This is a genomic window from Halorubrum aidingense JCM 13560 (genome assembly GCF_000336995.1).
In the GTDB taxonomy this organism is placed as follows: Archaea; Halobacteriota; Halobacteria; order Halobacteriales; family Haloferacaceae; genus Halorubrum; species Halorubrum aidingense.
Map to the genome: position 1 here is coordinate 55,278 of NZ_AOJI01000033.1, position 57,671 is coordinate 112,948.

Annotated in this window: 47 protein-coding genes (2 of these 47 cut by a window edge); 33 read left to right on the plus strand and 14 right to left on the minus strand. The window is 69.5% G+C overall.

The window, feature by feature from the left end:
- A protein-coding gene (gene ilvA / locus C461_RS14160; protein ID WP_049906711.1) for a threonine ammonia-lyase crosses the window boundary here: on the plus strand, positions 1 to 1,248 show its 3' portion. It extends 33 nt beyond the left edge of the window; the window shows 1,248 of its 1,281 coding nt (coding positions 34-1,281); its start codon lies off the left edge, out of view; the stop codon is at positions 1,246 to 1,248.
- A gap of 350 nt (positions 1,249 to 1,598) precedes the next feature.
- A complete protein-coding gene (gene cysS / locus C461_RS14165) occupies positions 1,599 to 3,107 on the plus strand; it encodes a cysteine--tRNA ligase (RefSeq protein WP_008002394.1) in 1,509 nt (502 codons plus the stop codon).
- 265 nt (positions 3,108 to 3,372) lie between these two features.
- On the opposite strand, the gene pheA is transcribed toward cysS, so the two are convergent.
- Both pheA and C461_RS14175 read right to left on the minus strand, forming a co-directional pair.
- Positions 3,373 to 4,179, minus strand: a complete 807-nt coding sequence (gene pheA / locus C461_RS14170; protein ID WP_008002395.1) for a prephenate dehydratase — start codon at positions 4,177 to 4,179, stop codon at positions 3,373 to 3,375.
- A 39-nt stretch (positions 4,180 to 4,218) separates the two neighbouring features.
- Positions 4,219 to 4,746 (minus strand): DUF7523 family protein, encoded by a 528-nt coding sequence (locus C461_RS14175; protein ID WP_008002396.1) that lies wholly within the window; start codon positions 4,744 to 4,746, stop codon positions 4,219 to 4,221.
- Positions 4,747 to 4,906: 160 nt separating this feature from the next.
- Between C461_RS14175 and C461_RS14180 the strand changes: the two genes are divergently transcribed.
- The 4 genes from C461_RS14180 (at position 4,907) to C461_RS14195 (ending at position 11,314) form a co-directional block, all read left to right on the plus strand.
- Positions 4,907 to 5,776, plus strand: coding sequence for a CbiX/SirB N-terminal domain-containing protein (locus C461_RS14180; RefSeq protein ID WP_008002397.1), 870 nt, complete (start codon positions 4,907 to 4,909; stop codon positions 5,774 to 5,776).
- 2 nt (positions 5,777 to 5,778) lie between these two features.
- Entirely contained in the window at positions 5,779 to 6,984 is a 1,206-nt protein-coding gene (locus C461_RS14185) for a DR2241 family protein (RefSeq protein ID WP_008002398.1), read from the plus strand.
- Positions 6,985 to 7,073: 89 nt separating this feature from the next.
- Positions 7,074 to 9,710 (plus strand): DNA topoisomerase I, encoded by a 2,637-nt coding sequence (locus C461_RS14190; protein WP_008002399.1) that lies wholly within the window; start codon positions 7,074 to 7,076, stop codon positions 9,708 to 9,710.
- Positions 9,711 to 9,817: 107 nt separating this feature from the next.
- Positions 9,818 to 11,314 carry a PAS domain-containing sensor histidine kinase gene (locus tag C461_RS14195; RefSeq protein WP_008002400.1) on the plus strand — a complete coding sequence of 499 codons (1,497 nt, stop codon included), beginning with the start codon at positions 9,818 to 9,820 and terminating at the stop codon, positions 11,312 to 11,314.
- Positions 11,315 to 11,403: 89 nt separating this feature from the next.
- On the opposite strand, the gene C461_RS14200 is transcribed toward C461_RS14195, so the two are convergent.
- From C461_RS14200 to C461_RS14215, 4 genes are all read right to left on the minus strand, one after another.
- Positions 11,404 to 11,799, minus strand: coding sequence for a DUF192 domain-containing protein (locus C461_RS14200; RefSeq protein ID WP_008002402.1), 396 nt, complete (start codon positions 11,797 to 11,799; stop codon positions 11,404 to 11,406).
- A gap of 77 nt (positions 11,800 to 11,876) precedes the next feature.
- Entirely contained in the window at positions 11,877 to 12,131 is a 255-nt protein-coding gene (locus C461_RS14205; RefSeq protein WP_008002404.1) for a glutaredoxin family protein, read from the minus strand.
- 452 nt (positions 12,132 to 12,583) lie between these two features.
- Entirely contained in the window at positions 12,584 to 13,039 is a 456-nt protein-coding gene (locus C461_RS14210; protein WP_008002405.1) for an HNH endonuclease, read from the minus strand.
- Positions 13,040 to 13,102: 63 nt separating this feature from the next.
- Positions 13,103 to 14,143 carry a zinc-dependent alcohol dehydrogenase family protein gene (locus C461_RS14215; RefSeq protein WP_008002407.1) on the minus strand — a complete coding sequence of 347 codons (1,041 nt, stop codon included), beginning with the start codon at positions 14,141 to 14,143 and terminating at the stop codon, positions 13,103 to 13,105.
- Between the two features lie 522 nt (positions 14,144 to 14,665).
- Here C461_RS14215 and C461_RS14220 point away from each other — a divergent pair.
- From C461_RS14220 to C461_RS14300, 17 genes are all read left to right on the plus strand, one after another.
- On the plus strand, positions 14,666 to 15,931 hold the full coding sequence (locus C461_RS14220) for a dicarboxylate/amino acid:cation symporter (RefSeq protein ID WP_008002410.1): 1,266 nt from the start codon (positions 14,666 to 14,668) through the stop codon (positions 15,929 to 15,931).
- A gap of 192 nt (positions 15,932 to 16,123) precedes the next feature.
- Entirely contained in the window at positions 16,124 to 18,496 is a 2,373-nt protein-coding gene (locus tag C461_RS14225) for a type II/IV secretion system ATPase subunit (RefSeq protein WP_008002412.1), read from the plus strand.
- Complete coding sequence (locus C461_RS14230) at positions 18,493 to 20,472, plus strand: type II secretion system F family protein (RefSeq protein WP_008002414.1); 1,980 nt, start codon at positions 18,493 to 18,495, stop codon at positions 20,470 to 20,472. Before C461_RS14225 ends, C461_RS14230 begins: the two co-directional genes overlap by 4 nt.
- Positions 20,473 to 20,681: 209 nt before the next feature.
- Positions 20,682 to 21,767 carry a nicotinate-nucleotide--dimethylbenzimidazole phosphoribosyltransferase gene (locus C461_RS14235; RefSeq protein WP_008002416.1) on the plus strand — a complete coding sequence of 362 codons (1,086 nt, stop codon included), beginning with the start codon at positions 20,682 to 20,684 and terminating at the stop codon, positions 21,765 to 21,767.
- Positions 21,764 to 23,158, plus strand: a complete 1,395-nt coding sequence (locus C461_RS14240; protein WP_008002418.1) for a cobyrinic acid a,c-diamide synthase — start codon at positions 21,764 to 21,766, stop codon at positions 23,156 to 23,158. Before C461_RS14235 ends, C461_RS14240 begins: the two co-directional genes overlap by 4 nt.
- A 2-nt stretch (positions 23,159 to 23,160) precedes the next feature.
- Positions 23,161 to 24,267: a CobD/CbiB family cobalamin biosynthesis protein gene (locus C461_RS14245; RefSeq protein ID WP_008002420.1), complete on the plus strand. Its 1,107-nt coding sequence runs from the start codon at positions 23,161 to 23,163 to the stop codon at positions 24,265 to 24,267.
- A complete protein-coding gene (gene cobS, locus C461_RS14250) occupies positions 24,258 to 25,034 on the plus strand; it encodes an adenosylcobinamide-GDP ribazoletransferase (protein WP_008002422.1) in 777 nt (258 codons plus the stop codon). The genes C461_RS14245 and cobS overlap by 10 nt, the downstream gene beginning before the upstream one ends.
- A complete protein-coding gene (locus C461_RS14255) occupies positions 25,034 to 25,753 on the plus strand; it encodes a GTP--adenosylcobinamide-phosphate guanylyltransferase (RefSeq protein ID WP_008002424.1) in 720 nt (239 codons plus the stop codon). Before cobS ends, C461_RS14255 begins: the two co-directional genes overlap by 1 nt.
- Positions 25,750 to 26,874, plus strand: a complete 1,125-nt coding sequence (locus C461_RS14260) for a pyridoxal phosphate-dependent aminotransferase (RefSeq protein WP_008002426.1) — start codon at positions 25,750 to 25,752, stop codon at positions 26,872 to 26,874. Before C461_RS14255 ends, C461_RS14260 begins: the two co-directional genes overlap by 4 nt.
- Positions 26,875 to 26,885: 11 nt before the next feature.
- Positions 26,886 to 27,641: an adenosylcobinamide amidohydrolase gene (locus C461_RS14265; RefSeq protein WP_008002428.1), complete on the plus strand. Its 756-nt coding sequence runs from the start codon at positions 26,886 to 26,888 to the stop codon at positions 27,639 to 27,641.
- Entirely contained in the window at positions 27,638 to 28,393 is a 756-nt protein-coding gene (locus C461_RS14270) for a cob(I)yrinic acid a,c-diamide adenosyltransferase (protein WP_008002431.1), read from the plus strand. The genes C461_RS14265 and C461_RS14270 overlap by 4 nt, the downstream gene beginning before the upstream one ends.
- 24 nt (positions 28,394 to 28,417) lie before the next feature.
- The gene (locus C461_RS14275) at positions 28,418 to 29,980 is read left to right on the plus strand and encodes a cobyric acid synthase (protein WP_008002433.1); all 1,563 of its coding nucleotides are present in this window, start codon (positions 28,418 to 28,420) and stop codon (positions 29,978 to 29,980) included.
- Between the two features lie 91 nt (positions 29,981 to 30,071).
- Positions 30,072 to 30,569 (plus strand): thioredoxin, encoded by a 498-nt coding sequence (gene trxA / locus C461_RS14280; RefSeq protein ID WP_008002435.1) that lies wholly within the window; start codon positions 30,072 to 30,074, stop codon positions 30,567 to 30,569.
- Positions 30,570 to 30,793: 224 nt separating this feature from the next.
- The gene (locus tag C461_RS14285; protein ID WP_008002437.1) at positions 30,794 to 32,620 is read left to right on the plus strand and encodes a globin-coupled sensor protein; all 1,827 of its coding nucleotides are present in this window, start codon (positions 30,794 to 30,796) and stop codon (positions 32,618 to 32,620) included.
- A gap of 110 nt (positions 32,621 to 32,730) precedes the next feature.
- Positions 32,731 to 34,071, plus strand: coding sequence for a phosphoglucosamine mutase (glmM, locus tag C461_RS14290; RefSeq protein ID WP_008002439.1), 1,341 nt, complete (start codon positions 32,731 to 32,733; stop codon positions 34,069 to 34,071).
- Positions 34,072 to 34,139: 68 nt separating this feature from the next.
- Positions 34,140 to 34,808, plus strand: coding sequence for an NADPH-dependent F420 reductase (gene npdG / locus C461_RS14295; RefSeq protein ID WP_008002441.1), 669 nt, complete (start codon positions 34,140 to 34,142; stop codon positions 34,806 to 34,808).
- Between the two features lie 56 nt (positions 34,809 to 34,864).
- The gene (locus C461_RS14300) at positions 34,865 to 35,707 is read left to right on the plus strand and encodes a polyprenyl synthetase family protein (RefSeq protein WP_008002443.1); all 843 of its coding nucleotides are present in this window, start codon (positions 34,865 to 34,867) and stop codon (positions 35,705 to 35,707) included.
- Positions 35,708 to 35,713: 6 nt separating this feature from the next.
- Here the strand turns inward: C461_RS14300 and C461_RS14305 are convergent, their stop codons facing one another.
- Positions 35,714 to 36,214, minus strand: coding sequence for a DUF7529 family protein (locus C461_RS14305; RefSeq protein WP_008002444.1), 501 nt, complete (start codon positions 36,212 to 36,214; stop codon positions 35,714 to 35,716).
- Between the two features lie 124 nt (positions 36,215 to 36,338).
- On the opposite strand from C461_RS14305, the gene C461_RS14310 reads away from it, so the two are divergent.
- The 5 genes from C461_RS14310 to C461_RS14330 all read left to right on the plus strand — a co-directional run bounded on the left by C461_RS14310 (position 36,339) and on the right by C461_RS14330 (position 43,328).
- The gene (locus C461_RS14310) at positions 36,339 to 39,062 is read left to right on the plus strand and encodes an ABC transporter ATP-binding protein (RefSeq protein WP_049906714.1); all 2,724 of its coding nucleotides are present in this window, start codon (positions 36,339 to 36,341) and stop codon (positions 39,060 to 39,062) included.
- Between the two features lie 220 nt (positions 39,063 to 39,282).
- On the plus strand, positions 39,283 to 41,001 hold the full coding sequence (locus C461_RS14315) for an ABC transporter substrate-binding protein (protein WP_049906716.1): 1,719 nt from the start codon (positions 39,283 to 39,285) through the stop codon (positions 40,999 to 41,001).
- A gap of 27 nt (positions 41,002 to 41,028) precedes the next feature.
- A complete protein-coding gene (locus C461_RS14320; protein ID WP_008002447.1) occupies positions 41,029 to 42,048 on the plus strand; it encodes an ABC transporter permease in 1,020 nt (339 codons plus the stop codon).
- Positions 42,045 to 42,974 (plus strand): ABC transporter permease, encoded by a 930-nt coding sequence (locus C461_RS14325; RefSeq protein WP_008002449.1) that lies wholly within the window; start codon positions 42,045 to 42,047, stop codon positions 42,972 to 42,974. Before C461_RS14320 ends, C461_RS14325 begins: the two co-directional genes overlap by 4 nt.
- A gap of 3 nt (positions 42,975 to 42,977) precedes the next feature.
- A complete protein-coding gene (locus tag C461_RS14330) occupies positions 42,978 to 43,328 on the plus strand; it encodes a DUF7268 family protein (RefSeq protein WP_008002451.1) in 351 nt (116 codons plus the stop codon).
- Positions 43,329 to 43,424: 96 nt separating this feature from the next.
- On the opposite strand, the gene C461_RS14335 is transcribed toward C461_RS14330, so the two are convergent.
- The 5 genes from C461_RS14335 to C461_RS14355 are packed head-to-tail and all read right to left on the minus strand — an operon-like array spanning position 43,425 to position 49,430.
- Positions 43,425 to 44,546 (minus strand): ABC transporter ATP-binding protein, encoded by a 1,122-nt coding sequence (locus tag C461_RS14335; RefSeq protein WP_008002453.1) that lies wholly within the window; start codon positions 44,544 to 44,546, stop codon positions 43,425 to 43,427.
- Entirely contained in the window at positions 44,543 to 45,766 is a 1,224-nt protein-coding gene (locus tag C461_RS14340) for an ABC transporter ATP-binding protein (protein WP_008002455.1), read from the minus strand. Before C461_RS14340 ends, C461_RS14335 begins: the two co-directional genes overlap by 4 nt.
- Positions 45,763 to 46,782, minus strand: a complete 1,020-nt coding sequence (locus C461_RS14345) for an ABC transporter permease (protein WP_008002457.1) — start codon at positions 46,780 to 46,782, stop codon at positions 45,763 to 45,765. Before C461_RS14345 ends, C461_RS14340 begins: the two co-directional genes overlap by 4 nt.
- The gene (locus C461_RS14350; protein ID WP_008002459.1) at positions 46,782 to 47,774 is read right to left on the minus strand and encodes an ABC transporter permease; all 993 of its coding nucleotides are present in this window, start codon (positions 47,772 to 47,774) and stop codon (positions 46,782 to 46,784) included. Before C461_RS14350 ends, C461_RS14345 begins: the two co-directional genes overlap by 1 nt.
- Before the next feature lie 30 nt (positions 47,775 to 47,804).
- On the minus strand, positions 47,805 to 49,430 hold the full coding sequence (locus C461_RS14355; RefSeq protein WP_049906718.1) for an ABC transporter substrate-binding protein: 1,626 nt from the start codon (positions 49,428 to 49,430) through the stop codon (positions 47,805 to 47,807).
- A 127-nt stretch (positions 49,431 to 49,557) separates the two neighbouring features.
- Between C461_RS14355 and C461_RS14360 the strand changes: the two genes are divergently transcribed.
- The 4 genes from C461_RS14360 to C461_RS14375 all read left to right on the plus strand — a co-directional run bounded on the left by C461_RS14360 (position 49,558) and on the right by C461_RS14375 (position 53,432).
- Positions 49,558 to 50,016, plus strand: a complete 459-nt coding sequence (locus tag C461_RS14360) for a DUF7529 family protein (RefSeq protein WP_008002462.1) — start codon at positions 49,558 to 49,560, stop codon at positions 50,014 to 50,016.
- Positions 50,017 to 50,174: 158 nt separating this feature from the next.
- Positions 50,175 to 50,888 (plus strand): phosphoribosyltransferase family protein, encoded by a 714-nt coding sequence (locus tag C461_RS14365; RefSeq protein WP_008002464.1) that lies wholly within the window; start codon positions 50,175 to 50,177, stop codon positions 50,886 to 50,888.
- 136 nt (positions 50,889 to 51,024) lie between these two features.
- A complete protein-coding gene (locus C461_RS14370) occupies positions 51,025 to 52,404 on the plus strand; it encodes an NCS2 family permease (RefSeq protein ID WP_049906720.1) in 1,380 nt (459 codons plus the stop codon).
- Between the two features lie 116 nt (positions 52,405 to 52,520).
- Complete coding sequence (locus C461_RS14375; protein WP_008002467.1) at positions 52,521 to 53,432, plus strand: HpcH/HpaI aldolase/citrate lyase family protein; 912 nt, start codon at positions 52,521 to 52,523, stop codon at positions 53,430 to 53,432.
- A gap of 207 nt (positions 53,433 to 53,639) precedes the next feature.
- Here C461_RS14375 and C461_RS14380 read toward each other — a convergent pair whose 3' ends face one another.
- Both C461_RS14380 and C461_RS14385 read right to left on the minus strand, forming a co-directional pair.
- Entirely contained in the window at positions 53,640 to 54,692 is a 1,053-nt protein-coding gene (locus C461_RS14380) for a YihY/virulence factor BrkB family protein (RefSeq protein WP_008002469.1), read from the minus strand.
- 338 nt (positions 54,693 to 55,030) lie between these two features.
- Positions 55,031 to 55,399, minus strand: a complete 369-nt coding sequence (locus C461_RS14385) for a VOC family protein (RefSeq protein ID WP_049906729.1) — start codon at positions 55,397 to 55,399, stop codon at positions 55,031 to 55,033.
- Positions 55,400 to 55,570: 171 nt separating this feature from the next.
- Between C461_RS14385 and C461_RS14390 the strand changes: the two genes are divergently transcribed.
- Positions 55,571 to 57,671: the 5' portion of an FAD-binding and (Fe-S)-binding domain-containing protein gene (locus C461_RS14390; RefSeq protein ID WP_008002472.1), read on the plus strand. Its footprint extends 998 nt past the window's final position; only the first 2,101 of its 3,099 coding nucleotides appear in the window; its start codon is at positions 55,571 to 55,573; the stop codon falls past the right edge of the window.

A 57,671-nucleotide genomic window follows, 5' to 3' on the forward strand; every position in this document is an offset into this window, starting at 1 on the left:
GCGGCCGATCGGCTCGACGCCGCGGCGATCGTCCAGCGCACGCCCGTCGAGCGGAGCCGGTCGCTGAGCGAGCGCTGCGGCGCCGACGTGTTCCTGAAAATGGAGCACCTCCAGCGCACCGGCTCGTTCAAGACGCGCGGCGCGTACAACGCGATCTCGCTGGCTGTCGACGGCGGTACTGAGAGGGACGGCGACGACTCCGGTGCGTCTGCGCCGCCGATCGACCGCGTGGTCGCCGCGAGCGCTGGCAACCACGCGCAGGGGGTCGCGCTCGCGGCGGCGGGCGCGGAAATCGACGCGACGATCGTGATGCCCGAGTCCGCGCCGGCGGCGAAGATCGAGGCGACCCGCGGGTACGGCGCCGAGGTCGTGCTCCGCGGGAGCGCGTTCCCGGAGGCGATGGCGCACGCGCGGACGCTGGTGGACGAGCCCGGTGTTCGCTTCGTTCACGCGTTCGACGATCCGGACGTGGTCGCCGGGCAGGGGACGCTCGGATTGGAGCTGCTCGACCAGCTCCCGGCCGTCGACACCGTGCTCGTCCCGGTCGGCGGCGGCGGGCTCGCCGGCGGGGTCGCGACCGCGATCAAAGCGCGGTCGCCGGAGACGCGGGTGATCGGCGTTCAAACAGAGGGCGCCTCGACGCTCGCGGAGAGCCTCGCGGCCGGCGAACTGATCGCGCGCGAGGAGCCCGACACGATCGCCGACGGGATCGCGACCGGCGGCCTGAGCGACCTCACCCTCGGCCTCTTGGAGGCGCACCTCGACGACGTGGTGGTCGTCAGCGACGACGACGTGGCCGCCGCGATCTTGCTCCTCTTGGAGCGCGCCAAACAGATGGTCGAGGGCGCGGGGGCGACCGCCGCGGCCGCCCTGCTGGACGACGCGATCGTCGACGACCTCGATCTGGCCGGGGAGACCGTCGTCCCCCTGCTCTGCGGCGGCAACATCGACGTCACGACGCTGAAGGAGGTGGTGACGCACGCCTTGGTCGACCGCGATCAGCTGATCGAACTCGCCGTGCGGATCGACGACACGCCGGGAACGATGGGCGAGATCGCCACCCTGATCGGCGCCGAGCGCGCCAACATCCGGACGGTGCGCCACGAGCGAAGCCGACCCGACCTCCCGGTCGGCGACGCCGACCTCGTCTTCGAGGTGGAGACCAGCGGCCCGGCCCACGTCGACCGCGTCCTGAACGCGGTGCGCGAGGCGGGCTACCCCGTCGAGTGGACGACGCAGGAAGCGTGACGGGCGGCGCGGGCCATTTATAAACAACTGCGGCGGTGCGGTGGCGCGCGCCTTCGAGCGGCCGTTTATAAACGGCCGCGAGGAGCGCGTGCGAGGGACGCGGCGACCGAAGGGAGCCGCGAGGCTGGGGAGGCGTGAGGTGCGGGGCGGTGCGGAGCGAACGTTTGGAGACGTTCGCCGCGCCGTCGACGATTTATAATTGGGTGACTGATCCGATGGCGTCGATCGACCGATCCCGCCACCGTCGCCTCGTCACACTCGCGTCGACCCGTCGCCTCGACACCCGTCTCCCACCGTCGGCCTCGCCCGATCCGACGATTTAAAAGGCTCACCACGGCAATCACTCGATAATGAGTCTCGTCGTTACCGACACCCTGGCAGACGAGCGCGTCGAGTTCACGGCCGACGGCGACGTCACGCTGTACGTCTGCGGGCTGACGGTGTCGGACGACCCCCACCTCGGACACGCCCGACTGTGGTTCCACGCCGACGTCCTCCACCGATGGCTCGAACACATCGGCTACGATGTGCGCCACGTCGAGAACGTCACCGACGTCAACGAGAAGATCACCGCCCGCGTCGGCGAACGCGACGACTGGTCCGAAGAGCGCGACGTCGCGGCGGCGTTCACCGCGACCACCTTCGACGCGATGCGCGGGCTGAACCTGCTGCGCGCGGAGGTGTACCCCCGCGTCACCGAGCACGTCCCCGAGATCCGCGAGCTGGTCGAGACGCTGATCGAGAAGGGATACGCCTACGAGTCGAACGGTTCCGTCTACTTCGACGTCACGACCTTCGCGGAGTACGGCAAGCTCTCGAACCAGAACGTCGCGGACCTGGAGGCGCAGGGCGAACCCGACGAGCGGTCCGAGAAGCGCAACCCCGCCGACTTCGCGCTGTGGAAAGCCGACGGTGTGAGCGAGACCGCCGCCCGCGAGCACGCGAAACACGACCACGGCGCCGAGACGCCGACCGGCGAGACGTGGCCGTCGCCGTGGGGCGACGGCCGGCCCGGGTGGCACGTCGAGTGTTCGGCGATGTCGACGACGCACCTCGGTGACACCCTCGACATCCACATGGGCGGCCGCGACCTGGTCTTCCCGCACCACGAAAACGAGATCGCGCAGTCGGAGGCGGCCACCGGCGAGCGGTTCGCCCGCCACTGGCTCCACGTCGGCCTGCTCGCGATGGACGGCGAGAAGATGTCCTCGTCGATCGGCAACTTCTGGACCGTGCCGGACGCCCTCGACGAACTCGGCGTGAACGTCATCCGCACCTTCTACGCCGGGGCGGCCTACCGCTCCGAGCAGGCGCTCACCGAGGGGACGATCGCGGAGGCCGAGGAGCGCTGGGAGCGCCTCTCGCGCACCTACGACCGCGCCGTCGCGGCGCTCGACTCCGTCGACGCCCGCGCGAAGGCCGAAGACGGCGACCTCCGGGAGGCGGTCACCGACGCCCGCGATGACTTCGCGGCCGCGATGAACGACGACCTGAACCTGCGCGAGGCGACCGCGGCGCTGCTCGAACTCACCGACGCGGTGAATCGACACGTGGACGCGGTTGACGCCGACGCGGACGATGAGGCGACCAACGAGGCCGCCTACGACTACCGCGGCCTCCGCGAGGCGGTCGAGGCGTTCGCGGAACTCGGCGGCGACGTGTTGGGCCTCCAGTTCGAGGCCGAAAGCGACGGCGAGGTCGAACTCGCCGGCGAGCTGGTCGAACTGATTCTGGACGTGCGCGAGGCCGAGCGCGAGGCCGGCAACTACGAGCGCGCCGACGACCTCCGGGACGCGCTTCGTGACGTGGGTGTCGAGATCGAGGACGGGCCGGACGGCGCGACCTACCGGTTCGAGTAGAACGCAAATTTGCGTTTCACCAACGTGGCCATTATCGCGGCGACGACCGCCAAAGCCCCAGCTGTGAATGCGGCGCGACCGCACAGCACCTCATGCCTCCCCAGCCTCGCGGTTCCCTTCGGTCACCGCGTCCCTCGCACGCGCTCCTCACGCCCTCCGGGCGCTCGGAGGCGCGCGCCACGGCACCGCCGCATTTACTATAAATGTCGTCGCTGGCCAGCGTATCTATTTAAATACCACGTCGCTCCGACGGTTCAGTGGGTCCCTACTCCAACACGTGTTGGGTGTCGTACGACCCGAGCACGCGGACCCAGCCGTTGTCGGCGATGGCTTCGATCTCCGCGATCGCCTGCTCCATGTGCTCCTCGTAGAGCCCGGCGTCGACGTCGAAGTGGAAGAGGTAGTCGCCGAGGCGCTCGCCGCTCGGGCGCGACTCGATCCGCGAGAGGTTGAGGTTCCGGTCGGCGAACGCCTCCAGCAGTTCCAAGAGGAGCCCGGGGTAGTTCGCGTTCGGGTAGACGATGATGGTCGTCTTCCCGCCCGCCTCCGATCGGGCCGACTCGGGCGCGACGACGAGGAACCGAGTCGCGTTGGAGGTGCGGTCCTGGATGTCCTCCGCGAGGATCTCTAAGTCGTCGCCGGCGTTATCCGGGTGGCCGATCCCGGCGACGCGAGCGTCCTCGCGGGCGCGTTCGACCCCGCGGGCCGTGGAGGCGACCGCTTCGAGCCCCGCGGACGGGTAGTTCGCCTCCAGCCAGTTGCGACACTGCGCGAGCGCCTGCGAGTGGCTGGCGACGACCTCGAACTCCGGCCCCTGTGCGAGGAGGGCGTGCCGGATCGGGGTGACGACCTCGCGGGTGACCGCGATGTCGTGGTCGGCGAGCGCATCGAGGCTCTCCGTGACGGAGCCCTCGATGCTGTTCTCGATGGGGACCACCCCGCGCTCGAACTCGCCGGACTCGACGGCGTCGACGATGGCGGTGACCGACTCGCGGAACGACACCTCGGCGGCGACGGCCCGCGCCGCACGGTGCGAGTACGTGCCGGCGGGACCGAGCGTGACGGCGTTCATCGACCCTACCTATCAGACCACGTTAGAAAAGGGTGCGGGTCAGATCCCGTCGGTCGGCACCGCGTCCAGCGCGTCCTCCACGACCCGGACGGCGGTCGCTCCGTCTCGCCGCCCGACGACCGCGACGAGCGCGTCGCCGGCGACCCCCGCGGCCGTTACCGCGACGTCGACGGCGGCCAGTCGGCGGAGCACGGCTCCGAGCGCCGCGGCGTCGACCTCGCCGGTCGCGAGGATCGCGGTGTCGCGCCCCTCGCTCGCGACGACCGCGCCGCCGACGCGGAGGAGTGGGGAAGCGTCTCCGGGAGCGTCTTCGAGGCCGTCACCGTCGACGACGCCGACCCCGCTCCGCATCGAGACGCTCGCGGCGCGGTCGGCGGTCGCGTAGTCGGGGAGGTCCTCGCGGAACCGGCGGAGCGCGGTCGCGATCGCGTCGACGTCGCCGTCGAGGTCGGCCTCCTCGGCGAGCCACGCCGCGGCGGCGCTGTGGTTCAACAGTCCCGCGCGGAGCGCGTCGCGGACGAACGGGCGGGCTCGGACCGCTTCTCGGGTCTCGGCTGCCAGCGACATGCGTGCCTCTGCGACGCCGGGCAGTATTGCGGTTTCGGTCCCGACGAGCGCCGCCGGTCACGGGCCGAGCGCGGGTCGAGCGCGAGTCGGAAGCGAGCCGGCGTTCCCGCCGTCTCGCAGGCTCCGAAGTCCATAAGAGCGGCGACCCCCCAGATCGGATATGCAGTCGCTCGTCATCGTCGCACACGGCTCACACCTCAACCCGGATTCGAGCGCGCCGACGTACGACCACGCGGACACGATCCGCGCGACCGGCGCCTTCGACGAGGTGAAGACCGGCTTCTGGAAGGAGGAGCCGCACTTCCGGGAGGTGCTCCGCACCGTCGAGGGCGACGACGTGTACGTCGTCCCGCTGTTCATCTCCGAGGGCTACTTCACCGAGCAGGTGATCCCCCGCGAACTCCGCCTCGACGGCTGGGACGTCGCCGAGTGGGACTCCGACGGTCTCTCGGCCGACCAGGCCACCCTCGTCGCCGAGGACATCGACCGAGCGGTCCACTACTGCGGCCCCGTGGGGACCCACCGCGCGATGACCGACGTGATCGTCCGGCGCGCGGAGTCCGTCACCGGCGACCCAAACGTGGGCGACGACTTCGGCCTCGCCGTCGTCGGTCACGGCACCGAGCGCAACGAGAACTCGGCAAAGGCGATCGAGTACCACGCCGACCGGATCCGCGACCGCGACCGCTTCGACGAGGTGCGCGCGCTCTACATGGACGAGGACCCCGAGGTCGACGACCTGCCCGAGTTCTTCGAGAGCGACGACGTCGTCTTGGTCCCGCTCTTCATCGCCGACGGCTATCACACCCAGGAGGACATCCCCGAGGACGTCGGGCTCTGCGAGGACCACAGGCAGGGGTACGACGTGCCGACCGAGGTGGACGGCACCCGGATCTGGTACGCCGGCGCGGTCGGGACCGAGCCCCTCATGGCCGACGTCATCCTCGAACGCGCGGCCGACGCCGGTGCCGACCTCGGGACCGCACTCGACGACGTGCGTGAAACGACCCGCGTCGCCACGGGGGACTGACCGTGGCGGACCCGACGATCGACGCGGCGTCCGAGGCGGTAGCCGACGGATCCGACGAGCTCGACGTTCCCGCTATCGATCTCCCGAGCGACGCCTTCGGCGCCGTGCTCGACGCGCTCGACGGCCGCGAGCCCGACGAGCCGCTTCGGTTCGAGGGCTTCGCGGTCGCCCGCGACGACGCCGCGGCGGGCGAGTTCCGCCTCGACCCCGCCGGCGGCGACCCGCGAACGGGGCTGAGCGAGCGCGACCTCCACGAGGCGCTCGCCGACCGCGCCGCGGCGGTGACGGACTGGTACGTCTTCGAGCGCGTCGTCGGCGAGTTCGGTCCCCGCCGAGCGTTCCTGCGCTGGATCGAGGACGCCGACGGCGAGACGGTCGCGACCCGGTACGCCGCCCTCGCCGAGGGCATCGAGCGCGCGTGGGGCGAGCTGCAGATCACGGCCACCGTCACCGACCGCGGCGAGCGCCGGTACGACCTCCGCCACGCCGACGACGCCGGCGCCTCGGTCGACGATCTGGACGTGTACGAGAACCCGCTCGACGCCCGCGACATCGTCACGTACGACGACAAGGGGCGCTATCGCCCCCTCAAAACCGCCCCGTCGCTGACGGGCGGGTGGGTCTTCCCCGACCTCGGGCCGCGCGACGCGTACGAGGCGGTCGAGACGGTCTACCCGGCGACGGTCGCCAACTGGCACCGCGAGCGCGAAGGCGAACTCGACGTGAGCCACTGGCGCGAGACGATGGCGAGACAGTCCGGCATCTACGGCGTCGTGAAGACGTGGGACCGCGGCGAGGGCCACGAGCACGTGAACTGGGTCGCGGAGGCGTGCTGTGACGACTCGCAGTGCCTGAAGCGCCGGGAGTGGCAGTACGACGAGGAGACGGACCTCGACGTCGACGGCGGCGACGGCGTCTTCCCCTGCCGCGAGCCCTGCTCGGTCGTCGTCTCGGCCGCGCGCAAGTGGACCCGCCTCGAGAGCGAGCAGCCCCGGACCTACGAGTTCGAGTTGACTCCGAGCGAGAAGGAGCAGGTCGAGGACATCATCGACGCGGTCGCCGACGGCCGGATCGACGATATCCGCGAGGCCGACACGAAGGAGGGCGCGAACCGCTACCGCGCTCGCTTCCTGCGCGCCAAGCTGTTCGACGACGACGGGAACCTCGGCGGCGTGCCGACCGATCCGGACGAGGACGACGAGGAGTAACTCCCGCTTCGCGCGCACAGTCGCGCGTGCGGGCGATCTTAAGTTGTGTCACGAAACCTTTAGACGGGGGAGCGGCCTATCTCGGGGCAATGAGTCGCGGCCCCGAACTGATAATCACGGAGAAGGACAACGCGGCGCGCCGCATCGCCGACATCTTGAGCGGCGAGTCCGCGACGGCGGAGCGGCAGAACGACGTCAACGTGTACAAGTGGGGCGGCAAGCGCTGTATCGGCCTCTCCGGGCACGTCGTCGGGGTCGACTTCCCCGCCGAGTACAACGACTGGCGCGACGTCGAGCCGGTCGAGCTCATCGACGCCCCCGTCACCAAGGAGCCGACCCAAGAGGGGATCGTCGCGGCCCTCCGCAAACTGGCCCGTAACGCCTCGCGAGTCGTCATCGCGACGGACTACGACCGCGAGGGCGAACTGATCGGGAAGGAGGCGTACGAGCTGGTTCGCGAGGTCAACGAGGACGCCCCCATCGATCGGGTCCGCTTCTCGTCGATCACCGACAACGAGGTGCAGGAGGCGTTCGCGAACCCCGACGAACTCGACTTCGACCTGGCCGCCGCCGGCGAGGCCCGCCAGGTGATCGACCTCACTTGGGGCGCGGCGCTCACCCGCTTCCTCTCGCTGTCCGCCCGCCAACTCGGCGACGACTTCATCTCCGTCGGCCGGGTGCAGGGGCCGACGCTCAAACTGATCGTCGACCGCGAGCGCGAGATCAAGGCGTTCGACCCGGAGGCGTACTGGGAGCTGTACGGGAACCTGACCAAATCCGGCGGTGACCCCTTCGAGGCGCGGTACTTCTACCTGAACGACGAGGGCAACGAGGCCGAGCGCGTCTGGGACGGCGACGTCGCCGAGATCCTCACGGAGGCGCTCAACGCCGCGGAGGAGGCCGTCGTCGACGACGTGCGTCGGCGGACCCGGACCGACGAGCCGCCGACCCCGTTCAACACCACGGCGTTCATCCGGGCGGCCGGCTCGCTCGGCTACTCCGCGCAGCGCGCCATGTCGCTCGCGGAGGACCTGTACACCGCCGGCTACGTCACCTACCCGCGCACGGACAACACGGTGTACCCCGAGGACCTCGACCCGCGGGAGCTGATCGAGGAGCTGTCGGCCGCGTCGACGTTCGGGAGCGACGCGAAGGGCCTGCTGGACGCGGACCGCGAGATCGAGCCCACCGAGGGCGACAAGGAGACGACCGACCACCCGCCCATCCACCCGACCGGCGAGCTTCCCTCGGCCTCGGACCTCTCGGAGGACGAGTGGGAGGTGTACGAGCTGATCGTCCGGCGCTTCCTCGCGACCTGCGCCGAGCCCGCGACGTGGGAGCGGCTCCGCGTCGTCGCGCTGGCGAACGGCGAGGCCTCCGCGATCGCCGAGCGCGCGGACGGACTCGCGGCCCTGCGCGACCCGGACGAGGCGGCCGGCCCGGGCGACCTCGCCGCCGACGGCGGCCTCCGGCTGAAAGCGAACGGGAAGCGCCTGCTGGAGGCGGGCTACCACGACGTCTACCCGTACCGCTCCAGCGACGAGCGGATCGTCCCGGACGTCGAGGTCGGCGAGACGCTCGCGCTCGACGACCGACGGACCGAGGCGAAGGAGACGCAGCCCCCCCGCCGGTACGGACAGTCCCGGCTCATCGAGGAGATGGAGAAACGCGGCGTCGGCACGAAAGCGACTCGCCACCGCACCCTCGAAAAGCTGTACGACCGCAACTACATCGAGAGCGATCCGCCGCGGCCGACCCGGCTCGCGGAGGCGGTCGTGGAGGCCGCAGAGGAGTTCGCCGACCACGTTGTGAGCGAGGAGATGACCGCTCAACTCGAACGCGACATGCAGGCGATCGCGGCCGGCGAGAAGGACTACGACGAGGTGACCGCGGCGTCCAGAGAGCTGCTCGACCGCGTGTTCGAGGACCTGACCGAGTCGCGCGAGGCGGTCGGTGACCACCTCCAGAAATCGCTGAAGGCGGACAAGACGCTCGGTCCGTGTCCGGAGTGCGGCGCGGACCTGCTCGTTCGGAAGTCCCGGCAGGGGTCGTACTTCGTCGGCTGTGACGGCTACCCCGACTGCGAGTACACCCTGCCGCTCCCCTCCACCGGGAAGCCGCTGCTCTTGGACGAGACCTGCGAGGACCACGACCTCCGGCACGTGAAGATGCTCGCCGGCCGGAAGACGTTCGTCCACGGCTGCCCGCAGTGTAAGGCCGACGCGGCCGACGAGCAGGAGGACGAGGTGATCGGGGTGTGTCCCGAGTGCGGGGAGGGCGCGGCCTCGCCGCGCGACGGAGGCGGTGAAACCGCCGACGCCGGCGGAGAGTTGGCGATCAAGCGGCTCCGCTCCGGGTCGCGTCTCGTCGGCTGCACGCGGTACCCCGACTGCGACTACTCGCTCCCGCTCCCCCGACGCGGCGAGCTCGAGATCACGGACGAGACCTGCGAGGAACACGACCTCCCGCACCTCCGCGTTCACTCCGGCGACGAGCCGTGGGAGCTCGGCTGTCCGATCTGCAACTACCGGGAGTTCACGGCTCGACAGGAGGGGTCCGAGCTACAGTCCGTCGACGGGATCGGCGAGAAGACCGCCGAGAAACTGCAGGACGCCGGCGTCGACGGCGTCACCGACCTCAAGGACGCTGACCCGGACGAACTCGCGGCCGACGTCGACGGCGTCGGCCCGGACACGGTCCGCGACTGGCAGGCGAACGCCGACTGACGGCGTGACACCCGGCCGACCGATCGGTGTACCCTCGATCGGCGACCGCATCACCGACATGCCGATCCATAGACACATAACTGCGGGCGACATCTCCCCGTTTATCGATGAGTCGTGACCGCGACGACGGACGGTCGGCGGAGGGCGGCCGGACCGCCGACGACGGCTCGGTACGCCCGCCGACGGACGCGCCGAGCGACGGGCCGGCGCCGCCGGTCCTCCGGTCGTTCGTCGACGCGGTTCCGACCCCGACGCTGGCGTGTGACCCCGACACCCACGCGATTCGCGCCGTCAACGCTCCCGCGGCCGAGCTGCTCGATCAGTCCGCCGAGGCGCTGACGCTGATGGGGCTCGCCGACATCGGCGAGTCGTCGACGACCGCCGACGGTCGGTCGATCGCTGACGCGGTCGAGTCCGCGGTCGACGCTGACGGCGTCACCCGCTTCGAGTGGGACGCCGGCGGGTCCCGCGGCCGATTCAGGCTCGCGCTCTCGGTACACACGACCGCGATCGGGGGGCGAACGTGGCTCGTCGTCGGGCTCACCGACGTCACCGATCGCGTGAGCGCCGAGGGGGAGTTACAGTCCCAACTCCGGGTGACCGACGCGATCGCGTCGACCGTCCCGTCCGCGTTGTTTCAGTGCACCGCGAGCGGAACGCTCACCCGCTGGAACGCGCGGCTCGCCGCCGACACGGGATACGCCGGCTCGGAGCTGTCCGGCACCGCCCTGACGACGCTGTTCGACGAGGAGCGCCGCGACGCGGTCGCCAAGGCGCTGCAGTCCGTGTACGGTCACGGCGAGGCCGTCGAGTGCGAGGCGACCTTGCTCACTCGGTCCGGCGAGCACGTCCCGTACCGGCTCGCGCTCGGACCGATCGTCGACGGCGACGAAGTCGTCGGGGCGATCGGACTCGGCGAGGACACGACGGCGGCGTCGCTTCGGGAGGAACGGCTCGCCGTGTTGACCCGCGTGCTCCGACACAACTTCCGCAACGACCTCAACGTGGTGACGGGGTTCACGGAGCGGGCCATCGCGGCGACCGACGACCCGGAACTCGCCGCGGAACTCGAACGCGTCGTCGACACCGCCGAGCGCCTGCTCAGAGTGGGTGAGACCTCTCGGCGGGTCGAACGACTGCTCGCGGACCGCCCGACGCCCGGACCGCGAGACCTGTCTGCCACCGTCGACGAGGCGATCGGATCGCTTCCGCCCGAGATCCGCGAGCGCGCGGCGATCGACGTCGACGTTCCCGACGGGGTCACGGTCTCGGCGGTCGGCTACTTGGCCGAGGCGATCGCGGAACTCGTCGACAACGCGATCCGACACAACGACGCGGAGCGCCCGTGGGTCAGGGTCAGCGCCGCCGAACTGCCGAGCGAGTCGTGGGTGTCGCTGGTCGTCGCCGACAACGGATCGGGGATCCCGCCGACCGAGCGGTCGGTGCTCACCGGCGAGGAGACGCCGTTAGAACACGCGAGCGGGCTCGGGCTCTGGTACGTCAACTGGATCGTCAGCGCCGGCGGCGGCGAGTTCGACCTCGGCGAGAGCAAGGCGGGCGGCACCCGGGTCACGATCGACCTCCGGACGCCGACCGAGGGGTAGCTCCCGACGCCGATCGGGGTATCGATCCGGACGCCGAGAGACGAATCGAGGCGGATCGAGCGGGCGGATCGAGCGGGCGGGGCCGTCGTTCACTCGACGAGCCGGACCTCGTCGCCGACCGCGACCGCGTCGGCCGCGCCGGCCGGCAGTTCGACGACGGTGTCGGCGCGCCCGCGGCCCAGGCCGACGAACGGGGCGAGCCGCTTTTTCGCCGTGACCTCGCCGTCGACCAGCCAGAGCGCGTCGATCGAGAAGGGGACGAACAGCATGTGGAGCCACCGCGTCTCCGCCGCGCCGAAGGGGAACACGAGCGCGTAGTCGTCGGGGATCGACCGCCGGAACATCAGGCCGCGCGCCTGTTCGAGCGTCGAACGCGCAACGTCGACGTCGTCGGCGAGCGGGCGTGTCTCGCGGTCGTCGGACGGGTCGCGGTCGTCGGACGGATTGCGGCCGCCAGCGGGGGCGCGGCGGTGAACGAGTCGCACGCTCGCCCCGTCGTCACGATCGGTAAATAGTCCCGCGGTTCGGTCGGCCGGTACTCGTCGGGTCGGTTCGTCCCGGCTCAGCTCGCGCCGCCGTACGTCTCGTCGAGGTACTCGACGATGTCGTCGCTCTCAGGCATCGCGTCGATGCCGTGCTCCTCGTCGACGAGGACCGGCACGCCGGTCTGACCGCTTAGCTCCTCGACTTCGGTCCGCTCGGAGTGCGAGCGCGGCACCATCACGGAGTCGTACTCAAGGCCGAGTTCGTCGAGCTTGGCCGTCACCTTCGCGCAGTACGGGCAGCCTTCGAGTTCGTAGAGCGTCAGGCTCGTCATCGCTCCTCGGTACGACGCAGACGCGTAAAGATGTACGGTGAGCGATGCGCGCGGCGCGCACGGGCGACGACTTAGCGTCGGCGTTGCGGCCGGGCGCTCGACCGCTCAGCGGAGCGGCGATCGTTTATAAGCAACCGAAGCGGTGGCGTCGCCGGCGCGGAGCACCGGCTGCAAGCGAGAGCTTCGCTCTCGTCCGGCGCGCCCGCTCGCGCCTTTATAAGGCGCGAGCGGACCGCGAGGGAGTCGGTCGCCCCGAGCGAAGCGACGGGCGACCGACGAGGCTGGGGAGGTGTGAGGCGCTGTGCGGTGCCGTGCCGGGCTGTGCGGTGCGGGGCGGTGCCGTGCGGGGAACTCGAAGTGACAACCGCGGATCGCTGCTGCCGACGGCGACGCCACACGTCCGCTTATAAACGCCCGACCACAGCTGCTTATAAATCACCGTCCCCAGCCGCTCACGGTCGCGTCCCGAGCGCGGGGCGCGTCTCGTCGCGCGGGATCCGGTCGGCGCGCCGGTCGTGGACGTCCTCGTGGCAGTCGCGACACAGCGTGATCAGGTTCGAGAGGTCGTTCGATCCGCCGTTGGCGCGGGGGACGACGTGGTGTACCTCAAGCACCCGGGCGGCGGTGCCCTGCGTCGATTTCCCCGCCGGGCGGCGACGCGTCCGCCCGTCCCGGTCGCGCCACACCGTCGCGCCGTCGACGCGCTCGATCCGTCCGGCGGGACACAGCGCGCACTTGAACTTGTCCCGCAGGCGAACCCGCGCCTTCCGCTCCCACCCCGGCTGCGGGGAGCGGTACGAGCGCGGGCCGGACTGCGACAGCTTCGAGAACAGCTGCGTGAGCGTGAGCGCGGGGGGATCCGGAAGCTCGCGGAGCTTCCACGCGCGGACCGACTCCCACGTTTCCATCGGCTCGCACTCGGCTCGGCGATCGGATATATCCGACGGCCCGAGGCGGTTCCCAGCGCCTCGCTACGGCTTCACGAGGACCTTGATCGCCTCCCGCTCGTCCATCATGCGGTACCCCTCGTCGATCTCGTCGAGGCTCACCGTCTCGGTGAATATCGGCGCGGGGTCGAGCGTTCCCTGCAGCACGTCGACCAGCAGCTCTTCGGCGTACGCGCGGACCGGGGCCACGCCGCCGGCGAGCGTCACGTTGTCGCCGAACAGTCCGAACACGTCGAGCCCCTCGTCGTTGACGCCGTGCGGGACGCCGACGTAGCCGATCGTGCCACCGGGGCGGACCGCGTCGATGGCGGTGTTCATCGCGCTCGCGGCGCCGACGCACTCCATGACGTGGTTCGGCCCGCCGTACGTGAGTTCGCGGATCCGGTCGACGGCGGCCTCCCCGCGCCCGGACACGGTTTCGGTGGCCCCGAACGACTCGGCGAGTTCGAGCCGGTCCTCGTGGTGGCCCACCGCGATGATCCGCTCGGCGCCGAGCCGGCGGGCCGCGAGCACGCCGCAGAGCCCGACCGCGCCGTCGCCGATCACGGTCACGGTCGAGCCCGCCTCGACGCCCGCGCTGACGGCCGCGTGGTGGCCGGTCCCCAGCACGTCGGTCAGCGGGAGCAGCGACCGAAGCGTCTCCTCGTCGTCGGCGTGGCGGTCCGGAACGCGGACGAGCGTGCCGTCCGCGCGGGTCGACCGGACGTACTCGCCTTGGCCACCGCCGTTGTCGCCGCCCCACGAGTCGCCGTTCACACAGGAGGTGTGGAGCCCCTTCCGGCAGAACTCGCACTCCCCACAGGAGATCACGAAGGGCGCGAGCACGCGGTCGCCCGGGGCGACCGACGTGACCTCGTCGCCGACTTCCTTGACGATCCCCATCGGCTCGTGGCCGACCGGCGATCCGGGATCGCGGTCGCTGTCGCCGCGGTAGAACCACAGGTCCGACCCGCAGACCGCGGTGTGGGTCACGCGGACGATCGCGTCGGTCGGAGCCTCGATCTCGGGTCGGGGTCGCTCCTCGATCCCGACGTCGCCGGGAGCGTTGAACACGGCTGCGCGCATGGGTACGCTACCGGCGGGCACGGTAAAAGGGCGCCGTCGAGCGAGACTCAGAACCGGGCGTCGGACTCGGTGTCGCTCCGAGCGTCGGACACGAACTCGGCGCTCGCTCGACGACCTCTTCGACGGCTCCGTGCTCTTCCGGACCGGTGCTCCCGGTTCCCGCGCCGAGGTGTCGGGCGTGGTCGCTGACGCTCAACAGCCGATCGGCGTGCTCGTCGACGATCGCGGCGCTTTCTCACCGGCGAGGCCGGGCCGTGCCCCGCAGAGTCAGGGCGCGATAGCTGTTGTCTTTGCCGGTATCGATGACTCGGCACCTCTCCCCGAATCGCTCTCGAAGTTCGACGGACGGACACCTTCGATCGTCGCTGCCGTGGGCGCTCGCGCTTCTTTCGAGCGCGCGCTGTCTGGCACGCCGATCGACCTCGACGGACGGGGGTGATTTCCCCCGAGTGCGGCGTCACAGGTCGCTTCAACTGTCGTCCGTAACGGAGGCGTTTCCCCCGCGGATTCACACCTGTCGATATGGCCAGTTTCATCGGATCGCTGTGGCGTCGGTATCGATCGGTACCGCTCATCTACCGCATCGCGGTCGCGTTCCTCCTCGGGTCGGTCGCCGGCGCGGTCTTCGGCGAACGGATGACCGTTGTCGAACCATTTGGTGACCTCTTCTTGCGCCTGCTCAACATGCTCGTCGTCCCGATCATCGTCTTCACGCTGCTCACCGGGATCAGACAGCTCTCGCCGGCGAAGCTCGGGCGGATCGGTGGCGCGACGGTCGGACTCTACGCCGTAACGACGACGCTCGCCGGGCTGATCGGGCTCGCGGTCGCGAACCTGCTGCGCCCGGGTCGCGGGGTGGAGTTCACGGGCGGTGAGGCGCAGTCGCAGGCGCCGCCGTCGCTGACCGAGGTCGTCCTCGGGATCGTCCCGAACAACCCGGTAGCCGCGATGGCCGACGGGAACCTGCTCGCGACGGTCTTTTTCGTGATCGTGTTCGGGATCGCGCTCACTTACGTCCGGGCGCAGAAACCGGAGCTCGCGGACAGCGTCGACGGCGTGTTCGGGGCCTTCAAGATCGGGGCCGAGGCGATGTTCGTGGTCGTCCGCGGCGTGTTGGAGTACGGGGTCATCGGCGTGTTCGCCCTCATGGCGGTCGGCATCGGCACCGAGGGCGTCGGCGTGTTCTCCTCGCTCGGCGCCCTCGTGCTGGCGGTCGCCGTCGCGGTCGCCGTCCACATCGCGTTCACGTACCTGTTCGTGCTCATGCGCGTGGTCGCCGGCGTCTCTCCGATCGCGTTCCTCACAGGGGCGAAAGACGCGATGCTCACCGCCTTCGCGACGCGCTCGTCCAGCGGGACGCTCCCCGTGACGATGACGAACGCCGAAGAGGACCTCCGGATCGAAGAGCGGGTGTACTCGTTCGCGCTCCCCGTCGGCGCCACCGCAAACATGGACGGCGCCGCGATTCGGCAGGCGATCACCGTGATGTTCGCGGCCAACGCCGTGGGACAGCCGCTCGCGATCACCGAGCAGGTCTTGGTGTTGGTCGTCGCCGTGCTGATCAGTATCGGTACCGCCGGCGTCCCGGGCGCCGGGCTCGTCATGTTGACCGTCGTGTTGAGTCAGGTCGGACTCCCGCTGGCGGTCGTCGGCTTCGTCGCCGGCGTCGACCCCATCCTCGGACGCATCGCGACGATGAACAACGTCACCGGCGACCTCGCCGTCGCGACCGTGGTCGGCAAGTGGAACGACGCAATCGACTTCGGCGACGGCGTCTGGGCGAGGTAGGGACTCGGCGCAGAAGACGCGCGCGGCGGACTCAAACCGGGCTATTCACCAATTGTTTATAAATATTGAAATAATCTTTTTGTGACAGAAAATAACTCTTAAACCGACCCGTCCGCCACCCGTGAATCGTACGATGACGCGGAGACCGGACGCCGACGCCGCGACGAACCGATCGAGGCGAGGGATCGAGACGTGAGCGACGGCCCGACGCTCCGGATCGTCGACGACGCCGACGACGATCCGGGCGGTGCGGTGCCGGCGCCGGTGCCGCCGGACGACCCCGAGGCCTGGTACGCGCCCGAGGTGCGCGCGCAGTACGAGTCCGAACCGGGGGTCGTCGCGACGGTCCGCGAGCGCGACGGCGGCCGGTTCGGCTACGGCGTGCGCGAACCGCCGCTGTCGCCCGCCGACGAGCGAGCGCTCGCGCGGGTTCGCGACCACTTCTCGGCGGTGCGCCACCGCCGCCCGCTCACGCGGGTCGGGGTGATCGAGCGCGCCGCGGCCGGCTTCGAGCCGAAGTACGCGCAGGCGCTCGATCGGTTACTCGACGCGACCGCCGCCGCACGCCGCCGGATCGACTACCACGCGCTGTGTGACCTTCGGCTGCTCGGCGACCTCACGCCCGTCGCCCTCGACGACCGGATCGAGGTCGCCGACGTGGGCGACGAGCGCGAACTCGTCGTCCACACCGAGACGTTCGCGCCGCTGGAGACGGGCATCGACGCCGACGCCGAGTACGTCGAGCGCGTCGCCGCCGAGCGGCTCGCGCAGTACGCCGTCGGGTTCGCGGGGCTCTCCGTCGACGTGGTCGTCTACCGCGAGCGCCTGCTCGGCTCCGACGCGTTCGAGACGAAGTACGCCGTGCTCGAACCGGACCTCCTGCCGGGCGACGAGGCGCTGATCGACGAGTGCAAAGAGCGCATCTGGGAGACGACGGTCGACGGCGTCGTCGACGACCGCGAGGCGTTCGTTGCCGCGCACGCCCGGCGGTTCCTCTCGCGACGGCTCACCGCGCGCAACACCCGGGCGTGGCTCGACGCGGCGACCCACCGCGCCCGCGCCGCGCTGGCCGAGCGCGGGATCGGCGTCCCGCCCGTCGACTCGCGGTACGCCCACGACCGGCTCGACGACCTCGCGTACTACGTGCTCCGCGACTTCGTCGGCGAGGGGATCTTGACCGTCCCGATCCGGGACCCGAACTTGGAGGACGTCGAGGCCAACCGCGTCGGCGAGCGCGTGAAGGTGATCCCGCGGGCGTCGATCCGCGACGCCGGCGACGACGCGGAGGCGTTCGACGGGACGGGCACCCGGGTTCCGACCAACCTCGCGTTCGCGGACGAGACCACCTTCGTCAACGTCGCCACCGGGCTGGCGGCCCGCGACGGGACCGAGCTCAACGCCTCGACGCCCTCCGCGAAGGTGAACCTCGATATCGACGGCGTCGACGAGACGATCCGGTGTGCGGTGGCGCTGCCGGTCATCTCCGAGGGCGGCCCGCACGTCTCGATCCGGAAACAGCGTGCGGACGCGATGACGCCGATCGATCTCGTCGACCGCGGGACGCTGTCGACGGAGCTCGTCACGCTGCTGTGGCTGCTGTACGAGCATCGCGGCGTCGTCCTCTTCGCCGGGCCGACGGGGGTGGGAAAAACGACCCTGCTGAACGCTCACACGCCCTTCATCCCGTTCGACGACCGCCCGGTCTCGATCGACGAGGGGTCACGCGAGGTCCGGCTCCCGCACGAGACCGGGGTGTCGCTCACGACCCGCGACCACGAGGAGGCGTACAAGGCGGTGAGCATGGCGGAGCTGATGACGGAAGCGAACTACCTCAACCCCGACGTGGAGGTGATCGCGGAGATCAACACGCCAGCGAGCTTCGACACCTTCGCGGAGACGCTGAACACCGGCCACGGCGTGATAGGCACTACTCACGCCGAGGACGTCGAGGCGCTCGTCAACCGCGTGATCGAGCGCGGGCTGGCGCCCTACCTCCTGCGGGAGGTCGACCTCGTGGTCTTCCCGCGGCAGGTTGGTGGCGACCGGTACGTCTCCCGGGCGGTCGAGTTGCTCTCGGCGGCAGAGTACGAGGCGCTCGACTCGGAGGCGAAACGAAGCCCCACCGGAAACCCGAAACACGGCGGCGCCGGCGTCGTCGAGAAGGGCGGCGAGGCGGTGTACTTCAACACCATCGCGTGGCGCGACGCCGACGGGAGGTTCCGATTCCCGGGCGCGCCCGACGCGGGAGGGGCGACGGGGACGGGGGGAGCGACAGGGGCAGCGGGGGCGGGGGGAGCGGGGAGCGGTCCGACCGGGTCTCCGGTCGCGACTCGCGACGCCGCCCCGCGACTCCACGCGTTCGCCCGCATCGCGGACCACACGGACCGAGCGGTCGACGCGGTCGAGTCGGAGTTCGCCGCGAAACACCGCTACGTGGAGTACCTGGTTCGGGAGGGCGTCGACGACTTCGACGCGCTGTTCGAGTTCCTCGCCGACCTCCGCACCGACGAGGCCGCGACCGTCGAGCGCGCCGCCCGGACGATGGACGAAGGTGACCGACCGTGAGCGAACAGACGGCCTCCGAGTCGGGTCGAGGGACCGCCGGCCGCTCTCGGGCCCTCGATGCGGCCGAGACCGACGGCTTCCTGCGGGACGGTCGGTTTTCGGTCGTCGACCGCGTCTGCTACGCGCTGTTCGCGCGCCACGCCGGCGACCGCCGACACGACGCCGATCGGAAACGGTACCGGGGAACCGCGCTGGGCACGGGGTTCGAGACGTACCTCGCGCGGGTGTACGGGCTCTCGTGGCTCGTCTGTGTCGCCGTCGCGGTGCCGGCGCTGTTGGTCGCGGCGGGGAGCGCACCGCCCCTGCTCGCCGCGCTGGAGGCGCGAGTCGGCGCCGTCTCGCCGGTTCCGATCGCCGCGCTGTCGCCCGACTGGGTCGCCATCGCGGTCGCCGGTCTCGCCGGAATTCTCGCGAAGCGGGCGACGGTGCGGCTCGGCGGGCTCCACCTCCGGTGGCGCACGGCGACGCGACGGACCGACATCGAGCGGACGCTTCCGGCGGCGGTCCGCTACCTCGAACTGCTCGCGTCCGGGAGTGACGGGCCGCGAGAGATGGTGGCGAAGGCTGCCGACAACGACGCGTACGGCGGCACCGCGACCTCGCTGCGGAAGGTGCTCAACGCGGCGCGGCTCGCCGGCAGCCTCGACGAGGGGCTCCGGCGGGTCGCCCGCGACACCCCTTCTCGGGAGCTGCTCGCGCCGTTTCTGTTGAAGTTCCGCAAGCACGCGACGACCGGCGACGGGGCGCTCGCGGAGTACCTCCGGACCGAGAGCCGGATGCTCGCGCACCGACAGGACCGGGCGCGAAAGCGCGCGCGGCGCTTCCTCGAACTGCTCACGGAGCTGTTCGTCGCGGTGCTGGTGTTGCCGGCGCTGCTCGTGATCGCGGCGACCGCGCTCACCGTCGTGATCCCCGAGTTCCTCCCGCCGGTGGAGACCCCGGTCGGGGTGGTGCCGACGCGGGCGGTCGTCCTCTACGGCTCCGTGCTCTTCCTCGTCGCGCTCGGGCTCGCCGGCGCGGTCGCCGTCGGGACCCTCCGCCCGCCGAACCAGCGCGCCAGCTACGACCTACCGGGATCGCCGCGGGAGATCGCCGCCTCGATCGGGTCCAACCCGGCGAGCGCCGCGGTCGTCTTCGCGCCGCCCGCGTTCCTCCTGGCGGTCGGGCTCGCGATCGCGGAGTACACCCTCGTCAACGTCGTTCTGCTGGCGTACGCGACGTTCGCGATCCCCGTCGGCGTCGTGGCGGACAGGCGGACGCGGATCGACGACGCGAAGGACCGCGAACTGGCCGACTTCGTCCACGCCGTCTCCGGGCACGTCGCGTCCGGGCGCCCCTTTTCGGACGCGGTCGCGGCCGTCGCCCGCGACGTCGACCTCGGGGTGCTCGACGACGACGTGGCCGACCTCGCGTTCGCGCTCCGGTCGACGACCGCGACGGGCGGAACGAGCACTGGAGGACCCGACGCGGCGACCGGCCCGACAGACGTCCGCGCGGCCGCGATCGACCGGTTCGTCGACCGCGTCGGGACCCCGCTCGCGGAGGGGACGCTCGGGCTCGTCACGGGGGCGTTGAACGCCGGCAGCGACGCGGATGCCGTCTTCGAGACGCTCCGGATCGAGGTGGGACAGCTGTACAGCGAACAGCGGGCGCTCCGCTCGTCGATGCACCCGTACATCGCCGTCGGGTGGGCGGCGGCCGCGCTGGTCGCCGCCGTCGTCGCCGTCGTCAACACGCAGGTGATCGACGCCGCGCGGCTCGGCGAACTCGCCGCCGCCTCCGAGTTCGTCACCGAGCCCGACACGGTCCACCCGGAGCTCGAACGCTTCCGGCTGTACGTCGTCACGCAGGCGACGATGCTCGCGTCCGGGTGGTTCGCCGGCACCGCCTCGCGCGGCCGCTACGCGGCGCTGCTCCACTCGGGGGTCCTCGTGGCGATCTGCTACGCGGTGTTCACCGCGGGCGGGCTGGTGTGAGCGCTCCCGCCCGACGCGCCGAACGCCGCTGGCACCATTTATAAACGACCGCCGACGCTGCCGCCGACCTTTATAAACCACTGCCGACGCGCCGACGGCCCCGATCCCGATCGATTAAAGTCGACTTGTGATAACCAACCGCTAGTGGTTATCATCGAGCGAGCGGTCGACGGGCGGAACCGATCGGACCGGCGATCCGGAGGCGTCGCGTGAGCGACGCGACCCTCGTCGTCGTCGCGGGGACGACCGAGACGGCCGCGATCGACGGGATCAGCGCCGCGGGCGCCGATCCGACGCTCAGGCGACACACCCCGAGCGCGGACCTCGAAATCGTCGCCGACGGTCGGCCCGCCCCCGACTCGCCGGTCCCGGTCAGCCCGTCGGGGTGTCCGACGCCGGCGGTCGTCACGCGGGCGGTCCGCGATCTCGTCGGGTTCGAGTTCGTCGCCGTCGACGCCGGACTCGCGGTGCCGACGGCGACGCCGACCCGCGGCGTCGACGCGGGCCCCGGCGGCGATATCCGCGAGGCCGACCCCGTCCCGGACGCCGAGGCGATCTTCGAGCGAGCGCGCGCGATGGCGCCGGTGTTGGCGGACCGGGACGGCGACGGAAGCGACACCGACGACGTCACCGCCACCGGCGCCGAGATCCTCCTCGCCGAGACGATCCCCGGCGGCACGACGACCGCGCTCGGGGTCCTGACCGCGCTCGGCGAGCGGCCGATCGTCTCCTCGTCGCTGGCGGCGAACCCGCTCGCGAGCAAGCGCGCCGTCGTCGAGGAGGGGCTCTCGGCCAGCGGCCTCGACCCGGGCGACGCCGCCGGCGACCCGATTACCGCTGTCCAGCAGATGGGCGATCCGGTGCTCGCCGCGGCCGCGGGGCTCGTCGTCGGCGCCGCCGACCGCGACGTGCCCGTGACCCTCGCGGGGGGAACCCAGCTGGCGGCGGTCGCCGCGCTGGCGCGACACGCCGGCGTCGACCGGCGGCTCGCGCTCGCGACGACCGCGTTCGTCGCCGACGACCCGACCGCGGACGTGGCGGCGCTCGCGACCGATCTGGACCTGTCGCTCACCGCGACGGACCCCGCGTTCGACGAGAGCGACCACCCGGCGATGGCGGCGTACGCCCGCGGCGAGGCCAAGGAGGGCGTCGGAATGGGCGGCGCGCTGGCGCTCGCGGACCGCGCTGGCGTGCCCGCCGGCGACGTGCGAGCACGCGTGGCAACGCTCACCGACCGGCTGCTCGCCGAGCGGGAGGCGGCGACGACGGGCGCGGCCGGAGGTGACTCCCGATGAAGGGCGTCGTCCTCGGCGGCACGAGCTCCGGTGTCGGAAAGACGGTGGCGACGCTCGCGACGATCCGCGCACTGGAAAACGCCGGTCACGCCGTTCAGCCCGCGAAGGCCGGCCCCGACTTCGTCGACCCGAGCCATCACGCGCGCGTCGCGGGGCGTCCCTCGCGGACGCTCGATCTGTGGCTGCAGGGCGAGGCGGGGCTCCGCCGGAACTACGCCCGAGGCGGGGGCGACGTCTGCGTCGTCGAGGGGGTCATGGGGCTGTACGACGGCGACGAGTCGAGCACGGCCGCGGTCGCCGAGGCGCTCGATCTCCCCGTCGTGCTCGTCGTCGACGCGAGCGCCGGCATGGAGAGCGTCGCCGCGACCGCGCTGGGGTTCGAGGCGTACGCCGAGCGGGCCGGCCGCGACGTCGACGTGGCCGGGATCATCGCCCAGCGCGCGCACGGCGGACGACACGAGAGGGGGATCCGCGAAGCGCTGCCGGACGGCCTGACCTACTTCGGCCGGATCGGCCCGCAGGAGGGCCTGGAGATCCCCGAGCGCCACCTCGGGCTGCACATGGGCGAGGAGTCGCCGGTCGGCGACGACGCGCTCGACGCGGCCGCGGCGGAACTCCGGACGGACCGGGTCGTCGAGGCGGCGCGTGAACCGACGGGAGCGGTTGCTCCGACCGACCCGGCCGAGGCAACAGGGGCCGAGGCGACAGGGACCGAGGCGACCGGCGGCGATCGGTCGCGCGTCGCCGTCGCCCGCGACGCCGCCTTCCGGTTTATGTATCCGGCGACGGTCGAGCGGCTGCGCGAGCGGGCGATCGTCGAGACGTTCGAACCGACGGCCGGCGACTCGCTCCCGCCCTGCGACGGGGTGTACCTCCCCGGCGGCTACCCTGAACTCCACGCCGAGGCGCTCGCGGGGAGCCCGGCGCTCGCCGACATCGCCGACGCGGCCGCCGACGGCGTTCCGGTCCTCGGCGAGTGCGGCGGGCTGATGGCGCTCGCGGAGTCGCTGACGACGGTCGACGGCGACACGCACGCGATGGCCGGCGTGCTCCCGGCCGACGTGACGATGCGCGACCGGTACCAGGCGCTCGACCACGTCGAACTGCGCGCGAAGCGCGACGGACCGGCCGGGTCGACCGGGTCGGCCGCCTCGACCGCCTCGACCGCCTCGACCGCGCCGACCGCCGCAGCCGGGACCACCCTGCGCGGTCACGAGTTTCACTACTCGGCCGCCGAGGTCGCGAACGACGCTCGCTTCGCCTTCGACGTGGTGCGCGGCACCGGGATCGACGGCGCCCACGACGGACTGATCGAGCACCGAACGGTCGGAACGTACGCCCACGTCCACCCGGCGAGCGGGGCGTTCGACGCGTTCTGCGACGGGCTCTGATCGTGTTCGTCGTCCCTCTCGTCCTCGCGGCGTCCGCCCCTCTCGTTCTCGCGGCATCCGTTCCTCTCGCCCTCGCGGTGCCCGCAGCGCTCGGGCTCGCCGTCGCTCTCGACCTCGCGTTCGCGGAGCCCCCGCGCCGGCTCCATCCGGTCGCGCGCTTCGGCTCGGTCGTCGCGCGGTTCGACCGATCGTGGTCGCGCCCGCGGCTCGTCGGCGTCATCGTCGCGGCGGCGCTCCCGCTCGGCGCCGCGGCGGTCGCCGGTGGGTTCGTGGCGTCTGTGACGACGCTCGGGACGCGGGCGGGCGGCGGCTCGTCGACGGGCGCGATCCCGATCCTCGCCGTGCTCGTCGCGGGACTGCTCCTCTTTTCGGTCGTGAGCCTCCGGATGCTGCTCGACGTCACCGCCGAGGTCGTCGAGTTGACGGCGACGGACCCGGCCGCGGCCCGGGAGTCGGTCCGGGCGCTCGTGGGGCGGGACGCCGCCGACCTCTCGCCCGCCGAACTCCGGAGCGCGGCCGTCGAGAGCGCGGCCGAGAACCTCGCCGACGGGTTCGTCGCCCCGCTCGGCGGGTTCGTCGTCGGGGCGACCGCCGCGTTGACGTTTACCTCGGCTCCCGTCCTCCCGCTCGGCGTCGCCGTCGCGGTCTGGGTGAAGGCCGTGAACACGCTCGACTCGATGCTGGGCTACCGGTCGAAGCCGGTCGGGTGGGCCAGCGCCCGGCTCGACGACGCGGTCATGTACCTGCCGGCGCGCGCGACCGCGCTCTCTCTCGCGATCGCGGCCCGATCGCCCGGAGCCCTTCGGGACGCCCGGAACTGGGCCAGGACGCCGAGTTCGCCGAACTCCGGGTGGCCGATGGCGACGGCCGCGACCGCCCTCGCGGTCAGACTGGAGAAGCCCGACCACTACGCGCTCAACCCCGACGCGGCGGCTCCGGGCGTCGCTGACGCCCGTGACGCGGTGCGGCTCGTCGGGGTCGCCGGCGGCGTCGCCGCGGCGATCGCGGGGGGATCGGTGCTGGCGGTGTCGCTAGCGGTGTCGCTGTCGGCGGGATCATCGCTGTCGGCGTTGCTGTCGGCGGCGACCGAGGTGATCGGATGGCGCTGACCGCGGTCCGCGGCGCGCTCGGCTTCCTCACCCGGATCCCGGTCGGGCGCAGCGAGGCGGCGTGGGAGTCGTTCTCGCGCTCGCCGTGGACGTTCCCGTTCGTCGGGTACCTCGTCGGCGCGCTCGTCGCCCTCCCGCTTATGATGCCCGCGTTCGCTCCCGTCCCCGGACCGACCGTCGCGTTCGCGTTCATCGTGGCCGTCTACGGCGTGACGGGGATCACCCACCTCGACGGGGTGGCGGACCTCGGTGACGCCGCGGTCGTCCACGGGGACGTCGACGAACGCCGGCGCGTGATGCACGACTCCGCGCTCGGCGTCGGCGGCACGGTCGCGCTCGCCGTCGTCGTGCTCGGGCTCGCGACGGCGGCGCTCGGGCTGGTCGAGGTCGGGATCGCTCGGAGCCAGTTCCTGACCGCGGCCGGGATCGCCGTCGCCGCCGAGGTGGGTGCGAAGGCCGCCACCGCGACGCTCGTCTGCGTCGGCGACGCCGCCCACGAGGGGCTCGGCTCCGCGCTGACGGGCGAGTCGTCGCCCCGCTCCGCGCTCCCGGCGCTCGCGCTGGCCGCGCCCGCCGCGCTGCTCGGCTGGCCGCTGGTGGCCCCCGGGATCGCCGCGCTCGGCGCCGCGCTGGCGACGGCGGCGCTTCTCGGTCGGTGGGCGAGCCACCGACTCGGCGGCGTTTCGGGCGACGTGCTCGGGGCGACGAACGAACTCGCGCGGGTCGTCGCGCTGCACGCGGGGGTGATCGCGTGGACGCTCTCGTGATGTGCGGCGGCCGCGGGACCCGGCTCGGCGGCGAGCGGGAGAAGCCCCTCACCCGTGTCGGCGGCCGACCGATGATCGACCGGGTGCTCGCCGCGCTCGCCGAGAGCCGCGTCAAAACGGTCCACGCGGTCGTCTCGCCGCACGCGACGGCGACCCGGGGACACCTCGCCGACCGCGCCGCGGAGCGGTCCGCCCTCGAGCTCGTCGGCGCGCCCGGCGAGGGGTACGTCGCCGACCTGCAGTACGCAATGAACGCGATCGGCACGGGCGGTTCGGACGGCTCGGGCGGCCCGGGCGGCACGGCCGGTTCGGGCGGCGCGGCCAGTTCGATCGACTCGTCCGTGCTGACCGTCGCCGCCGATCTTCCGCTGCTCGACGACGAGGCGGTCGGCGCCGTGCTCGACGCGGCCCGCTCCGCCGGCGACGGTGACAGCGATCCGGCGTCGCTCACCGTCTGCGTGCCGGCCGAGCGCAAGCGCGAACTGGGCGTCAGCGCCGATTCGGCCGCGGCGACGATCGACGGCCGCGACGTCGTACCCGCCGGGATCAACGTCGTCGGGGCGTCGACGGAGGGTGAGGACGGCGACGCCGACCCCGGCGCCGTCCGCGTCACCGACGACGCCCGGTTCGCCGTCAACGTCAACTATCCGTCGGACGTGCGGATCGCAGAGCGGCTCCTCGCCGGGGAGACCACCGACGACCGAGCGCACCCCTTATGAATCTCGACACCGCCATCGACCTCGACCGCGAACCGCACGGGAGCAGCGACGACCCCGACCTGTTGGATTTCTCGGCGAACACCAACCCCGAGGTCCCCGAGGGCGTCGAGGCGGTCTACCGCGAGGCGTTCGCGGCGTCGCGGACGTACCCGGCGGAGCCGCCCCAATCCTTCCGCGAGGCCGCCGCCGACTACGTCGACTGCGCTCCGGGAGAGGTGATTCCCACGCCCGGCGGGTTGGCGGCGATCCGGGCGGTCGTCGCGCTCGCGGTGGACCCGGGCGACACCGCGCTCGTCCCCTATCCGAGCTTCGGCGAGTACGCCCGGGAGGTGCGGCTGCAGGGCGGCGAGCCCGAGTTCGTCCCGGCCGAGCCGACGCCCCGCGGCGACTCGACCCGCGACACCGGTTCGATCCTCGACGCCGACCCGACCGGTCACGCGCTCGCGGTCGTCTGTACCCCGAACAACCCGACCGGAACCGCTTACGACCGCGAGGCGCTGGAAGCGTTCGCGGCGCGGTGCCGGGAGGCGGACACCGTGCTCCTCGTCGACGAGGCGTTCCTCGGGTTCACCGACCGCCGATCGCTCGCGGGGACCGAGGGCGTCGTCGTCGCCCGATCGCTCACGAAGCTCTTCGGGCTTCCCGGAATCCGGACCGGCTTCGCGGTCGCGACCGGGCGGCTCGGCGCGGCGTTGCGGCGCGCCCGCCGCCCGTGGAACCTGAGCGCTCCCGCGCTCGCGACCGGGGCGTACTGCATGCGGCAAGACGGGTTCGTCCGCGAGACCCGCGAGCGCGTCGCAAGCGAACGCGAGCGCATGCGAGCCGCCCTCGCCGACCGCTACGACGTGTTCCCGTCCGACGCGCCGTTCCTGCTGTTCGACGTCGGAGAATCCGGACGATCAGTCGAGGAACTCGTCGCGGCCGCCCGCGATCGGGGCGTCGCGCTCCGGGACGCGAGGACCTTCCGCGGTCTCGACTCGCACGTCCGGGTCGCCGTGCGGCGACCCGCGGAGAACGACCGCCTGCTGGCCGCGCTGGGCGTCGGCGGAACGGAGGCGGGGGGAGCGGAGGCGGACGGAGCAGAGACGGACGGAGCAGAGGCGGGCGGAGGCGACCGATGACTGAGTCCCCGGTGCTCGAAGCGACCGTACGCGAGGGCGTCCTCCGCCTGCGACGGCCCGAGACGCGCTGGCTTTCGACCGGGTGGAACGGCGGTCGATCCCGGGGCGACGCGGTCTACAACGTCTCGGTGCCGGAGGGGTTCGCCCGGACCGACCTCGGCGCGTACCGCGACGAGCGGCTGGCGAGCGCCGGGTTCGGCGACGGGAAGCAGCGACCGACCGACGCCCCGCCGACGCTCTTCACCGGCGTCTCGATGGCGCACGCCCGCGGTGCGCGCTACGGCCCGGTCGTCGCGTACGCAACTGCTGGACTCTCGAACCCGGCGATGCTCCCGATGAACCCGGACGGCGGGGAACAGGCGAGCGTGCCCGAGGCGGCCGTTGCTGGTGCGACCGACGACGGGTCCTCGACGACCCCTCCCGGCACGGTCAACCTGATCGTCGCGACGACCCGGCGGCTCGCGCCCGGCGCCGCCGAGAATCTGGTTGCGGTCGCGGCCGAGGCGAAGGCGGCGACGCTCCTGCAAACGGCCGGCGTGCCGGGGACGACGAGCGACGCGATCGCCGTCGGCGACGACCCGACCGGGGAGCCGGCGGCGTTCTCCGGGAGCGCGACCCCCGTGGGCGCGGCGGCCCGCGTCTGCGTCCGCGACGCGGTGTGCGCGAGCCTGCGATCGCGGTACCCGAACGACGACTTGCCCGGCCCGGCCGGCGACGCCGAGTACGGCGTCGTCGCCGACGACCGGGCGGCGGTTTTCGAACTATGACACACGACAACGACACCACCGACGACACCCGCGACAGCACCGACAGCACAACCGACGGCGACACGGACGAGTCGGCCGCTGACGAGACCCGAACCCCCCGGACGCCCGGCGGCGGGTCGGCCCCCGAGCCGCAACCGATCGAGCCCGCCGCGCCCGAGGCGTTCGGGCTCGTGCAGGCGTGGTGGGGCGACGGGAAGGGGAAGACGACGGCAGCGATGGGGATGGGCTTCCGGGCCGCGGGTCACGGTTACCGCGTCCACATGCTCCAGTTCATGAAGGGCGGCGCCGACAGCGTCGAGGGGGTGCGCGGCGAGTACAACGCCATCGCGGCGATGCCGGGGTTCACCTACGAGAACGCCGGCCACTACGGCTGGCACGGGCTCCTCGACGGCTCCGAGAACGACGAGCACGAGGCGAAGGCCGCGGCCGCGTTCGAGCGCGCCGAGGAGCTCGTCGCGGGCGCGGCGGACGCGGACCTGACCGAGCCGCTCCCGCTCGACGGGGAGGCCGACGCGGGGGTTCACATGCTGATCCTCGACGAGCTGCTGTACGCCGCCGACCGCGGGCTCGTCGCTCCCGAGGACGTGGTCGCGCTCGTCGAGTCGAAACCCGAGGCGCTCGAACTCGTCCTCACCGGGAGCCACGCCGAGCCCGACTACCTCGACGGGGTCGCCGACCTGATCACGAACGTCCGGAAGGTGGCGCACCCGTTCGACGCGGGCCACCGCGCGCGCCGGGGCACGGAGTACTGAGCGGATGGCCCGACGACCTCAGCCGTGACGGAGACCGTATTGATCGCCGGCACCGCGAGCCACGCCGGGAAGAGCACGCTCGCGGCCGGGCTCTGTCGGCACCTCGCGCGGAACGGGGTCTCGGTCGCGCCGTTCAAGGCTCAGAACATGAGCAACAACGCGCGGGTCGCGATGGCCCCCGACGGGGAGTGGGGCGAAATCGGCGTCTCTCAGCACGTGCAGGCGCGGGCCGCCGGCGTCCCGGCGACGACCGATATGAACCCCGTGTTGCTCAAGCCCCGCGGCGGGGGCGAGAGCCAGATAGTCGTCGACGGCGAGGCGGTCGCCCACGTCGCGGCCGGCGAGTACTACGAGTCGCACTGGGAGGCCGCCCGCGAGGCCGCTATCGCGGCGCACCGTCGGCTGGCGGCCGATCACGACGTGATCGTCGCGGAGGGGGCGGGGAGCATCGCCGAGATCAACCTCCACGACCGCGACCTGGCGAACGTCGAGTGCGCGCGATTCGCCGACGCGAAGATCTTGATAGCCGTCGACATCGAGCGCGGCGGCGCGTTCGCGAGCCTCTACGGGACGCTCGCGCTGCTTCCCGACGATATCCGCGACCGGGTCGCCGGGGCGGTCATCACGAAGTTCCGCGGCGACGCCGCGCTCCTCGATCCCGGCATCGCGGAGATCGAGGCGAAAACGGGCGTCCCGATCGTCGGCGTCGTCCCGCACGACGACCCCGGACTCCCCGCGGAGGACAGCCTCTCGCTGCCGGAACGGGCCGCCGCCGACGGAGATCCGACGACGGCGACCGAACTCGGCGCGGACGACGGCGTCCCCGACGACGAGGCAGTTCGTATCGCCGTGCCGCGGCTCCCGCACATCTCGAATTTCACCGACGTGGAACCGCTGGCGCGGGAGTGGGGCGTCCGCGTGGCGTACGTCCCGCTCGATTCGGGGCTCGCCGGCGCCGACGCGGTCGTGCTCCCCGGATCGAAAAACACCGTCGACGACCTGTTGGCGCTGCGGGAGGCCGGATTCGACGAGACGCTCCGGGCGTTCGACGGCCCCGTCGTCGGGCTCTGCGGCGGGTACCAGCTGCTCGGCGAGCGGCTCACCGGGGCGGACGTCGAGGGAACCGGGTCGGCGTCGACGGTCGCGGGAATCGGCGTGCTCCCGGTCGAGACGCGCTTTACCACCGACAAGCGCGTGGAGCGCGTGACGCGAACTGTCGAGGGCGTCGGCCCCATCGCTGGCGCGAGCGGGACCGCGACCGGCTACGAGATCCACGCGGGGCGGTCGTCGCCGACCGATCGCGTCGCCCGTCCCCTCGGCCCCGAAAGCGCGTCGACAGACCGCGTCCTCGGGACGTACCTCCATGGACTGTTCGAGAACGAGAGCGTTCGAGACGCCTTCGTGGAGACGGCGTTCGAGGCGTCCGGGAAGTCCCGCCCGGCGCCGCGAGGGGAGAGAGCGGAGACGTCCCGGGAGGACCGATCCCCGTACGATCGGGCCGCGGACCTCGTCGCCGACAACGTCGATCTCGCGTCGCTCGACGGCCTCGATGCCCTCGACGCCCCCGACATCGCAGATCCCGACTGAGACGGCGCCGGATCGGGTGTCGCCCGCCCCGCGGCTTCGGAGACGTGCTTCGGACGGAAACTATATTGTTTGCTAGGCCCAATACTCCTGTATGAGCGACAGTGCAGAGCCGACGAGCGGGACGGAATCGGCCTCGGGAGCCCAGAGCGAACGAGAGCGGATCCGCGAACGCAAACTCGCGGAGCTCCGCGACCGGCTCGACGGCGACGGGGAGCCGATCGGCGAAGGCGGTTCGGAGACGGACGACGCGGCGGCCGCGACGGCGACGCCGTCGGAGCCGATCCACGTCGGTGGCCCCGAGGAGTTCCGGCGCGTCATCGCCGACAACGACGTCGTCCTCGTGGACTGTTACGCCGACTGGTGCGGCCCGTGTCAGATGATGGAGCCCACCATCCAGGCGCTCGCGAGCGAGACGGGCGCCGCCGTGGCGAAGGTCGACGTCGACGCCAACCCCCAGATCGCCCAGCAGCTCGGCGCGCGGAGCATCCCCACGCTCCTCTTGTACGCCGACGGCGAGGCGGTCGACCGGTTCGTCGGCGCGCAGGACCGGGCGACTCTCGAATCGGCGATCGCGAGCCACACGGTCTGAGGTCGACAGACGGCGTCGTGCCGCTCGCGACGCCCGAGGCCCTCGGTCGTCTGGTCGGGCCGTATCGCGCCGGGCCGCACCGCGCTGCATCACACCGCGCCGGGCCGCACCGCGCTGGCCGCACGCCGATCGCGCCGGATCGCACCACGGAAGCGGGACGTGCAGTTATTATTTCTGCGAGCCGGCGGCGAGGGGTTATAACGGCCGATTGGTTCCCCACTGCCATGTCATCGCGCTCTACGTACGGCCGCCGAGATTTTGGTCAGGGAGGCTTAAACGACGGGCTTGACGTTTCAGCGCTCGTCGACGAGGTCGGTCTCGACGGCGACGAGATCGACTGGCGCAAGGAGTTCGTCGGATTCGACGACGAGGACGTACGGCGGTTGAGTCGGTACGAGGAGGCGTTCGCGGACAACGCCGACCGGATCGCGGCGGATTTCTACGAGAACCTCACCGACCACGAGCAGACCGCCGAGATAATCGGTCGCTCCGAGAAGGGAGTCGAGCAGCTCAAACAGACTCAGTCGGCGTATCTCATGACGCTCGCAGCCGGGGACTACGGGACCGAGTACTTCGAGGACCGCGCCCGGATCGGCAAGATACACGACCTGCTGGAGATGCCGATGAAACACTACCTCGGCCAGTACGGCGTCTACTACGACCTGATCTTGCCGCTGGTCGGCGACCGGCTCGTGGAGTCGCTCACGGAGCGAGTGACCGACGAGATCAGCGCCGGATCCCGCGAACGCGACGGCAGCGGAGACTCGACCGCGGACGATCGCGACGCGATCGAAGCCGCGGTCGAGGCCGAAGTCGACGACGCGATCGCGGACATCCTCTCGATCCTCCGGATCGTGAACCTCGACATGCAGGTCGTCACAGACACGTACATCCACTCGTACAGTCAGAAGCTCGAAGACGCGGTCGACCGCAACGAGCGGCTGATGCGAGAGGTCCGAGGAGAAGTCCAAGACCCGATAGACGACCTACAGGCGTCCGCCGGGGACGTCGCAGACAGCGCCGCCGCGATCAGCGGTACGTCCGAAGCGCAGTCGGACCGGATCGACGAGATCGCCACGGAGGTAGCGAACCTCTCGGCGACCGTCGAAGAGGTGGCGTCGACCGCCGACGAGGTCGGGCGAGCGAGCGGGCGCGCGGAATCGCTCGCGACCGACGGGACGGACGCGGCCGACGCCGCCGCCGACGTGATGGACGACATCGGCACCGCCGTCGACACGGTGGCCGACGACGTTGGAGCCCTCCAAGATCGGGTGGGCGAGATCGATGAGTTCGTCGACGCGATAAACGGGATCGCCGACCAGACGAACCTGCTCGCGCTCAACGCCTCCATCGAGGCCGCGCGCGCCGGCGAGGCCGGGGCCGGATTCGGCGTGGTCGCCGACGAGATCAAGTCACTCGCGGAGGAGTCACAGCGGCACGCGAGCGACATCGAGTCGATGGTCGACGCGATCCAGGCGGACACCGAGGAGACCGCCGAGAGCCTCGCCGAGACGACGGAACGCGTCGACGACGGGATCGAACGGGTGCAGGACGCGATGCAGAGTCTGACCGACATCGCCGAGGCGGTGACGGAGACCGCGGACGGCATCGACGAGGTCGCGGACGTGACCGACGAGCAGGCGGCCGCCGCCGAGGAAATCGCCGCCACGGTCGACGAGGTTGTCCACCAGTCGAACCGCGTCACGGCGGAGATACAGGACCTGGCGGCCGCCAACGAGGAGCAGGCGGCGATGATCGACGAGGTCGAGGCGGCCGTCAGTCGCCTCGCGAACGACGGTGCCCGGGACGACCGAGAGACGACGGGTGGCGGATCGTCGGTCGGCGGCGGATCGTCGGCCGGCAGCGGATCGTCGGCCGGCGGCGGAGGGATGAACGAACGCGAGACGCGCGAGCGCGTCCCCGGCCCGGACGATCTCCCCGAGGAGATCCCGTCGTTCGTGGCCGAAACGCTGTCGGACGAACAGCGTCGGGCGATCGCCGACGGGGAGCTAACACCGGAGCACGTGTCGCGACCGGACGGCGGGAGATAGCCGAACGACTCGCGACGGCTTGGCGACGGGAAGACGGGACGACGCCCGGTCACCGCCTGGGCGTCGGATGCGGCCGGTCTTTTAATACGCCGATGCGACAGTATACAACTATGTTCGGAACCAGCGGCGTGCGCGGACCGATCGGAGAGACGGTGACCGCGGCGCTCGCGCTCGATATCGCTCGGGCGGTGGCCGTCGACGCCGACCGGATCGTGGTCGGTCGAGACGCCCGGGACTCGGGACGCGCGCTCGTCGACGCGGTCGCGGCGGGCGCGGTCGAGTGCGGCGTCGACGTGATCGACCTCGGCGTCGCGGCGACCCCGACCGTCGCGCGAGCGATCGCGGCCCGCGGCGCCGACGCCGGGGTCGTCGTCACCGCCTCGCACAACCCGCCGACGGACAACGGGATCAAGCTCTGGACCCCCTCCGGACAGGCGTTCGACACGGCCGAACAGGACGAGATCGAGCGACGCATCGCGGCCGACGAGGTCCCGTTCGCTGCGTGGGACGGTCACGGGACCCGGTCCGCGTGGGACGGCGCCACGGCGGCCCACCGCGAGGCCCTCGTGGACGCGGGGCGGCGATGGACGGAAACTGATGTCGCCTCCCTCGACGGACTCTCTGTAGCCGTCGACGTCGGCAACGGGACCGGCGGTGTCACCGCCGACGCGCTCTACGACCTCGGCGCTGCGGTCACAACCCTCAACGCCCAGCCGGACGGTCGGTTCCCGGCGCGGCCAAGCGAGCCGACCGCGGAGACGTGTCGCGGGCTGGTGGAGCACGTCGCGGGCACCGGCGCCGACCTCGGGATCGCCCATGACGGCGACGCAGATCGGATGATGGCCGTGACGGGCGACGGGACGTTCGTCTCCGGCGACGAGCTGTTGGCGGTGTTCGGCGCGGAGGCGGCCGGCGAAGGCGAACTGATCGCCGCGCCGGTCGACACGAGCCTCGCGGTCGACGACGCGCTGGCCGAGTTCGGCGCCGGCGTGGTCCGCACCCGAGTCGGCGACGTGTACGTCGCCGAGCGAACCCGTGAGGAGGGCGTCGTCTTCGGCGGCGAGCCCTCCGGCGCGTGGATCTTCCCGGACGAAACCCGGTGTCCCGACGGTCCCCTCGCGGCGGTCGTGCTCGCCGCCCTCGCCGCGGAACGCCCTCTCGCCGATCGCGTCGCAGACGTACCGGACTACCCGATCCGGCGGGAGACGGTCGAGACGGACGAGAAGGACGCCGCGATGGCGGCGATCACCGACCGCGTCCGCGCGTCGTACGACGACGTCAGCGAGATCGACGGCGTCCGAGTGGGGGTCGACGACGGCTGGTTCCTCCTCCGCGCGTCGGGGACGCAGCCGCTGATCCGACTGACTGCGGAGGCGCGCGACCCCGAGCGGGCGGACGAGATTCTCGCCGCCGCTCGAGATCTCGTCGCCGACGCGGTCGGGGAGCGGTGAGCGGGTCTGACGGTGGCGAGGACGGCCGGTCACGCAACCCCTAAGGTCGGAGCGACCGGACGGATCCCATGAAGATCGCGATACTCGGCGGCACCGGCGACATCGGCGAGGGACTCGCGCTCCGGCTCGCAGCGGACACGCGACACCGGATCCGGATCGGCTCGCGGGACGCCGAGAAGGCGGAGACCAAAGCCGAGGAGTACACCACGGAACTCGAGAGCCGCGGGAACGACGCCGTAGTCGAAGGGTTCGAGAACGCGACCGCGGCCGCCGAGGCCAAAGTCGTCGTGCTCGCGGTGCCGCCGTATCACGTCGGCGACACCGTCGAGGCGGTCGCGGACGTCCTAGAGGCGGGTGACGTGCTCGTCTCGCCCGCGACGGGGATGAAACGCGACGACGACGGATTCCACTACCACAAGCCCGGCGCCGGCTCGGTGACTCGGATCGTCGCGGACGCGGCGCCCGAGGGCGTCGACGTCGTCGGCGCGTTCCACAACCTCGCGGCCGCTCGCCTCGCGAACCTCGACGCCGACCTCGGCATCGACACCCTCGTCATCGGCGACGACGAGGACGCGAAACGCACGGTGACGGACGTCGCCGAGGGGATCGAGGGGCTCCGCGCGCTCGACGCCGGCGGAATCGCCAACGCGCCCGAAATCGAGGCGCTCACACCGCTTTTGATCAACGTCGCGAACAACAACGACAGGCTCCACGACCTCGGCGTTCGGTTCGAGTGAGGACTGCGACCTCCGTTCCGTTAGGCCTTTGCGCGACGGGACCGTCCGGTCAGTAGATGGAGTACCTGGAGCGCCGGGTCGCGCTGGTCGAGGACCGGTTGGAAGCCGTGATCGACGAGGTCGAACCCGACGAGCTGTCCGAGGAGGTCGGTCACGTCGTCCTCGCCGGCGGGAAGCGCGTTCGCCCCGCGGTGACGATCCTCGCCTGCGAGGCGTTCGACGGCGACCCCGCCGACGCCGTCGACTTCGCGGCCGGTATCGAATTCGTCCACAACGCCTCGCTCGTGATCGACGACATCATCGACCGCTCCGAGGTCCGTCGCGGAACCCCGTCCGCGTGGGCCGAATTCGGCTATGGCCCGGCGATCGTCACGAGCGACGGGCTTCTCGGCGAGGCGTTCGCCCTCTTTTCGTCGGAGCCCCGCGCGATGCGGACCGTCGCCGAGGCGATGGTCGAACTCGGCGAGGGAGAGGCCACGGAGCTGGCCGCTCGCCCCACCACCGAAGCCGAGTACATGGAGCTGGCGCGCCGGAAGACCGGCGCGCTGTTCCGGGCGGCCGCCGAACTCGGCGCGGTCGCCGGCGGCGCCGACCCTCACGCGATAGACTCGTTCGGCGAGTACGCGGAGCGCGTCGGCGTCGCCTTCCAGATGCGCGACGACGTGCTCGACGCGACGGCCGACGCCGACGACCTCGGCAAGCCGACCGGTCAGGACGCGGAGATGGACCGGCCGTCCGTGCTGCAGGTCACCTCGCTGTCGCCCGACGAGATCGACGAGCGGGCGCGCGAGCAGTCGGAACTCGCGCTCGCCGCGCTCGACGACGCCGACCCGCCGGAGACGGAGGCGATCGAGTACCTCCGCGATCTGGCGGAGTTCGTCGTCGTTCGGAAGCGGTAGTCCCGTCTACGCGTCGTTAACGTCTTGCGGCGGGAACAGCGGCGTCGGGTCCTCGTGATCGAACTCGACGCGCTCGTCTCCGGAGAGGGCGTGACAGTAGGTCGTCATCGCGTCGCCGGCCCGGACGCGATTGAGCATGCGGTCGGCCTCGGCCACCCGGTAGTAGAGCGGGAGACAGAGGACCGTCTCCGCCACGGTCGCCCGGAACACGAGCGTCAGGTAGACGATCCCGTTCTCGTGTGCGCGAAACGCCTCGAACTCGTCGAACTCGACCGCGTCGACCAGTTCGGTGAGCCGGTCGAACTCCTCGCCCGACAGCAGCACGTCAAGCCCGACCTTCTCGTCGACGGAGTCGCCCGGCGCGGGAACCGGAACGACGTCGCCGGGGACGGGGGCGAACGCCGTCCAGCCGCGGTCCCGGTACTCCTCGGCCGTCGCGCGGCATTCGTCGATGACCGTGGTCCACGCGCCGTCCTCGTCAGCAAGCGGATGCTCTTCGACGTCCATGCACGGCGTAGGCGGGCGGCGGCGGGTAAAGGTTCCTCCCGAAGGCGACCTCGGTCGTCCGTCTCGCCGCGTCCGGGATCACTGAAGCCAAAAGTATTTCCATTGAGGACCGGAACCTCGGCGCATGCCTCCTCTACTCTCCATCTCCGATCTCCGGACTCAGTTCTCGACGGACCGGGGACAAGTGAAGGCGGTCGACGGGATGGACCTCGAGATCCGCGAAGGCGAAACGGTCGGCCTCGTTGGCGAATCGGGCTCCGGGAAGAGCGTCACGGCGCTGTCTGCGATGGGGCTCGTCGACGATCCCGGTGAGATCGTCGACGGGACCGTGGAACTGACCGACGACCGGATCGCCGACGAGCTGCGCGACCGATACGGCGCCGTGGACTTCGTCGACGGCGACACGATCGACCTCACCGCCGCGCCCGAGGAAGCCCTCCGTCTCGTGCGCGGTCGGGAGGTCAGCATGATTTTCCAAGACCCGATGACGTCGCTGAACCCGTCGGTGACGGTCGGCGAGCAGGTCGCAGAGAGTCTCAGGCTTCACCAGTACGGCGGGCGACGCAAGGACTCGTGGTTCAACGCGGTCCGTGAGATCCTTCCGAAGATCAGCCGCGACGTCGACGAGTCGGTCCGACAGGAGACGCTGGAAGTGCTTGAGGACGTCGGCATCCCGGAGCCCGGAGCACGGATCGACGAGTACCCCCACGAGTTCTCCGGCGGAATGCGCCAGCGCGTGCTCATCGCTATCGCACTGGCCTGCCAGCCCGAACTCCTCGTCGCTGACGAGCCGACGACCGCGCTCGACGTCACCATCCAGGCGCAGATCCTCGATCTGATAGACGGTCTCCAAGAGGAGCTCGGGATGTCGATGCTGATGATCACTCACGACCTCGGCGTCGTCGCCGAGACGTGCGACCGCGTCGCGGTGATGTACGCCGGCGAAATCGTCGAGGAAGGGCCGGTCGAGGAGATTTTCGGCAACCCCTCGCACCCGTACACCTACACGCTGTTGGAGTCGCTACCGACCGAGGACAAAGAGCGGCTCACGCCGATCGAGGGGAACGTCCCCGACCTCATCGATATGCCCGAGGGGTGCCACTTCGCCCCGCGGTGCCCGTGGGCCACCGAGGAGTGTACGAGCGGTGAGATACCCTACCTCCAGCACGGCGCCGAGGACGTCGACCACCGTTCGAAGTGTATCATGGAGTCGTTCGACGAGGACGAGTACGGCGCCGACGAACCGGTCGGGGACGGACGGAGCCGGTCGATCGGCGAGCCACTCGTCGAAGTCGACGGACTTCGGAAATACTACGACCAAGCCGACGGCGTGCTCGACCGGTACCTCGGCGGCGACGATCGCAGCGTGAAAGCGGTCGACGGGGTCGATTTCACGATCAACCGCGGCGAGACGCTCGGGCTCGTCGGCGAGTCCGGCTGCGGCAAGTCGACGGCCGGCCGCGCGTTGTTACACCTCACCGAGCCGACCGACGGCCGCGTGGTGTTTGCTGGGACGGATCTCACCGAACTCGACGGATCGGCGCTGCGAGAGACGCGGAAGGACCTCCAGATGATCTTCCAAGATCCCCTCTCCTCTCTCGACCCGCGCCAGACGGTCGGCCAGACGATCCGCGAGCCGCTGGCGATCCACGACCTGCCCGAGACCGATCCAGACGTGACCGCCGAAGTCGAGCTGGCGGTCTCCGGTATCGCCCGCGACCGGGTCGACGTGACCGTCGACGAGGAGATCGACGCCGTCGTCGGTTCGGGCGACGGCGTGGCCACGGCCCACGTCGACGTGATCGTCACCGGCGACGAGGTCGACGTCACCGTGCGCGAGCATCTCGGCGTTGAAGGGACCGTCGACCGCACCGACACCGGCGGCATCGAGCGGGTTTCGATCACCGTCTCGGCCGGGGAGACCGATCGACTCCGGCGGCGGCGGCGCGTCAGGCAACTGCTCGAAGCCGTCGGGCTCGAAGTCGGTCAATACGACCGATACCCCCACGAACTGTCTGGCGGGCAGCGCCAACGGGTCGGGATCGCCCGCGCGCTCGCTGTCGACCCCGAATTTATCGTCTGTGACGAGCCGGTCTCGGCGCTCGACGTGAGCGTGCAGGCGCAGATACTCAACCTGATGGAGGATCTCCAAGACCGCTTCGACCTCACCTACCTGTTCATCGCACACGACCTCTCCGTCGTGCGCCACATCTCCGACCGCGTCGCCGTGATGTACCTCGGCGAAATCGTCGAGGTGGCGGCGACCGACGAGCTGTTCGCCGACCCCCAGCATCCGTACACGCAGGCGCTGCTCTCCGCGATCCCGGAGCCGGATCCGACCGTCGACGCGGACGACCGAATCATCCTCGAAGGAGACGTGCCGTCACCGATCGATCCGCCCTCGGGGTGCCACTTCCGGACCCGGTGTCCGAAGGTGATCCCGCCGGCAGACCTCGACATCGATCAGGCGACGTACCGGGACGTGATGGACTTCCGGCAGCGGGTCGAGCGGCGGGCGATCGACGTCGAAACGGCGCTGGAGGCGGCCGGCGGACCGAGCGCCGGAGCCGTGGCCGACGGGGGGACCGCGTCCTCCGCGGCCGGCGACACACCCGTCGACGAGGCCGTTTCGACGGCGGCCGTCGAAGCGGTCCGCGAGTCCCAGTTCGACCGCGATCTGACCGGGCGGGCAGCGGAGACGGTCGATCGCGCCATTCGGCTGGTGGTCGAAGACGAGTGGGAAAAAGCGGAGGCGACCCTCCGTGAGACGTTCGAGAGCGTCTGCGAGCGCGAGGAACCCTCGCTCTCGGACGAGGATCATCCGGCGGCGTGTCACCTGCTCGATTGAGGTGTGACCGAGGCCGTCGAGACAGTTCCGTAAGCGGCCGCGCGTCGGAGAGTGGTTCGCGGGCGAGTTCCCAGATCCCCGCGGTACTGATTTAAAAAGCGAGGGGATTTGGCGGCGTACAGTGTTGGGATCCGAACTGCCTCGGCCAGGCGCGTCGGGATCGAATAATTCCGCCCGGTCGTTCGGTAGGTTTATACATATAAGTGCTCACGTCGGATCTATGTCATCCCGTGACGAAAGCGTTTCACGACGGAAGTTCCTCGGTGCCGCCGGTGGTGCCGCAGTGACGGTCGGACTCGCCGGCTGTTCCGGAAACGGCGGGGGCGGAGACGACGGAAGCGGCGACGGGAGCGGTGACGACGGAAGCGGCGACGGGAGCGGTGACGGCGGAAGCGACGACACCAGCCTGCTCCGCTACGGCCGCGGAAGCCACTCGGCGACCCTCGATTTCCAGAACAGCACGAGCGGCGAGGTCGCGAAGGTGACCGAACAGATCTACGACACCCTCATCAACTTCGAGCCCGGTGCGTCCACGCTCACCGACGGCCTCGCTTCGGACTACTCACTCGACGGTGAGACGGCGTCGCTCACGCTGAAGGAAGGCGTCACCTTCCACAACGGCGAGGAGTTCACCGCGCAGGACTTCGTGGCGACGTACCGCCGGTTCGTCGACTCGGAGTACGAGCACTACGCCGGCGACGACTACGTCTCGGCGTACGGACCCTTTACGCTCGGGTCTTGGATCGACGAGATCCAAGTCGACGGGGACTACGAGCTGACGATTCAGCTCACGCAGACGTACGCGCCGTTCCTGCGTAACCTCGCGATGTTCGCGGCTGCGGTCCACTCCGAGGCCGCCATCGAGGAGTTCGGTACCGATCTTTCGGAGAACGCGGTCGGGACCGGGCCGTTCGAACTCGACACCCTCGACGACTCCAACGAGCAGATCCGGCTCACCGCGTACGACGACTACTGGGGAGACGGTCCGGAGGTCGACGAGGCTGTCTTCGTCACCGTCGGCGAGAACTCTACGCGGGCGCAGTCGCTCGCGAGCGGCGAACTCGACATCATCGACGGGATCGGCGCACAATCCTCCCAGCAGGTCGAGGGAACCGACGGCGTCGAACTCGTCCGGACCGAGGGGATCAACATCGGCTACATGGCGTTCAACATCGCGGCGGTTGAGGAGTTCCAGGACCGTCGCGTCCGGCAGGCCGTGAGCTACGCGATCAACACGGAAGCGATCGTGAACGAGATCTACTCCGGGTTCGCGACGGAGGCCAGCCAGCCGCTCCCGCCGAACGTGATGGGTCACAACGACGACCTCGACCCGTACCCGTACGACCCGGACGAGGCGCAGAGCCTACTGGAGGAGGCCGGTTACGGCGACGGCTTCTCGTTCGAACTGGCGACGTTCCAGAACCCCCGCGGGTACAACCCCTCGCCGATCCAGACGGCAGAGACGGTCGCGTCCAACCTCGGCGAGGTCGGCATCGAGGTCGAGATCAATCAACAGTCGTTCGCACCGTTCCTTGAGTACACCGCGCAGGGGCGTCACGACGCGTGTTTCCTTGGTTGGTACACCGACAACGCCGACCCGGACAACTTCGCGTACGTCCTCCTCCACCCGCAGGTTGAGGAGAGCGAACTCACGGAGGGACAGGACTGGGTGAGCTTCGACGCCGAAGGGTACAACACGAGTAACCGCTCGGCCTGGGCGAACCAGGAGTACATGGACCTCGTTGAGGAGGGGCAGCGGACGACCGCAGAGAGTGACCGCGCAGACCTGTACAACCAGGCCATGGAGATCGCTCACGACGAGGCTCCGTGGGTGTACCTAGACTACGCCGAGGAGCTCCGCGGCGTCGCTGACCGAGTCAGTGGCTTCCAGATCGCCGCCATCAGCGGTCCGTATCTGAACCTGGTCTCGCTGGAGTAGTCGAGCGAACCCAGTACCACTCTCTCGATGTTTCCAAAGCGATTCGTACTCAAGCGGCTGCTGTTGCTCGTTCCGGTGTTAATCGGAGTGGCGACGCTCGTCTTCTCTATCCTCCATCTCTCGCCGGGCGACCCGGCGTTGACGATCGCCGGGGAGCGTGCGAGCCAGGAGTTCGTCGAACGGATTCGGGCCGATCTCGGGCTCAACGACCCGATCTGGGTGCAGTACATCGACTTCCTCGGCAACGTCGCGCGGTTCGACTTCGGCGAGTCGTACGTTATCAACCGGAACACGACGGTTCGAGAAGTGCTCTCGAACACGCTGCCGGTGACCCTCGAACTGGCGCTGTACGGCCAGCTGTTCGGGATTCTGTTCGGGATCCCGCTCGGGGTATTGAGCGCCGTCAAACAGGACACGATCACCGACCATGCCACCCGCGTCGGCGCGTTAGCCGGAATCAGCGTCCCGATCTTCTGGAGCGGTCCGCTGCTGATCCTGCTGTTCGCACAGGTGCTTGGCGTGTTCCCGACGAGCGGTCGGATCTCCTCGTCGTTCAGCGTCTCCGCGATTCGGGTCACCGGAATGGTGACCATCGACACGCTGATCGCCGGCGAGTGGGACATGTTCCGGTCAGCGGTCAGGCACATGCTGTTGCCGTCGCTGGTGATCGGTATCTACTCCATGGCGCTGATTTCGCGGATGATGCGCTCGTCGATGCTGGAGGTCGTCAGGCAAGATTACATGCGGACGGCCCGGGCCAAGGGCCAGGGGGCCAAAATCACGATTTTGAAACACGGGTTTCGTAACGCGCTGATCCCGGTTATCACGATTATCGGGATCCAGTTCGGCGGGCTGCTCGGCGGCGCAGTCCTCACCGAGACCGTGTTCGCGATCGGCGGGATCGGGACCCTGCTCGTCGAAGCGATCGAGGTCGGCGACTACCCGATTGTTCAAGGAACGGTGTTGACGTTCGCGTTCCTGTTCACGCTGGTGAACCTCGTCGTCGACATCACGTACTCGTATCTCGATCCGAGGATCCAACAATGAGCACCGAAACACTCACCGACGGCGACGGGCAGACGACGAGCCGCGGGCTCGTCGACCGCGTCCGCGCCTCGCCGTTTCTCTCACGGCTGCTGTCGAACCGACTCGCGCTAGCGGGACTCGCGATCATCGTCGCGATGGTCGTGATCGCGATATACGCCCGCCTGACGCTCGATCTGGACGTCATCTCCCGGTCCCAGCTCGGTACTAATCCGAACCGGGCGGCGCCGAACCTCGAGTACCCGTTCGGCACCGACGGTCAGGCGCGTGACCTCGTCCCCCGCGTCGCCTACGGTGCGTGGTACGCGATGCTGTTCGGAACGGTGACGGTCGGCGCGTCGACGGTACTGGGCGTCGGGCTCGGGATCGTGGCCGCCTACTACGGCGACATCACCGACAACGTGATCATGCGGACGATGGACGTGTTGTTGGCGTTCCCGTCGCTTCTCTTGGCGCTCGCGCTCGTCTCCATCTTCCCGGACTCGCTCGGGCTGTGGCGAGCCGTCGCGGCTCTGACGTTGGTTTACACGCCCCGGTTCGCTCGGGTCGTTCGCGGGGCCGCGCTCACAGTGTTGGAGAACGAGTACATCGACGCCACCGTCGCGCTCGGCGCCGCGGATCCGCGGGTGCTCGTGAGACACGTGCTCCCGAACTGTCTGGCTCCGATCACCGTCCAGTCGACGCTGAACTTCGGTTTAGCGATCATCGACCTGGCCGCCCTGTCGTTCCTCGGGTTCGGCGCCTCGGCGGGGACTCCGTCGTGGGGGCTCATGCTCTCGAACGGAGTGAGTCAGGGACTTCTCACCGGCGTCTGGTGGTGGTCCTTCTTCCCCGGGTTGTTCCTCGCGCTGACCGTTCTTGGGTTCAACCTGCTCGGCGACGGGATGCGTGACGCCCTCGATCCGCGGATGCGTGAGGCGGTCGACTGACCGATGCCGGAGCTGTCGGCCATCCGCGAGCGCGGGCGGCTCGTCGCTGGCGGTGCCGTCGTCGGCGGAATTGCGACACCGCTTCTCATGGTCGGACTAGTCGTCGCCGCGGGAACCCCACCGATGGCCGCCGCTGAGACGGCGTTCGCGTTCGGCGGGCTCTGGTTCGGGTTCGGACTTCTCGGTTGGGCCGGCTCCGTCGCGTCGGGGCGAGCGGTCGAGGCCGCACAGGAGCATCTCGAGACAGGCACCGAGTGGACCGAGCGTCGGTCGCGCCGCGCGATGGCACGAATCGGCGGGTTCGGAGGCGGAACCATGGTCTCAGCTGCAGTCCTCGGAACCATCGTCGGATAATTTCTGTTCTCCGTCAAAAAGGAACGACGGGATGGCCGCGGGACACAGACGCGCGGGCTAGGACGCTCGCCGGTGTCGCACTGCCGTCCGGGTCGATCAGTCGCCCGCAGTACGGGCGTTCTCTTCGATCGGCTCGCTGTCCCAGTACGCGTGGTCCGCGTCGTTGCGGAAGCACTTCGCCCGACGCCGGTCGTTGACGGCGTAGTCGGGCGGCGCCGACTCCCGACAGGCCGCGCGAGCCTCCGGACAGCGCGTGTGAAACCGACAGCCCGTCGGCGGGTTCCGTGGCGACGGCACGTCGCCGTGGAGCGTCGCGAAGTCCTCCTCGCGCGCCTCGGTGCTCACCCGAGGGACGCTCGCCAGCAGCGCCTTCGTGTAGGGATGTGCGGGATCGGCGAAGATCTCGTCGACCGGGCCCGTCTCGACGATCTTGCCGAGGTACATCACGGCGACGCGATCACAGATGTGCCGGACGACGCTGAGGTTGTGCGCGATAAAGAGGTACGTGAGGCCGAACTCGTCTTGGAGGTCGTCGAGCAGGTTGAGGATCTGCGCCTGCACGCTCACGTCGAGCGCCGAGACCGGCTCGTCGAGCACGACGAACTCGGGGTCGAGCGCGAGCGCGCGGGCGATCCCGATCCGCTGGCGCTGTCCGCCCGAGAACTCGTGCGGGTAGCGATCGATCTGATCGGCCGAGAGGCCGACGCGTTCGAGCAGGTCTCGGGCGGTCTCGCGGCGCTCGGCCTGGTCGGCGACGCCGTGAATCTTCAGCCCCTCCGTGATGATGTCACCGGCGGTCATCCGGGGGTCGAGACTGGAGAACGGGTCCTGGAAGACGATCTGCGCGCGCTTCCGGAACTGGGTCAGTTCGCCGTCGGACATCTCGAGGAGGTTCTCGCCGTCGAAGGTGATCCGCCCCTCGGTGGCTTCGCGCAGTCGGAGCACGGTCTCGCCGGTGGTCGACTTCCCGCAGCCGGACTCGCCGACGAGCCCGAGCGTCTCGCCCTCGGCGACCTCGAAGGAGACGCCGTCGACCGCCTTCACGCTCTCCGGCTCGTTGCCGAGCACCCGGTCGACGATCGACTGCTCGTTGGCGTAGTACTTTCTGAGCCCCTCGACGGAGACGAGCGGTTCGCCGGCGGCAGTCGCCTCAGTGCCGGGGTCGGCGTTCGTGTGCGAGTCGACGGTAGCGTCTGTGTGTGAGTTGGTGTCGCTCATTCGGAATCACCGCCGAAGTAGTCTGCAGGAAGCGCCTCGTCCGGGTCGTACGGACGCTCCGCGAGGACGCACTTCGCGCCGTGTTCGGTCGCGGCGTCCACGACGATCTCGTCCGGCTTCTCCAGGCACGATTCCATCGCGTTGGGACACCGGTCCGCGAAGTAACACCGGTCGTCCATCTCCGAATCGAGCAGCCCCGGGACGTTGCCGGCGATCGGCTGGAGCCGCGGTTTCGGATCCTCTAAGTCGGGGATCGATCCCAACAGCCCCTCGGTGTACGGATGGACCGGATCGTCGAACACCGCGTTGAGCGTTCCCCGCTCGACGATCTCGCCCGCGTACATCACGCACACCCGATCGCACATCTCCGCGATGACGCCGAGGTCGTGCGTGATGAGGATGATGCTCATCCCGCGCTCTTCTTGGACCTCCCGCAGGAGGTTGAGGATCTGCGCCTGGATGGTGACGTCGAGCGCGGTCGTCGGCTCGTCGGCGATCAACACGTCCGGCTCGCCGGCAAGCGCCTGCGCGATCATCGCGCGTTGGAGCATGCCGCCGGAGAACTGGCCGGGGTACTCGTCGACGCGGTCGGCCGGGTCGGGGATACCGACCTGTTCGAGCAGTTCGATCGCCCGGTCCATGCTCTCCTCGCTGGTGTAGCCGCGGCCGGGGATGATCCCGTCGAGGAGGTACTGGCCGAGCCCGTACCCCTGCGTTCGCGACCGCGTCGATCGGGGGTTCGCGGTCGCGCGCCGCTGCACCTCGACGGCCTCGGCGATCTGCTCGCCGACCGTGATCGAGGGGTTGAAGCTGCTCATCGGGTCCTGGAAGATGGTGCTGAACGACGGTCCCCGGAGCGACCGCCGGACCCGCGGCGGAACCGTTCGGAGGTCGACGTGGTCGCCGTCGACGCTCACCGCGTCGTTCGACCGGAACTCGTCGGCGAGATCCGGACTCCGGTACCACACTTCGCCCTCGGTGATCCGTCCGGGCGACTCCACGAGGTCGATCAGCGACAGCGAGGTCACCGACTTGCCGGAGCCGGACTCGCCGACGATACCGAGAATCTCGTTGTCCCGGATGTCGAAGGAGACGGATTCGACGGCGTTTATCTGTCCCTCTTCGGTGAAGAACCGGGTCGAGAGGTTCGAGACGGAGAGCACGTCGTCGGCGTCCGGGCCGCGACCGGCGCCGGACGCCGCCTGGAGGCGCTCGCTCATGCCGCACCCCCTTCACCCTCGATACCCGGATCGAGGGCGTCGCGGAGCCAGTCCCCGAGGAGGTTGATCCCGATCACCGACAGCATGATAGCGAAGCCGGGAATCGACGAGATCCACCACTGTCCCGAGGAGACGTAGTCGCGCCCCTGCGCGATGTCGAAGCCCCACGAGAGCGTCGTGCCGGAGAACCCGAGGAACGACAGCGAGCTCTCCAGGAGGATGATCGCCGCCACCTGCACCGTCCCGAGGACGATGATGGGGGTGATCGCGTTCGGCAAGACGTGCCGGAGGATGATCGCGTTGTCGCTGGCGCCGAGCGCGCGGGAGGCTTTCACGTACTCCTGTCCGCGCAAGGAGAGCGCCTCCCCGCGGGCGACGCGGGCGAACCACACCCAGTTGACGAGCCCGACGACGATCACCACGGTTATCGGTAATACGAAGCTCTCCGGCATCTCCGGTGCCAACCCGGCGACGACGAAGGGATCGGGGATGTCCACCGCGGCGCGACCCCAGAGCCCGATGAGCGCGACCGCCAACACGAGCGACGGGAACGCGAGGCTGACGTCGGCGACGCGCATCAGGGCGTCGTCGACGGTCCCTCGGTGGTAGCCGGCCAACAGGCCGACCGGGACTCCGACGGCGGCCGCCAGCAGCGTCCCGAGCACGCCGACGGCGAGCGACGTGCGCGCGCCGTATACGATCCGCGAGAACATGTCTCTCCCGAGGCTGTCGGTACCGAACACGTGGTCCGGGTCCGGCTCGATCTCGACGGTCTCGGTCACCGTCTGGATCTCTCCGTCGACCATCTGGGAGGAGGTCCGCTCCGCCGTCTCGGAGAACCCGACCGGCGGCAGCTGACTCTGATCGAGCTGTTGGGCAGTCGGGTCGTGCGTGGCGACGAACGGCGCGAAGGTGGCGACCAGAATGATGCTGATCACCAAGACCAGTCCGATCTTCGCGAGCGCGCTGTTTCTAAACTCCTTTTTGAGATTGCGAATGACACGTGCGGAAACCATTAGTCGTTCACCACTTGTGGGTCGAGATACGCGTAGACGGTGTCCACGAGGACGTTCACGAGCACGAAGCTCGTACCGATGACGATGAGACTACCCTGTAACACCGGCCAGTCGCGTCGATTGATGCTCTCGATGACGAGGGTGCCGAGCCCCGGCCACGAGAAGACCGCCTCGGTGATCACCGCACCGCCGATCAGCGTGCCGAGCTGCAGGCCGAGAACGGTGATCACGGGAATGAGCGTGTTCCGAAGCGCGTGTTTGTACCGGATCAGCGTCTGCGGAAGCCCCTTCGCTCGGGCCGCCTGCACGTACCCCTTGCTGAGTTCGTCGAGCATCCCCGAGCGGGTCAGTCGCGTGATGAGCGCCATGAAGTACGTCCCCAACGCGATCGCGGGGAGCGTGATGTACGCGAGCCACGCGAGCAGCGTGCCGAAAAACGGCTCCGAACCGACGAGCGAGAGCGCCACGTCGCCGACGTCGACGCCGCGTCCGCTCGTGTTGAACACGTTGAACTCCACCGCGAAGACCAAGATGAGCATGATGCCGAGCCAGAAGTTCGGCGTGCTGATCCCTCCGAGCGAGAGCAGCGTCGCGCCGTAATCTATCGGCTCGTTCCGTCGGGTCGCGCTGAGCACGCCGAGCGGGATCGACAACGCGATCGCGACGATGCTGGCGGCGAGCGCCAACTCCACGGTCGCCGGGAGCCGACCGAACACGAGTCCGACGACTTCCTGTCCCCGGATGTACGAGAACCCCATATCACCTTGAAGCAGTTTGAACAGGTACTGTCCGTACTGGATGTACAGGGGTTGGTCTAAGCCGAGTTCCGTGGCGATCGCTTGTCGCGTCTCCGGACTCGCGTCGAGCGGGGCGACCGCGTTGATCGGGCTCCCCGGGGTGACGAAGCGGAGCGCGAACACGACGGTGACGACCCCCCAGACGACGCCGAGTCCTTGGAGGCTTCTTTTGAGTACGAATCTGCCGAATGACATTAATAACTGGTGTGAGACGGTCGTCTGTCGTTACTGTCTCGTGGCCGTGTCGGGGTCGATGAACTCGTCGCTCCGCGGCTCCCACGAGATGTCGTTCGAGACGCCGTAGACGCTGAACTGCTGGTGGAGGAACACCCACGGCGCGAGGTCGTGAGCGAGCTGGTTCGCCTCCTGGAGGAACTCGACGCGTTCGTCGGCGTCCTCCGTGTTCTCGGCCTGCCGGATCAACTCGTCGAGCTCCTCGTTTTCGAGGACCGTGAGCGCGCCGTTCGAGGTCATGAGCGGGGTGATGGTCTGGCTGCCGTCGAACTCGGCGTTCCCCCAACCGAGGAGGTTGAAGTGCGGCTTGTCCTCGATGTTCCCTGTCGTGATGTCCTGCACGAGCGATGAGAACTCGCGCTGTTCGAGCTCACAGGAGACGTTCGACAGCGAGTCGATCTGGCTCGCCGCCGCCTGCGCGATCTCCACGTCGCCGAGGTAGCGACCGATCGGCGTTTCGAGCGTGATCTCCGCGCCGGCGAAGCCGGACTCCTCGACCAGTCGCTCTGCCTCGTCGGGGTCGTACGGGTAGGGGTCGATGTCCGGGTTGTACCCGACGTGCTCTTCGAGGGTCGGCTGGCCGGTGATCGTCCCGAAGCCGTTGAGGACGTTCTCGATGATGCTCTCGACGTCGACGGCGTAGTTCATCGCCTGGCGGAACTGCTGGCTGGAGAACGGCTCGACGTCGTAGCGCATCTGCAGGAAGATGATCCGCGCGCTCGGCACGGAGCTGATCCCGGCGACGTCCGACTCCTCGACGCGGGAGACCTCCTGTGGCGGCACGTTCGTTATGATGTCCGTCTCCTCTGCGAGCAGCCGGTTCACTCGCGTACTCGACTCGCTGGAGGCGCCCATCGTGAGTTCGTCGACGGGGACGTCGCCGCCCCAGTAGTCGTCGTTCGGCTCGTAGACGACCTCGTTACCGGAGTCGTACTCGGTGACGACGAACGGACCGGTGCCGTTGGTGTTCTGGTTGATGTAGTTCCCGTCGTTCTCCTCAACCCACGACTGCTGCATGACCTCGCCGTTCGTCGCGAACAGCTGGAACGCGATCGGGTTGAAGCCCTCGAAGTCGACGGTCACTTCGCCGTCGCCCGCGATGACCTCGTCGATGACCCCGAGATCGTTCGACTGCGGGCTGACGATACCGACCTCGTCGTCGACGATCCGGCGGATGCTGTACGCCACGTCCTCGGCGGTCAGCGCGTCGCCGTTGTGGAACGAAACGTCCTCGCGGAGCGTGAACCGGACGTTGCCGTCGTCGGTGCGCTCCCAGTCCGTGGCGAGGCTCTCGACGATGCCCCCCACCTTGTCGCGGTCCATCAGGCCTTCGTACGCCTGTCCGGTAATGATCTCCGTGTTCGTCTCGGCGTGGTCCTGCGGATCGAGCCCGGAGTCCATCTGTCCCATCGTGACGCCGATTTCGAAGCGCTCGTCGTCGCCGTTACCGCTTCCGTCGTCGCCGCTGCTTCCGTCATCGTCGCTGCTTCCGTCATCGCCGCTGCTCCCGTCGTCGCCGCCGTTTCCGGAACAGCCGGCGAGGCCGACTGCGGCGGCGGTTCCGGCGTACGTGAGCATCGTCCGTCTGTTGACATGATTTCCGTTATCAGGACTCATAACATACCTCATACGAGGGAGTGTTATGAACCTAACGACGTTGAGACCCGCTGTGGCCGTCACATCTACTGATCTCTTGTCACGACGACTGGACAAGTATTTAGGAGACGGACGAATTTCTACGGATATGCGACGAATCGATCCGGGCGAGCGCTGGGGCGACGTGATTGCCGACAGCGAGGCGACGGCCGACGCGTTCCGCGAGCGGGACTGGACCGCGATCGCCGCTCACCCGGGCGACGTGAATCCGGTCACCGACGCGACGCGGCTCGACGTGCTGTTGCCAGGCTCGGAGTTCGACGCGGCGAACGAGGCGGTCGGCGACGCCGCGATCGACACGGTCCGCGTGTACGCCGCGTCCGCGGACGGCGTCGAGTATCGGCTCGTCGTCGCGGAGGACGCGGACGCGGCGATCGCCGTCTGCGTGCCGACGTATCTCGGCGCCGCCGAGTTCGACGCGCTCCGCGAGGCGGTCGGCGCGGACGGCACGCTCACGGTTCGGCTCCGCCCCCTCGACGACCGCGACGTGGTCGAGATCGAGATGACCGACCCCGACGTCTTCTTCGAGCCCGAGTCGGACGCCTGAGACGGGTAACGCCCCCCGAGCCAGACGCCTGAGGCGGGTAACGCCTCTTGAGTCAGACGCCTGAGACGGCTCAACGCTCGCGCGTAACGCACGCGCATGTGTATCGCGCCGAGAGAACACTTCGACGTATTCATAGTTGTGCGATCACGATCATCTGTATGAATCGAGCAGAGAAGGCGGCCCTCCAGCTGCAGGCGGTCGCCGTGTTACGGATGCTGAAGGAGACGCGGACCTACGAGGAGCTGTCGACGGTGACGGGGCTGCCGGCCGGCGACCTCAACCGGTACGTGAACGGCCACGTGCTCCCGGGCACCGACCGGGCGAGCGAGGTCGTCGAGGCGGTCGGTCGCGACGCACTCGCCGACGAACTGCTCGCTCGCGTCGAGTTCGACGACGAGGGGTACGTCGACAACTCCGGAGTCGTCTTCGATCAGTCGTTCCTCGACCTGGTCGCGCCCGTCGCCGCGGAGACGTTCGGGTTCGAGTCACCGGACGTCGTGCTCACCGCCGCCACCGACGGGATCACCCTCGGCGCGGCGATGGCCTCCTTCTTCGACGCGCGGCTCGCGTACGCCAAGAAGTCGAAAGAGACCGCCGTCGAGGAGTTCATCGAGTCGCGCCAGCGACTCGCGTCCGGGATCGAACTCACCTACTACCTCCCCGCGAGCGCCATCGACGCCGGCGACACCGTCCTCGTCGTCGACGACCTGATCCGGTCGGGCGAGACCCAAGAGCTCCTCTTGGACATCGCGCTGCAGGCGGACGCCGACATCACCGGCGTGTTCACCCTCATCGCGGTCGGCGACGAGGGGATGGAACGCGCGCGAGCGATCACCGACGCGCCGGTCGGTGCGCTGACCACCTTCGAGTAGCTCGCGATACCCACGTTCGCGCATTTTCCTTAGCTGGCTGACGCCTCAAAACGAATTTCGATCCACATCTGTGGATACATACCGGCGTCTTTCAGCAAGGCTTATCACCCGATCCGGAGGTATCCTCACCTGTTCAATGGGGCTTACAGACATGCTGGCGGCGCGGTTCAACGTGGAGGCGCACGACTCCGACGTCCGTACGGAGCTTGTCGCGGGGCTCACCACCTTCCTCGCGATGTCGTACATCATCGTCGTGAATCCGTTCATCCTCGCGGAGGCGATTCAGATCCCCGGCTACGAGTTCTTCGAGGTGGTCCAGATGATCGCGATCTCGACGATCGTCGCCTCGGCGATCGCGACGCTGGTCATGGCGCTGTACGCCAATCGACCGTTCGGGCTCGCGCCCGGGATGGGGCTCAACGCGTTCTTCGCGTTCACCGTCGTGATCGGGTTGGGAATCTCTTGGCAGACGGCGCTCGCCGCCGTCTTCGTCGAAGGGGTGCTGTTCATGGCGCTGACCGCCGTCGGCGCGCGGAAGTACATCATTCAGCTGTTCCCGGAGCCGGTCAAGCGCGCGGTCGGCGCCGGTATCGGGCTGTTCTTACTGTTCATCGGCCTCCAAGAGCTCCAGCTCGTCGTTCCCGACGACGCGACGCTGGTCACGCTCGGCGGCGTCTTCGGGAACCCGTGGGCGATCCTCGGGATTCTCGGGCTGGCGCTGACGTTCGCGCTGTGGGCCCGCGGCATCACCGGTGCCATCATCATCGGCATCCTGACGACCGCGGCGGCCGGCTGGGCGCTCACCTTCGCGGGCGTGTTCGAGCGCGGCGTCGTCACGCCCGAGACGCTCCCCGCGGCGCAGTACGACATCACTCCGCTCGCGGGTGCGTTCGTGGACGGGCTCGCCGACATCGAGCCGCTCACGTTCGCGCTCGTCGTGTTCACGTTCTTCTTCGTCGACTTCTTCGACACCGCCGGGACCCTCATCGGCGTCTCGCAGTTCGGTGACTTCCTCGACGAGGACGGCGACCTCCCGGAGATGGAGAAGCCGCTGATGGCCGACGCGGTCGGTACCACCGTCGGCGCGATGATCGGCACCTCCACGGTGACGACGTACATCGAGTCGTCGGCCGGCATCGAGGAGGGCGGTCGCACCGGACTCACCGCGCTCGTCGTCGCGCTCGGGTTCATCGCGTCGCTGGCGCTGATCCCGTTCGTCGCCGCGATCCCCGAGTACGCCTCGTTCATCGCGCTGATCGTCGTCGGCGTGATGATGCTCCAGGGGCTCGTCGAGGTCGACTGGTCGAACCCGGCGTGGGCGGTCTCCGCGGGGCTCACCGTCACCGTGATGCCGTTCGCCTACTCGATCGCCGACGGGCTCGCGGCCGGGATCGTCGCCTACCCGCTGATCAAAGTCGCCCTCGGCGAGTACAACGACGTCCGGCTCGGGCAGTACGTCCTCGCGGTGCTGCTCGTCGTCTACTACGTGTTACAGACGCGCGGCGTCATCCTGTAGCGAGGCCGGTCGTCCACCGCCGTTCGACGCCGTTTTCACTCGATTCCGATTCGGTGAAAAAACCCCCGCGTGAGGTAGCTTTATTTTCATGGAAAAGCGTGATAGATCCGCCATATATGACGGACGTTACCCTTCGCCGAACCCAGTTGGCGACGCCGGCGAGCGACGAGAAAATGATGCACTCGGCGGCCGACAGCGACGCCGACGAGGTGTTCCTCGACTTGGAGGACTCGGTCGCACCGAACGCCAAGCCGGCGGCCCGCGAGCCGCTGATCGAGGCGGCCCGCGAGGAGGACTGGAGCGATAAGGTCCTCAGCTTCCGGATGAACGGTATCGACACGAAGTGGTGGTACGACGACCTGATCACCGTCGTCGGCGAGGCCGGCGAGCACATCGACGACGTGATCATTCCGAAGGTCAAGTCCGCGAGCGACATCCACACCGTCGAGAACCTGCTCCACCAGATCGAGGTGAACAACGACTTGGAGGTCGGCGGTATCGGACTCGAACCGCAGATCGAAGACGGCGAGGGGATCCACAACGTCCACGAGATAGCCCACGCCTCCGACCGGCTCTCGTCGATCATCTTCGGCCCGGGCGACTACTCCGCGGCGATGGGGACGCCCGGACTCGACATCGGCCAGTTCCCGGAGTACCCCGGCCACTACTGGCACCACGCGCTCTCGGAGTGCAACTCCGCGGCGAAGTCCGCCGGTCTGCCGTGTCTCGACGGTCCGTACGCGGACATCGAAGACGCCGACGGCTTCCGCGAGTCGGCCGGGAACGCCAACATGATCGGCTGTGACGGCAAGTGGGCGATCCACCCCTCGCAGATCGAGATCGGTAACGAGGTGTTCGCGCCGGACCCGGAGACCGCCGAGCGCGCCAAGCGCATCGTCGACGCCTACGCCGAGGCCATGGAGGAGGGCAAAGGCGCCGTGAGCGTCGACGGCCAGATGGTCGACGAGGCGACCAACAAGATGGCCCAAGACATCGTCGAGACCGCCGAAGCGGCCGGTATTCTGTAACCGCCCGGCCACGCGCACGACCCGTTCACTCTCGACACACCGACGTTTTCGCGTCGCTCGCGTCTCGGAGCACGGCGCTCCGAACGGTAGCACGCGTGGCGGCGAACTACTCACCGGTTGATTTCGCGACCGCTCTCCGACGGCGGTTGGCAGACCAAGCGCGGTATTATCCACCGAGTTCACTGCAAACGCGCACCTCCGGTCGACTCACGAGTCCGTTGCCGACTCGTCGGTCCACCAATATAACGTGAGACTGACGGCCTTGTCGAGGCCGAAGACGCCGGACCTCCGGTCGACGCTCGCGGTGTGCGGTACACTCAGTTCGACGCGGGAACCGCCGTCGAACTGGATCGCGATCCCGGACTCGGTTTCGGCGAGCGTCTCCGCGACCGAATCCAGTCGCCCGAGCAGTTCCGACCGATCCACGGTGGAGTCGTCGCGATCCGACCGCCGGGGCACCCCGCCGAACACCGGGTCGACGTCGACGTCGCTGGACCGGTTCGAGAAAACCGCGTTGATCGCCGCCCCGATCAGCAGTAGCAGGCCGATGACGTAGAGCCACGTCAACAGGACGAGGATGCTCGCGACGAGGTTGCCGCCGGTCGCTCCGGATTTGAAGAGCGTGAACACGGCCTGGGCGATCGCGATGCCGACGGCGGCGAACGCGGTCCCGGGGACGATCTCCAGCGGAGCGACATCGGTATCCGGGAAGATGTAGTACATCGGGTAGAACACGAGGAACAACCCGACGATGGTTGCGAGGGCTCGAAGGCCCACCCCGACCAGTCCCGTTTCGATCACGGGGAGGCTGCTCCCGATCACGCTGGCGGCCACGATCGCCAGCGTCACCGTGACGAGTAAAACCAGTCCGTCGCCGAGCTGGTCGGCGAAGGTGTTCTCTGACTCGGTCTCGTAGATGTCCGAGAACGCGGTGTCCAGCCCCCGGAAGATCCGCATGGCGCCCCAGACGAGGAACGCCGCCCCGAGCAGCGAGACCGACGCGTCCGCTTCGGTCAAGCCCTGCTGGATGACTGCGCTCGCTTCGGCCGTGAGGACCGCCTGCATGACGCCGACGATCGAGTCCTGGAGGGCGGTGTTCTGGGTCCGCTGGACCAGCGTCAACACCAACAGCATAAGCGGGAGGATCGAGATGAACGCGTGATAGGCGATCGACCCCGCCACGAACGTGAGCTTCTCGACGCGGACCTCGTGGACGACCGCCCGCAGCAGTTCCTCGGCCCGGTTTCGAGTGCGTTGCATGGCCTGGTAGTCGCCATCGGTAAACATGAAGCTACGGCCGGCGCCCGGATGCCGACAGCGGGCACCGCCGTCGAAGGCCCCGATCCGGACGCAAAGACACCCGGTCACAACCGTCTCTGACACACCCCCGAATCCCGCCGACGTTGAACGCAACCGCTGTACTCGCGGACCGTTCTCGACAGGTGTCGACAGGTATCGAATCGTTCTGTATCCACCCGTACGCGAGTCGCGGTCTCGACCGATTCGGCGACGCTCGCCGGTGTGTGAGCTTTGCTGTGGCGTTTCGCCGGTCGGGTGTGTTGTCGGTGTGGCAACCGCTCGCTGATCGCCGATTCCGTTTATAAGGGCTCGATCAGTTCGACGGCGTGCCCGTCGGGGTCCTTGATAAACGCGGTCCGCGCGCCGGCCTCCGGCTGGTCGCCGGGCTCCTTCACGACGCCGTGGTGATCGATCCGGTCGAACGCCGCGTCGACGTCGTCGACGCCGACGGCGACGTGGTCGTAGCGGTCGCCGTCGTCGCTCGGCTCCTCGCCGTCGGTGTCGGAGAGCTGGAACTCGACGCCGGCGTCGTCGGCCACGTACACGTTCCGCGTGGTGCCGTCCTCGGTGGTGAACTCCCAGGAGCGCTCGAACCCGAGCTGCTCGACGTACCAGTCGGCGGTGCGGTCGGCGTCGGCCACGTTGAGACACGTGTGGAGTATCTCCATGCGTCGGCGTGTCGCGGCGGCAGTATAAATCCCGGCGACCGTCCGCGTCGTTGGCGCCGTCGCCGGCTCGGCGAGCGCACCGGCGACGTCGACGCTCTCGACCGGGATCGGATCCGGCACGTATTTATCATTAACAAAGGTTTTATTCGGCTTTCGCTCCCCGTCTATAGCATGGCAACTGAGCCCACGCGGGGGAGTGACACGCCCGATCTCGACACGTCGGCGGCGTCGCTCGGCCACGACCGACCGGACGTTCCGGCCTATCGGGCGCTCGCGTCGGATCTCCGCGAGCGCGTCGCCGGCGAGGTCCAGTTCGACGAGTACGCACAGGTGCTGTACGCGACCGACGGCAGCATCTATCAGGCCCGGCCCGCGGGCGTCGTGATTCCGCGCTCGGTCGACGACGTGCAGGCGACCATGCGGGTCGCCGCCGACCACGGCGTTTCCGTCATTCCGCGCGGGGCCGGCTCCTCGCTCGGCGGCCAGACCGTCGGTCCGGGCTGTGTCGTGCTCGACTTCTCGACGCACATGGACGAGATCGTCGAGGTCCGGCCGGACGACCGCCGCGCGGTGGTCCAGCCCGGCGTCGTTCAGGATCGCCTCGACGACCGGCTGGCCGAAGACGGGCTGAAGTTCGCGCCCGACCCGGCCTCCTCCGCGCGGGCGACCGTCGTGGGCGGCATCGGCAACAACTCCACGGGCGCGCACTCGGTGCGCTACGGGATCACCGACGCGTACACGGAGGAGCTGACGGTCGTGCTCGCTGACGGCTCGCTGCTCCGCACCCGCGAGGTCGTCCTCGACTCGCCCGAGTACGAGGAGATCGTCTCGAACGACGATCGGGAGGCCGCGCTGTACGAGACCGTCCGGCAGCTCGTCGAGGAGAACGAGGCCGAGATCGACGAGAAGTACCCGACTCTCAAGCGCTCGGTCTCCGGGTACAACCTCCACAAGGTGATCTACGAGAACGACGACGGCGAGGACGTGATCAACCTCTCGAAGCTGTTCGTCGGCGCCGAGGGGACGCTCGGGACGATCGTCGAGGCCGAGGTGTCGCTCGTCACCCGCCCCGAGGAGACGGCGCTCGCGCTGTACACGTTCGACTCGCTGGTCGACGCGATGAAGGCGGTCCCCGAGGCGTTGGAGTTCCCGGTGAGCGCGGTCGAGCTGATGGACGACGAGGTGTTCTCGCTCGCCGCCGGGTCACAGGAGTTCGCGCAGTACGCCGAGCCGATCCCCGACCGCGCCGCCGCGGCGCTCATGCTGGAGTGGGACTCGGAGCTGGTCGACGACTTCGAGGGCGCGATCGCCGACACGAACGCGCACTTCGTCGACGAGGGCGACGCCTTCGACGTGCTGGAGGCGTACACCGCCGAGGACCAGGCTGACCTCTGGAAGCTCCGAAAGGCGGCCATTCCCCTCTTGATGAGCATGCAGGGCGACCCGAAGCCGTATCCGTTCATCGAGGACGCGACGGTGCCGCCGGAAGAGCTCGCGGAGTACGTCGGACAGTTCGAGGAGGTGCTGGAGAATCATGACACCTCGGCCGCATACTTCGCGCACGCCGGGTCCGGTACGCTCCACATCCGCCCGATCCTCTCGCTGAAAGAGGAGGAGGGCGTCGAGAAGATGCACTCCATCTCCGAGGACGTCACCGACCTCGTGTTGGAACACCACGGCGCCTTCTCGGGCGAGCACGGCGACGGGCTCGCGCGCACCGAGTTCAACCCGAAGATGTACGGCGAGGCCCTCTGGAGCGCGTTCCAGGAGCTCAAGTCGACGTTCGACCCCGAGTGGCGGATGAACCCCGGAAAAGTGGTGTACGTCGACGGCGACACCGCCGCCGAGCGCGGCTACCCCGATACCGCCGCCGACACCGACATGCGCGAGAATCTCCGGTACGGCCCCGCGTATCAGTCGATCGAGCCGCAGACGGCCCTCGACTTCTCCGACGAGGGCGGGTTCTCGCACCTCGTCGAACTCTGTAACGGCTGTGGCACCTGCCGGGAAACCGACTCCGGCGTCATGTGTCCGACCTACCGCGCCTCCGAGGAAGAGATACAGGCGACTCGCGGCCGGGCGAACATGCTCCGGGCCGCCATCAGCGGCGAACTCGACGAGGACGAGATCCACTCCGACCGGTTCCAAGAGGAGGTGCTCGGGCTCTGCGTCGGCTGTAAGGGCTGTAAGAGCGACTGTCCGACCGGCGTCGACCTCGCGAAGCTCAAAGCCGAGGTGAAACACGAGCACCACGAGAAGGAGGGGTCCGGCT

Coding starts and splice junctions, on each gene's coding strand:
- cysS (WP_008002394.1), top strand. CDS start 1,599: ATGAGTCTCGTCGTTACCGACACCCTGGCAGACGAGCGCGTCGAGTTC.
- pheA (WP_008002395.1), bottom strand. CDS start 4,179: ATGAACGCCGTCACGCTCGGTCCCGCCGGCACGTACTCGCACCGTGCG.
- C461_RS14175 (WP_008002396.1), bottom strand. CDS start 4,746: ATGTCGCTGGCAGCCGAGACCCGAGAAGCGGTCCGAGCCCGCCCGTTC.
- C461_RS14180 (WP_008002397.1), top strand. CDS start 4,907: ATGCAGTCGCTCGTCATCGTCGCACACGGCTCACACCTCAACCCGGAT.
- C461_RS14190 (WP_008002399.1), top strand. CDS start 7,074: ATGAGTCGCGGCCCCGAACTGATAATCACGGAGAAGGACAACGCGGCG.
- C461_RS14195 (WP_008002400.1), top strand. CDS start 9,818: ATGAGTCGTGACCGCGACGACGGACGGTCGGCGGAGGGCGGCCGGACC.
- C461_RS14205 (WP_008002404.1), bottom strand. CDS start 12,131: ATGACGAGCCTGACGCTCTACGAACTCGAAGGCTGCCCGTACTGCGCG.
- C461_RS14210 (WP_008002405.1), bottom strand. CDS start 13,039: ATGGAAACGTGGGAGTCGGTCCGCGCGTGGAAGCTCCGCGAGCTTCCG.
- C461_RS14215 (WP_008002407.1), bottom strand. CDS start 14,143: ATGCGCGCAGCCGTGTTCAACGCTCCCGGCGACGTCGGGATCGAGGAG.
- C461_RS14220 (WP_008002410.1), top strand. CDS start 14,666: ATGGCCAGTTTCATCGGATCGCTGTGGCGTCGGTATCGATCGGTACCG.
- C461_RS14240 (WP_008002418.1), top strand. CDS start 21,764: ATGAAGGGCGTCGTCCTCGGCGGCACGAGCTCCGGTGTCGGAAAGACG.
- cobS (WP_008002422.1), top strand. CDS start 24,258: ATGGCGCTGACCGCGGTCCGCGGCGCGCTCGGCTTCCTCACCCGGATC.
- C461_RS14255 (WP_008002424.1), top strand. CDS start 25,034: ATGTGCGGCGGCCGCGGGACCCGGCTCGGCGGCGAGCGGGAGAAGCCC.
- C461_RS14260 (WP_008002426.1), top strand. CDS start 25,750: ATGAATCTCGACACCGCCATCGACCTCGACCGCGAACCGCACGGGAGC.
- C461_RS14270 (WP_008002431.1), top strand. CDS start 27,638: ATGACACACGACAACGACACCACCGACGACACCCGCGACAGCACCGAC.
- trxA (WP_008002435.1), top strand. CDS start 30,072: ATGAGCGACAGTGCAGAGCCGACGAGCGGGACGGAATCGGCCTCGGGA.
- C461_RS14285 (WP_008002437.1), top strand. CDS start 30,794: ATGTCATCGCGCTCTACGTACGGCCGCCGAGATTTTGGTCAGGGAGGC.
- glmM (WP_008002439.1), top strand. CDS start 32,731: ATGTTCGGAACCAGCGGCGTGCGCGGACCGATCGGAGAGACGGTGACC.
- npdG (WP_008002441.1), top strand. CDS start 34,140: ATGAAGATCGCGATACTCGGCGGCACCGGCGACATCGGCGAGGGACTC.
- C461_RS14300 (WP_008002443.1), top strand. CDS start 34,865: ATGGAGTACCTGGAGCGCCGGGTCGCGCTGGTCGAGGACCGGTTGGAA.
- C461_RS14305 (WP_008002444.1), bottom strand. CDS start 36,214: ATGGACGTCGAAGAGCATCCGCTTGCTGACGAGGACGGCGCGTGGACC.
- C461_RS14310 (WP_049906714.1), top strand. CDS start 36,339: ATGCCTCCTCTACTCTCCATCTCCGATCTCCGGACTCAGTTCTCGACG.
- C461_RS14315 (WP_049906716.1), top strand. CDS start 39,283: ATGTCATCCCGTGACGAAAGCGTTTCACGACGGAAGTTCCTCGGTGCC.
- C461_RS14320 (WP_008002447.1), top strand. CDS start 41,029: ATGTTTCCAAAGCGATTCGTACTCAAGCGGCTGCTGTTGCTCGTTCCG.
- C461_RS14325 (WP_008002449.1), top strand. CDS start 42,045: ATGAGCACCGAAACACTCACCGACGGCGACGGGCAGACGACGAGCCGC.
- C461_RS14330 (WP_008002451.1), top strand. CDS start 42,978: ATGCCGGAGCTGTCGGCCATCCGCGAGCGCGGGCGGCTCGTCGCTGGC.
- C461_RS14335 (WP_008002453.1), bottom strand. CDS start 44,546: ATGAGCGACACCAACTCACACACAGACGCTACCGTCGACTCGCACACG.
- C461_RS14340 (WP_008002455.1), bottom strand. CDS start 45,766: ATGAGCGAGCGCCTCCAGGCGGCGTCCGGCGCCGGTCGCGGCCCGGAC.
- C461_RS14345 (WP_008002457.1), bottom strand. CDS start 46,782: ATGGTTTCCGCACGTGTCATTCGCAATCTCAAAAAGGAGTTTAGAAAC.
- C461_RS14350 (WP_008002459.1), bottom strand. CDS start 47,774: ATGTCATTCGGCAGATTCGTACTCAAAAGAAGCCTCCAAGGACTCGGC.
- C461_RS14355 (WP_049906718.1), bottom strand. CDS start 49,430: ATGAGTCCTGATAACGGAAATCATGTCAACAGACGGACGATGCTCACG.
- C461_RS14360 (WP_008002462.1), top strand. CDS start 49,558: ATGCGACGAATCGATCCGGGCGAGCGCTGGGGCGACGTGATTGCCGAC.
- C461_RS14365 (WP_008002464.1), top strand. CDS start 50,175: ATGAATCGAGCAGAGAAGGCGGCCCTCCAGCTGCAGGCGGTCGCCGTG.
- C461_RS14370 (WP_049906720.1), top strand. CDS start 51,025: ATGGGGCTTACAGACATGCTGGCGGCGCGGTTCAACGTGGAGGCGCAC.
- C461_RS14375 (WP_008002467.1), top strand. CDS start 52,521: ATGACGGACGTTACCCTTCGCCGAACCCAGTTGGCGACGCCGGCGAGC.
- C461_RS14380 (WP_008002469.1), bottom strand. CDS start 54,692: ATGCAACGCACTCGAAACCGGGCCGAGGAACTGCTGCGGGCGGTCGTC.
- C461_RS14385 (WP_049906729.1), bottom strand. CDS start 55,399: ATGGAGATACTCCACACGTGTCTCAACGTGGCCGACGCCGACCGCACC.